Source organism: Heliomicrobium gestii (assembly GCF_009877435.1).
GTDB lineage: Bacteria > Bacillota > Desulfitobacteriia > Heliobacteriales > Heliobacteriaceae > Heliomicrobium > Heliomicrobium gestii.
Window position 1 is genome coordinate 229,467 of the sequence record NZ_WXEX01000005.1, and the last position, 57,671, is coordinate 287,137.

Here is a 57,671-nt window from a genome sequence, read left to right on the forward strand (position 1 = left end):
CAAAATGAACGGGACTTGATCATTTCGATGGAAACCGCCGTTCGATCCGGTGACGGGACCGTGGTCGGACTCGCTAGCGGAGCCAGTCTGGTGAGCACGGTCTTTCAGCAAAACGCCGACTTTCATATCGGGCAAACGGATAAGGTCTATATCCTAAAGAAAGACGGGACGGTTCTCTATCACCCGGACTACAAGCCCTTATCGACGAACGCACTGAAAGAAGGGGATGCGGCCTATCAATCTGCATTAAAAGAGATGCTGGGCGGCGCCGTCAACACCCTGTCGGTAGGCGATAAGATCCTCTTTGGCGCGCCGGTGCAGGGGAAAGATTGGGTGATGGTGCTGGAGGTCCCGGTCCATGAATACCTGGATGCGCTCAATACGTTGATGGTTCGGATGATCGTCCTATCCATCGGGGTCATTGTGGCGCTGATCGGCATGGCCCTGTATTTGCTGCAAAGCATTTTCCGTCGCATTGACATTCTTGCGCAAACGGCGGAGGTGACCGCGAAAGGGGATCTCCGTTCTCGCCTTTCCGAAGGGGAAGACGAGATCGGAATGGTCAATCGTTGTTTCAATCAGATGGTGGGGGAACTGCGAAAGATCGTCACAGAATTGGCCCGCAGCGCAACATCGGTGAGTGAGAACGCCCTTGCGTACCGTGAATTGACAGATGATGCCGTACAGACGGGGCATGTCGTATCGGCCACGATCCATCAATTGTCGCAAGGCAGCCAAGCGACGGCCCAGGAGGTCGAGCGGATCACCCTGTCCATCGACGCATTGAATCAAGTCGTGGGCAAAATGACATCGCTCGGAACCACCATTGATGGGGTCGTCGAGAATACGCGGGCAAAAGCGGAACAGGGTTCCCTGTCCATCACGGAAACAGTCGCGCAGATGGATACGATTCAGGAACAGGTTCAAAAAACCGGCTTGGTCGTGGACGATCTGACAGCACAATCAGAGGAGATCGCCATGATCAGCACCACGATCGGCAGTATTGCATCGCAGACCAACCTGTTGGCCTTAAATGCGGCCATCGAAGCGGCGCGGGCCGGCGAGGCGGGTCAAGGGTTTTCCGTCGTCGCCGAAGAGGTGCGCAAACTGGCGGAACAATCGGCCACCGCCGCCAAGGAGATTGACGTCGAGATCCATGCCATCCAGGAGCGGATCGCGATGGCTGTCGCCTCCATGCGGGAAAACGGGGAACGCATGATCGGGGGGAAAGAAGCGATTCGAAAAATCTCGTCTCATTTTACCGAGATCGAGCAGGGCGTTCGGCATATCGCCCATGCGAGTAAAGACCTCGGCAACGTCGCCAAAGAGATCGACGAAGGCAGCAAGCAGATCGGCAATGCCGTCGCCAATTGTTCAGCCGTCAGCGAAGAAGTCGCCGCAGGATCGGAACATGCCGTATCCCAGATGGAAAGCCAGGAAAAAAGCCTGCAGGCCCTGCGCTCGGCGGCAACGCACTTGAAAGAAATGGCCCAGAACTTAGAAACCCATATCGCCCACTTTACCCTGAGCGAGCAGGCGTAGGCGAGTAAAACGGGATTCCCGGTTTCGCCTCCGGGAATCCCGTTTTCCCCCTCGTTGTCAACCGCAAGCCCCTGAGGAGGTTCGAATGGACAAGGATCAACAAGGCCGCCAGGAAGAGCTCCAGTACCTTGAACAGACGGAGCGACTCCTCCAAACCCTTTTGAACCGCGAACTGGACCAACTGGATCAGCGCAAAGAGGCCCTCATTGAGGCGAGACGAGACATGTGGGAGAACACCGTTCACGCCTCCCAGGACTTTGCCCAACTGACCGAGATGAACCAGTACCTCGCCGGCGTCAACCAGCAGACGGCGGGCTATGTGAACACGTTGAGACAGGTGGAAAAATACAGGCGCATGATCGGCGCCCCCTACTTCGGCCGCTTCGACTTCGTTGAGGATGGCTATGACGAGGTCGAGAAGATTTATGTGGGCCTCCATACGTTGACCGATCCGGCGAGCCACCATATCTTTGTCTATGATTGGCGAGCGCCTGTCTCCAGCATCTTTTACCGGCATGAACCGGGACGAGCCGCCTATGAGGCCCCCAGCGGCATCGTCGAAGGCGACGTCCTCCGCAAGCGGCAGTACAAGATCAACGAGGGGAACCTGGTCTACTTTTTCGATTGCAACGTCGTCATCACCGACCAGATCCTCCAGGAGATCCTCAGCCAAAACGCCTCGCCGAAGATGCGCACCATCGTTGAAACGATTCAAAAGGAGCAGGACCGGATCATCCGCGACCGGGACACGGACCTGCTCATCGTCCAGGGCGTCGCCGGCAGCGGCAAGACCTCCATCGCCCTGCACCGCATCGCCTTCCTGCTCTATGAAGGCCACCAATCCCGTTTGCAGTGGAACAATGTCCTCATCCTCTCGCCCAACGCCATCTTCAGCCAGTACATCTCCCACGTTCTCCCGGAACTCGGCGAAGAAAATGTGGCCCAGACCACCTTTGACGCCATCGCCACCGCCGCCCTGGCCGAACCGTTTATCGTGGAAAGCCGAGCCGAGCAACTGGAAACGCTCCTGCAATCGGGTGGCAATCCTTCACGGCAGCGCGCCATCGCCTTTAAGGGCTCTCGCGCCTTTCTCACCCTGCTCGATCGGTTGATCGACCACTGGGCCCACCGCGAAATCGCCTTCGAAGATGTCTACTATGACAGCGTCACCGTGGAGACAGGGCAGCAGTTGAAAAATCGATTTCTGAACAACAAAATCGGCCTCCCCATGGCGGTCCAACTCCGCCGGTTGGAAGAGACGATCCTGAAAAAAATCCCGCCCTTGCAAAAGCGACGACGGCAGCGGATCGAAAAGATCGTTGCCCAGAGCGAAGGGCGCGACTTTGAAATCAAGGCCTTCAGCCGCCTCTTGTCAATGAAGGAGACGAAAGCCTTGCGCCGCCGCCTCCACCGGTTTACGCGGGTCGACTATCGCCACCTCTACGAACGGCTCTTCACGGATCCACCCCTCTTCGCCCGCCTCGCCCGTGGGCTTTCTCTCCCGGAAGGCATCGCGGAGGCGATGGCGTCGGCGTCGGCAAGCGCCTCAAAAAGCGCTGGGAACGCGACGGGAAGCTCCGGCATGCTTGGCGGGCTCTTCGCCGAGACCGGGGAGCGGCTCCGTCAAGGCCGGGTGGCTTATGAAGACGCCGCTCCCCTGCTCTACCTTAAGTTTCGGCTTGAAGGCTGTTCCCTCTACTCGGACATCAAGCAGGTGGTCATTGACGAGGCGCAGGATTACACCCCGCTACAGTACGCTATCTTTGCCCTGCTCTTCAAGGAGGCGCGCTACACCGTGCTGGGCGACATCTGCCAGAGCGTGGAAAGGGAGGGCGACCTGCGGCTCTACGACGATGTCGTCCAGATCCTCCAGAAGCCCAAAACCCTCCGGCTCGATCTGAATAAGGGATACCGTTCCTCCCAGGAGATCAGCGCCTTTGCCCGGCGCCTGCTCGCTAAGGAACAGGGCGGCCTGTCCTTCGAACGTCACGACGAGGCGCCCCGGATTGAGCGCGCCGAAACGGAGGCGGCCATGGTTGACGCTGTGGCCCGCCACGCCGCCGCTTCGCTGGAAGCCGGCTTTGGCACGGTGGCCGTCATCTGCAAAAGCCAGCGCGAGGCCGAAAGGCTCCACAGCCGGCTAAAAGGGAAGCACCCCGTCCAATTGATCCAGCCCCATGAAGGCTGGGTCGAAAAAGGCGTCTCCGTCGTCTCCGCTTATCTGGCAAAAGGCCTCGAGTTCGACGCCGTCATCGTCTACGGCGCAGACAAGGGCCGTTACGCCAGCGACCTGGACCGGCGATTGCTCTACATCGCCTGCACCCGGGCGCTCCATCGCCTGACCCTCTGCTATTGCGGGGAGATCAGCCCCTTTCTCACCGCGTCAGCCTCGCCATCGGAGCGGCGGCTGCCGATGTGAGTATGGGCGAGGCTCCCGAGATTGTGATTCTTATGAATTATCTGAGGTGAATCGATTGACGAATCCACAGCCGCCCTCACAGAGACAATTAAGCTGGATCCAGATGCTCGAAAAGCAGGCCGGCCTCTTGCTCGCCGAACTGGATTTGGCAGAATGGACGATCAAAAAGCGTCCGGACACGTTCGAACAGGCCAAGGGGATCAGAACAGCGTTAGATGGGCTGTGCGCCTTCTTGCAGGAACTCATTCTGGCGCGGGACAACGACCTGACCGGCATGACGCGCAATGACTCTGTGGGAAAGAATATCGAACTGTTGCGCGAGTTTTACAACATTCCGCCCGATTTCTTCCCCATCGCCCTGGGCAAGGCCGCTTCACCGGGAACACTTCACTAAGTAACGTTTGATCAAAGGGAAAAGGCGCCTGGGGGGATCAACCCCCAGGCGCCTTTTCCCTTTACCGTGTGATCCCCTTTTCCCTTTTCGACGCGATCACCCGATCTCCAGCCGCACCCGGCTGCCTTCCATATCGCCCTGGTCGACGACCAACCGGCGGCTGAGCCGTTGCTGAAGTTCCTGGACATGGCTGATCACGCCGATCGACCGGTTGCCCAGTTGCAGTCGCTCCAACGTACCCATCACCACATCGATGGCATCGGCGTCGAGGGAGCCAAATCCTTCATCGAGGAAAAAAAACTCTAAGGGGTACATCCCCTTTAACTGGATCTGCGCCGACAGGGCGAGCGCCAGGGCCAGCGAGGCCTGGAAGGTTTCACCGCCCGACAGGGAGGTGACGGGGCGCTTGACCCCGCCATTGGCGTCGTCGCGGATGACAAAGCCGCCATCAGACACATGCTCCAGGGCGTACCGGTTGCGCGTCATCCGCTTCAGTTGCTCTGACGCTTGCTGGGCCACAAACTCGACCTGCTCTTGGGCCAAAAAGTCGACAAAGACATTGCCGGCGAAGAGCGATTTCAGTTGACCCAGCAGGCCCTCCTGCCGGCGCAGTTCTTCCCCTTGCCGGTGCAGCGCCTGCCAGCGCTGCTGCTTGCCTTGCAGTTCCTTCAGCGCCTGATCGGCGGCGCCCCGCTCGCGGGTGGCGCGATCGCTCTGTTCCGTCGCCTCGGCCAGAGTCCTCTCCTTCTCTGCCAGCGCCTCCGGCGACACCTGCCGTCCCGCCAACTGCGACTCGATCTGGGCGAATTCAGCCGACAGCCCTTTCTCCCGGTCCTGATAGTCGGCGACCCAGCGTTTCTTTTCCGCCATCTCACCGGGTTCAAGCCGGGCGTCGCGAACCTCTTCGACAGAAACGAACTCTTCCTTCCGCAGCGCCGCTTCCCGTTCACGCCGGCATTCGTCGAGGGCTTGGCGGGCCGCTTCCCAGGCGCTCTCCCGACGGGTTCGCTCATCCTGGGCCTGCTGGCAGCGCGCCTGCACCTGTTGCCATGTCTCGCGGGCCTTCCGGGCATCGCTGCGCAGTTGGTCCAACTGGGCCGTATTTTTCTCGATCAGCAGCAACGCCGGCGTTCCCTGCGTGATCGCCTGCAACCGGTCTGCCCGTATGCGCGCCTGCCCTTCGATGGCCTCCAGTTGGGCCGTCAGCCGGATCACGTCCCCTTGGGCGGCCTGGTTCTGTTGCTGCGCCTTCGCCAAGTCCTCTTCACAGCAAAGGATCTCCGCCTGGCAAGCCTGGATTTGGCGGCGCAGTTCATCACAGCGCCGGTCCTTCCGGCGCAAGCCCTCTTCGAGCGCCTTTACCTGTTCGGCCCCGTCCGTCAAGGGCGTCACCGCAGCCAGTCCCAGCGGTTCGAGGGCCTGGCGGAAGGCGGCCTGCGCCTCGTCCCAGCGCGCCTGGGCCTCATCGAGGGCGGCTTTTGCCTGCATGGACTCCCCTTCGGCCACTTGCGCCAGTTGGATGCTGGCGTCATGCTCGGCCTGGGCCTGGGTGACCTGATCGCCCAGTTGGCGCAGTTCCAGACGAATCTGCTCGAGTTCGTCTCTCCATCTTTGCCAGGCGGCCTTTTGTTTCGCCCATTCCCGTTCCGCGCCTCCGAGCCACTGCTCGAACCGTAGAACAGGATTCTCCCTTTCGGTAGGAACTTCTTTTTCAACAGGCGCATCTCCAATAGGTGCATCTGCAATAGGCACACCTTCAATCGATGCAGCTTTTTCGATCGGGATTTGTTTTTCGAGCGCCGATCGCCCCGTCTGTTCCGTCGGCCTATGGAGTTCGGTGGGGAGATGGAGTGGGAAGAGGGCGGGCCATCCCAGCGCTTCTGCGCCCGTCCACTTTCGACGGCTCTCCTGACCTACCTCCCCGATGGCGGCGGCGAGACGGTTCAGTTCTTGCTCCAGCATCTCCTGGCGCGTCTGCAGGTTGCTCTTCTCCAGTCGCGCCTGTTCCAGTTCGCCCGTCCCTTGGCGTAGCGCCCTTTCGAGTTTCTCCATGGCCTGTTCGAAGGAGACTTTTTCCTCCTCGGCCGAGTGCCCGGCCGAGGGCTTGGCCCCACGGGCATTGACGCAGGGGTGTTCCAGGGAACCGCAGACCGGGCAGGGGTCACCCGGGTGCAGGTCGCTCGCCAGCAATGCGGCCATGGCGGCTCTGTCCTGCAGGAGCCGTTCCTGGTAGGCATCCTTTTGTTTTTGCCGTTCCCCTTCCAGGCGGGCGCAGTCTGCTTCCAGTCGCTGCAGCCGTCCCTGGCAGTCCGCCATCGCCTCCCCGATCCGCCCGGCGGCGCACCGATGGTCGGCGCGCTGTTTCTCCATGTCCGCCAACCGCGCCAACAGGCCGCGTTGCTCCATCAGCCCCACTTCCAGCCGGCTGAGTTCCTCCTCGGAAAAGGGAACCTGGGCGACCTGTTCTTTTTCCCGAGCCTCGCAGGCCTGCCGCCGGCGCGTCAGATCCTGCGCCCGCTCCCCTTTTTGCTCCTGCTGCCGACGCGCCCTTTCAAGCGACTGTTGCCGCTCCAGGAACTGCCCGTTGGCCCGATCGAAGACAGTGGCCTCGCGAAGAAACTCGGCGCCCTTATGCATCCCTTCAGCCACCTGCGCCCGGTAGGCCGAATCGACAAGGTTGCCGGCAAGTTCCCTTTCCGACGCCGCCAGTGCGGTTTTGAGGCGATCCCGTTCTGTTGACCGCTCGTCAATCAACCCTTCTGCCGTGGTCGCGACGTCCCGGCTTTTCTTCAGGTCGGCGGCGATCCGTCGCCATTCCCCCCGGTATGTATCGATCTCAACCTCCAGCTTTTGCGCCTCTTCCAGTTGCGCGCCCCGCTGCATCAACAGCGGTTCCTGTTCGTCTCTCGCCGCTTCCGCCTGCTGGGCCTGCCGCTCACACAGGATGAGTTGCTGGCGCAACGACTGCGCCTCCACCTCGGCCGCTTGTTTCTGCAGGGCCGCCGCCTGCTCAGCCGCTGCCGCCGTCGCTTCCCGTTGCACCAGGGGAAAGACCCGCTCCGCCTGCTCGGCCCGCTCCAACGCCCGTAGCGCCTCCTGGCATTGGCTGGCCTTTTGCGTGTGGGCGTTGATTTCCGCTTCCTTGCCCCCCCGCTGCTTCTGCAGCTTGTCCACCTCTTGCGCTTCCTCAAAGCCGGCTCTGGCCGTCTTCAACATGGCCCTTGCCTTCTCCTCGCCCGCTTTTGCCGCCGCTGCCGCCCCTTCGGCGCGCCGGACCGCTTCGTCCGAGGCGTCGCCGAGGCCGGCCAGTTCCCTTTCCACATTGCTCTTGTCCCGGGCGACGCTGCTGAGACGCAGGGCCACGCGCTCGTTCAATTCCTTGCCGTACTTCTCCAAGTTGAAGAGCCGCTGCAGCATGTCCCGCCGTTCTTTTCCGGTCAGGCTCAAAAACTCGGCGAACTTCCCTTGCGGGAGCACGACGGCGCGGGTGAAGTCCCGGCAGGTCATGCCGAGCAGCTTTTCGATCGTCCGCGTCATATCGCGGCTCCGGTCCTCCAGCACCGTCTCGGCGCCCGTGGGATCGATCCGCACCAGCCGGCTCACCTTGTTGTTGACAGAGATGTCATCGTTGCGGACATACCTGCGCTCGACGCGATACCGTGTTCGCTCGCCGCCGGCGCCGAGTTCGAAGAGGAAGGACACCTCCAGGCTCTTTTCACCGTGGTTGAGGATCCCCTGGGTGCCGTTCTTGGCGCGCACTACCTCGCCGTAAAGGGCCAGGGTGATCGCATCAAGGATGGTCGACTTGCCGCTGCCGGTTTTTCCGAAAATGCCAAAGACGCCGGCATCGATGAGTTGTTCAAAGTGGATCTCCTGTTTTTTCCGAAAGCTGTGCAACCCGGCGATGGTCAACTGGATCGGCCTCATTGCGCCGCCTCCCCTCGTTTCCCCTGCGTTGCGGGCGCTTCCTCGCCGTCAAGGTCGCCGGGGTTCTTCCCGTTGTCCCGTTCGTCCTGGAGCAGTTCCAGAAACAGCTCCAGCAGCGCCGGATCGGGCGCCTCGGCGCCGGTCTGGCGCTGGTAGAAACGGATGAAGCGCTGTTCGACGGACAGGTTTTCCATGGATTCGCCGGCTGAGACGTCTGCCCTTGTTCGGCCCACCTTGGGCACGATGTTCACAATACCACGGTGAAGGCCCTTGATCAGGCCGATCTCGTCCAGGGTAAGCGGTTGGGCGAGATGGAGTTCCAGGTCGATCCAGGCGTTGGCGTCGTCGCCCGCCGCGACACGCCGCTGCAGTTCCTCCATCCCTCCGGTCACGACCCACCGGACGAGGGGTTTGCCCGACGCAAGGAGGATCTCTCGCACCTGCGCCGGTTCACGGGGCAACAGATCGACAAGGGTCACCGACTTGGCTTGTCCCGCTTCGGAAAAACTGTAGGCCAGCGGTGATCCGGCATAGCGGATCGGGGCCGCGCCGCCCGCCGCGTCCTGGGGCCGGTGCAGGTGGCCCAGGGCGACGTACTGCGCCTTCTCGGGAAAGACCGCCGGATCGACGGCATAGGCGGCGCCCACCTGGATCGGATTTTCCGAATCGGAGACAGCGCCGCCGCGCACATAGAGATGGGACATGACCAGATTTACCGTATCGTCGCGAAAATGGCCGGACAAATCCCGAAAGATCAACGCCAGCCGTTCGTTGTAGCCCTTTTGAATCTCCCGATCGTCCGTGCTCTGGGCGAGCAGTTCCTTCAGGCGACCCTCTGAGGGGTAAGGCAGCGCAGCGATCACGGCGTGGTGGTCGCAACCGGGCAGAGCCATCTCCACCCAAGAGGCGCCGGCGTCGACGCGGCGCACCCGATCGGCCCGCGCCGGCAGGTATGGCTGGAGCACATCCTTGGGCAGGCCCAGCAGCGTGATGCCGTGGCGATCGGCCAGCGGCGCCGCGGCGCAGAGGCGCTCCGGATTGTCATGGTTGCCGGCGATGATCACCACCCCCCGCCGGCCCTGGTTTGCCAGCCGGCTGACGGCGTCATAAAAAAGCTCCTCCGCCGCCGCGCTCGGGTTGGCATGCTGGTACACATCGCCGGCAAGCAGCACCAGGTCGACCTGCTCCCGATCACAGATGGCGCAGATTTCATCGATAAAGGCTTCCTGTTCCGCCTGCCGGTCCCGGCCCTCCAGGGTCTTGCCGAGATGCCAGTCTGACGTGTGAAGGATCCGCACGATCCCACCCCTTCTCGCTTCCCCATACTATCGTCATCCTCTGTTGCCGACTAAAAAAACGATGCGATCTTCAGCCAACAACCAGAGGTTCTTGCGTTCTTTTGATTATTTCGGCGCGAACCGGCTGCTCCCTTTCTTTTTTCAGCATACCTGCTGTGAAAGACGGATGATCTTCCGTTTTCGGGGAAATCTATTCCCGAACATTGCAGAAAAGGAATGTTGCTGATGGTGACCGATGCGATGCTGCTTGAGGCGCGGCTTACCTTTAACCAGCTCTCGTTGCAGCACTATCTGGAGTCTGAATTGTTTTCCACCGGTTGGTGGTTTATCGTCGGTCTGCTCACGGTATTCTACGTTACCTGGTGGAAACTCCTGGATAAGAGCCGCTTTCTCGAAATTCTGCTGTTCGGTTCCTTCATGGCCGTGTCCAACGCTTTTATGGACAATATCGGCACCAGCTCCAGTCACTGGATGTACTTTACCCGTCTTGTCCCCCTGAGTCCGGGGCCATTCCCGATCGACTATACGGTTGTCCCGATCCTTTTTATGTTGGCCTATCAGTATACAAACACGTGGAAAACTTTTTTGCTCGGATCGGCGATCGCGGGATTCCTATTGAATGCCATCATCTTTCCCATCATGGTAAGTATTAATATAAAACACCATTACAATTTCTCCCTAGTCTATTACTTCTTCCTGGGTATTGGCGCTAGCCTGTTGTGCCGCTACCTCATCTTGGCAATCATTAAGCGGCAGTTCCAGGCGGAGGGCATTCAAGACCCCTCACCGCTGCTCCATCCGTCCCTAGTGCCTGCCAGAAGACCGATAGAGGCGGACGAGGAGTAACCCCTGCTGGCCACCGCCGGCGTTTGGGAATGAGCAGCGCCGAGAAAAGCGATCAAGTTCCCTTGGTAAAGGACAGAAGGCTTAGGCTTTAATGAGCCCGTTCTGTCCTTTTTTTACTTTCCCCTTCCTGTCCAGAAACGTTGACAGGGATTTTCACGAGGCGTAGAATCAATTTATCAAGATAATTTGATATTTTAATGGTTCCGGCTTTACCGACAGGGAATCAAGTGGAGGACATCCGATGGAGAACGATATTCGCCAATACACCAAAGCGGCCGAACTGCTCAAAGCCCTGGCCCACCCTGTCCGCCTCTGCATCCTGCAAGGGTTGATGCAAAAGGGCGACTGCAACGTATCCCATATGCAACACTGCTTGGAATTGCCCCAGTCGACCATCTCCATGCACCTGCAGAAGTTGCGCGTCGCCGGTGTTGTCGAAGGCGAGCGCCAGGGACTCGAAGTGCGCTACCGCATCGCCAACGACCAGGTTCGAAGCTTGTTGTCCTGTATTTTTGTTTCTGAAATCTGATTGCGCGAGTGGGAACCAGTAGAAGATGTAGAGGAGAGATCGCTATGAGCAAGAAAGTTGTCATTGTCGGCGGCGTCGCCGGCGGCGCATCGACGGCAGCGCGGCTGCGCCGGCTGGACGAACAAGCGGAGATCATCCTCTTTGAACGGGATGGCTACATATCCTTCGCCAACTGCGGCTTGCCTTATTACGTCGGCGAGACCATCGTCGACCGTTCCAACCTGATCCTGCAAACGCCGGAGATGATGCAACAGCGCTTCAACATCGACGCCCGCTTGCACAGTGACGTGATCGCCATCGACGCAACACAGAAAAGAGTGACGGTCAAGAGCGCCGATCGGGGCGTCTACGAAGAAACCTACGATGCGCTCGTCCTCTCACCGGGGGCAAAGCCCTTCGTGCCGCCTATCCCCGGTGTTCAGAGCGAGCGCATCTTTACCGTGCGCAACATCCCCGACACAGACCGGATCAAGGCGGTCGTCGACGAGCGACAGGTAGACGCGGCCATCGTCATCGGCGGCGGTTTTATCGGCGTCGAGATGGCCGAGAACCTGGTCGAACGGGGCATCGCCGTCACTCTGGTCGAAGCGGCGCCCCATATCCTGCCGCCCTTTGACGACGACATGGTGACCCTGGCTGAGAAGGAACTGGCCGATCAGGGCGTGCGCGTCATCGTCGGCGACGGGGTAACGGGGTTTGCTGAAATCCCTGAGCGCGGCGAGATCGCGGTGACCCTGCAAAGCGGCGCCCGCCTGACCGGCGGCATGGTCATCCTCGCCATCGGCGTCAAACCCGATGTGGACTTTCTCAAAGATTCGGGCCTGCAGCTGGGCCCCCGCGGCCACATCATCGTCAATGACCGCATGGAGACCAACCTGGACAGCGTCTACGCCGTCGGCGACGCGATTCAGGTCGTCGACTTCGTCAATGGCAGCGACACGGCGATCCCCCTGGCCGGCCCGGCGAACAAACAGGGCCGCATCGCCGCCGACAACATCTGCGGCATCGACAGCCGCTTCCGGGGCTCCCAGGGCACATCGATCATCAAGATCTTCGGCCTGACCGGGGCGGTCACCGGCAACAATGAGCGCACCCTCCGCCGCCTCGGCAGGGCCTACCGCGTCGTCCACATCCATCCCAACTCCCACGCCTCCTACTACCCCGGCGCGACGCCGATCACGCTGAAGGTGATCTTCGATGAAACGGGAAAGGTGCTGGGCGCCCAGGCCTTCGGCTACGATGGCGTCGACAAGCGCATCGACGTGATCGCCACGGTCATCCGCATGGGCGGAACCATCGACGACCTCAAGGAACTGGAACTCTCCTATGCGCCCCCCTACTCGTCGGCGAAAGACCCTGTCAACATGGCCGGTTTTCTCGCCGAAAACGTCCTGGCCGGGCGGGCGGAGCTCGTGGTCAGCGGCGACATCGACCAGATGGACCGGGAAAGGACCGTCTTGCTCGACGTGCGCACCGATCTGGAGTTCGAGAACGGCAGCCTCCCCGGCGCGATCCACATCCCCCTTGACGAGTTGCGGCAGCGCCTGGGCGAACTGGATCAGAGCAAGGAATACTGGGTCTACTGCAAAGTCGGCTTCCGGGGGTACCTGGCCGAGCGGATTTTGGTTCAGCGCGGGTTTCGGGCGAAAAACCTCTCCGGCGGGTATGCCTCTTACGAGATCGCCCGCTACAAGGTCGGCGAGGCGGGAAGGGCCGCCGGCGCGCAGCGGCAGTCGCTGCAAGGCGGTTGCTGCGGATCTGGTGACACCGGTCGTGGCAGCCGTAACGACGGCAACGACAGTGATACCGGAGGAGACAGTTGCTGCGCGGCGACGGTAGCGGCATCGGCCAGGGGCATTGCCTTCACGGATCACGATCGCAAACTGGATGCCTGCGGCCTCTGCTGCCCCGGACCGCTCCTACAGGTGAAAAAGAGCGTCGACGAGATGGCGGCGGGACAACGCCTCTATGTGGAAGCCTCCGACCCCGGCTTTTACAAAGACATCGAAGCCTGGTGCCGGCGCACCGGCAACGGGCTGCTCAACCTCGCTAAAGATGGCGGACGCATCAAAGCCTTGATCCAAAAGGGGGACGCCTCGGCGGAAGTCAGCGCGACTGCCCCCGTGAGTGGCGCGATGGCGCCCCTGAAAGACAACAAGACGATCGTCGTCTTCAGCGGCGATCTGGACAAGGCCATCGCGTCCTTCATCATCGCCAACGGCGCCGCCTCCATGGGCAAAAAGGTGACCCTCTTCTTCACCTTCTGGGGCCTTAACATCCTGAAAAAAGAAAATCCCCCGTCGGTGACGAAAGGCATCATGGACAACCTCTTCTCCATGATGATGCCGAGCCACAGCAAAAAACTGCCCCTCTCCAAGATGAACATGCTGGGCATGGGCGCAAAGATGATCCGCATGGTCATGCGAGACAAAAACGTCCAATCCCTGGAAGACCTGATCCAGGCCGCCCTGGATCAGGGGATTGAACTGGTGGCCTGCCAGATGTCCATGGACGTGATGGGCGTCAAGGCGGAGGAACTGATCGATGGCGTCAAGATCGGCGGCGTCGGTTACTATCTGGGTGAGGCGGAGGAGTCGAACGTAAACCTGTTTATTTGATCAGGCGGCTTGGCTTTTCCCCGGAACGATGAAACAAGCCCAAAAGGCCGCTCGCCGGGCGGCGCCTTTTGGGCTTGTTTGCTTTGTCTTCAAAGATGCAGCGCATACACACAGGCAACAGTGTCGCCATGTTTCGAAAATCCCCACTCCCGCTGTTTCAGAAAATTAGATCATTCAACGACAGCCTTGACGCGGTATCTTCCTGTGTCTATATTAACATTGTGAATATAAACATCGATAATACTCGCAACAGACACCTTTCCTCCACACAGGCCTTGGGGCCTGGGATTGTCAACGCTCGACTGAACCGCCTGCACAAGAAGGGAGTATCGCCTTGAAAGGCCAAGACGTGATCCTGGGCATCCTCCTCGATGGGCCCATGTCCGGCTATGACATCAAGCAGTATTTTGAAAAATACCTGCCCGACATGTTCGTGGCCTCCTTCGGCACCATCTACCCCACACTCAACCGGATGGAGAAGGAGGGGTACATCGAGAAAGAGATCATCGTCCAGGAAGGAAAACCGAACAAGCACCTCTACCGCGTCACCACACAGGGGAAAGAAGCCTTCCATGCCTACATACAGAGCCCTATCGAACCGAAAACGATCAAGTATGATTTTATGATGCGCCTGGTTTTCGGCAAACATGCCTCGGAAGGTCAGATCCTGAACTGGCTCCACCAAGAGTTGGCCCAGTTGAAATCCGATCTGGAGAAATTAAAGGGCCTGGAACAGGAGCCCTGTCTCTGCCACGGCGAAGACCTGGCGCTGCGGCTCGGATTGGCGATCCAACAAGCCGGCGTCACCGAACTGGAGACCATCATCGCCGAATTCGCTTCTGCGCCGGAACCGCCCGATACAATCGACACAGATGCGGACATAAGGAAGGGGACATCATGCTAAAACGTCACATGGTCAGCTCTGCCGCCCTCATCCTATCGGCCTCCCTGCTGCTGACGGCTTGTGGAAAAACAGAACCGCAGAGCGAAGCCCGCAGTGTCGAGGTCATGACGGTGACCAGAAGCAACCAGCAACTGGACAACGAATTTTCGGGCACCCTGCAAGGCCTGGAGGAGGCCACCTTATCCTTTGAGGTGGGCGGTCGCATCGCCGCGACACTGGCGAAAGAAGGCGACACCCTCCCTGCCGGCGGCATCCTGGCCCAGATCGATCCCTCCGACTACGCCCTCGAATTGGACGCCGCCGCGGCGGCAACGGCCCAATCGGGCGCCAGCCTGCGGCAGGTGGAAAACGGCGCCACATCCTACGAAGTCACACAGGCCCAGGCGACGATGGAAAAAGCCCGCGCCAATGTGGAGCGATTGCGCTCCGATATGGAACGCTACAAGGCCCTCTATGAGGGCGGCGCTCTCTCCAAGAAGGACTACGAAGGCGCCCAAACCCAGTTGACCGTCGCCGAGAATGATTTTACATACGCCGATCAGGTCTATCAAAACGTCCTCCACGGCGCCCGCGCGGAAGTCAAGGATCAGACCCAAGCGATCTATGACCAGACCCTGTCGCGCCAGAAAAAAGCCGCCCTGGCCCTGGACAAGACGCGGTTGAAAGCCCCCTTCGCCGGCACGGTGATCGCCAAACTGAACAGTACCGGGCAACTGGTCGGCGCCGGAACGGCCATCTACAAGCTCGCCGCCATCGACACCCTGAAGGTGGTCATCCCCGTGCCGGACCGGGAGATCGCCAACTGGCAAAAGGGCGGCGCCGTCACCATCGAACTGTACGGCCAAAAACGGGACGGCCAGGTCAAGTACGTCTACCCCGCCGCCAATCAAAGCACGGGAACGGTGGGCGTCGAGATCTGGATCGACAACCCGAACCATGATTGGCTGTCCGGTCAGGTCGTCCGCGTCCACCATGTGACCAAGGTGAAAGAGGGACTCTGGGCGCCGGTGCAGGCCGTCGTCCGCCGCGGTCAAGACAAACCCTTTGTCTTTGTCCTGCAAGAAGGTCATGCCGTTAAGCGCGCCGTCGACATCGGCGAACTGATCAACAACCACCTGGAGATCCAATCGGGCGTTCAACCGGGTGAACAGATCATCACCAGCAGCGTCGAGCGCCTCTTTGACGGCGACGCCGTCGCCCCCCTCGCCGCCCCGGCGTCCAGCGCCGGGCAAAACGCCGCCGCCTCTGCAACACCCGCCAGCCCCGCAACCGCCCCCTCGACTGGCGGAGGCCCGGACAAATGATCGAGTACATCATCAAAAAGCGCAAAATCACGCTGCTCTTTTTCGTCATGATCACCCTGCTGGGGCTCTTCAGCTTTATGGGATTGCCCAAGCAGGAGCAGCCAGACATCGTCGTCCGCACCGCCTCTGTGACGACGGTCTATCCCGGCGCCATGCCGTCGAAAGTGGAGCAGGCGGTGACCCGCAAGATCGAGGAGCAGATCAAAGAGATCCACGGGTTGAAATCGATCACCTCCACCTCCAGCCTGGGCGTCTCGTCGATCATCATCGAGTGCAACGATGACATCGAGCCCGAGGGCCGCTGGGAAGAGTTGCGGAAGAAAGTCAAGGATGCGGAAAAAGACCTTCCCGACGACTGCAAAAAGCCCATCGTCAACGATAACCTGAACCGCACCTTCATCATCACCTTCAACATCTCCGCCGACCGTCATGAAGACCTCTACTCCCTGCGCGACATGATCCAGACGTGGAAAGACCAGTTGCGGACGATTCCTCATGTATCGAATGTGACTGTCACCGGCCTGCCTGACGAGGAAGTCCGCGTCACCGTGGACAGCCAAAAGCTGCGCAACTTCGGCTTGGCCTGGGGGCAGGTCTTAAACGCCGTCAAACAGTTGAACGAAAAAGCCCCCCTCGGCGATATCGAGGGAGACCAGCGCACCTATGAACTGGCCTTGCGGGATGTGAAGGATGTGGCTGAGTTCAGCCGCTCCCTCATCGCCCGGACGCCCGATGGGACGCCCATCTATCTGAAAGACATCGGCAAGGTGGAACTGACGACAAAACCGGTCGAGGTGCTCGCCTATCACAACGGCCGCCCGGCCATCAGCATCAGCGTCAGCCCCGAAACCGGCAGCGACATCCCATCGGTTCAGAGAAACATCGACAAATCCCTGGACTACCTGAAAACAACCCTGCCCAACTGGGCGACGTTGGAACTCGTCTACGAGCAAAACGAGCGTATCGACGAACTCTTTTCCGACCTCACCCGGGAGACGCTGATCGCCATCGCCGCCGTCGTGCTCGTCTGCACCCTGGGCCTGAACCTGACCACCTCCTTCGTGGTCATGATGGCCCTGCCCATCTCCCTGGCCGTCGGCCTCATCCCCCTGAAAAGCTTCGGCGTCACCCTCAACCAGATCTCTGTCATCGCCTTGATCATCGTCCTCGGCATCCTCGTCGACGACGCCGTCGTCGTCAACGACAACATCGAGCGCCGCCTCTCCGCCCTCGGCGAAAGCCCGCGAGATGCCGCCGTCCGCGGCGCGAAAGAGGTCTCCATCTCCATCATCACGGCCACATTGGCCACTATCTGCGCCTTCGCCCCGCTGGCCTTGCTCGACGGCAACGTGGGCTCCTTCATCAAACCCATCCCCATCATCATCACCCTCGCCATGGTCGCCTCGATGGTCATGTCCCTGTCGGTCATCCCCATCTTCCGGGAGTGGCGGGAAACGCGCCGGCAAGGGCGCGGCAACGGCACGGCCTCGTCGTCTGATGATTTCTACCGCAAGCCGGCCGGTCTGCTGGGCCATCAGATCCAGCGCCTGACCGCCTACTACGCCCGCTCGCTCATGCCGCGTATGTTGCAGCATCCCCTGCGCACCGGCATGATCGGCGTCGCCATCGCCCTCGTCGGCTACGCCCTGATCCCCTTCACGCCGGTGCAACTGTTCCCCATGGCCGATCGCGCCGAGATGTTCGTCAATGTGCGCACCCCCGTGGGGACCAGCATCACCGAAACGGCGCGCACCGTCAACGCGATCAGCCGCTGGCTCAACGAACAACCCGGCGTCACGATGACCGCCGGCTACGCCGGCACCTTCGCGCCCAAGATGTTCAGCGGCGACACGGGTCTGGGCACAGGCGACAACATCGGCCAAATCGTCGTCAAGGTGGACAGGAAGCAACTGCCCACGGAAAAAGCCGTCGCCCACTGGGACAAGGAACTGGCCGAGCGGTTCCCCCAAGCGACGATCATCCCCAAAGAACTGGAAGGCGGCCCGCCGGTGGGCAGTCCCATCGTCGTCCGCCTCTACGGCAGCGACGTGGCGAAACTGCGCGACCTCTCCCAGCAGGCGCAGGACATGATCAAGGATATGGCGGGCACCTATGACATCAAAGACTCCTTTGGCGTCGACAAGTACGCCCTCAACATCCAGGTGCGCAAGGACATGATGGACGCCCTCCAGGTGAACGAAGCCGACCTGTCCCGCACCATCCGCCTCGTCAGCGAGGGCCTGTCCGTCAGCAAGTATGACACAGGGCGCGACCTGATCGACATCACCTTATACAGTGAGGCCAAGGGCGTCGACCCCTTGACGGCCATTCACCGTCTGACCGTCCCCAACGCCCGGGGCGAACAGATCCCCCTCTATCAATTGGCCGATGTAAAACCCGGCTTTTCCATCTCGTCGATCTCCCACCGCAACCTCTCCCGCGTCGTCACCGTCTCCTCCGATCTGAAAGGCCGGACCGCCACAGAAGCGATCCAGGAACTGAAGCCGAAGCTCGACGCCATGCGCCTGCCCGACGGCTACCGCTATGAGATCGGCGGCGAGACCTCTGACCAGACCGACATTTTCGTTGATATGGGCAAACTCTCCATCGTCGTCGTCTTCCTCATCATCATCCTGATCGCCATGCAGTTCTATTCCCTCTCGATTCCCTTCCTGGTCTTGAGCACCATCTTCCTGGCCTTTGCCGGCAGCCTGATCGGCCTGTTCCTCACACGAACGCCCCTCGGCTTCATGACCATGATGGGCGTCATCTGCCTGGCCGGCATCGTCGTGCGAAACGGCATCATTCTCGTCGAGTTCATCGAGGAAGCCCGCCACAGCGGCCAGGACCTGATCCTCGCCGTCATCTCCGCCGGCGAAGCGCGGCTGCGCCCCATCCTGTTGACCTCTGGCACCGCCATCGCCGGCTTGCTCCCCCTGGCCATCTCGGGCGACGTCCTCTTCCAGCCCATGGCCGTGACGATCATCTCGGGATTGTTCTTCTCGACCATGCTGACGCTGGTGATCGTGCCCTGTTTCTATACGGTGCTGGCGAGGGTGAAACTGCGGTTCAGCCGGTAGACGGGTAAAAGGAACACCGCTTTTCGGTCGAGCGCCTGAAAGCGGTGTTTCCTTTACCCGATTGACGTTTATTCCGAGGCGACAGGACAGTGCCCTTGACGGAGTCATCATGCCAAAGGGAGCACCTACGATGTTCGTAGATGCTCCCTTTTATCAACTTATAAATTCGGATCGTTCATTGCTTGTATTACCGCATTCCCCGTCCATGGCCGCCAAAGTCCCCACCAAAACCGTCGAACCCGCCAGGACCACCGAATCCGCCGAAGGACTGCGGGCCGGGTTCGTTTTGCGATTGCCTTTGGTTTCCATCATTGCCGCTTCCGCTTTGTCCGTTGGGAAGGGCGGGCCGTTGGGGCAGTTTCGCCAAGATGGCGTCCGCTTGAGCCTGGGTGATCGATCCGGCGGAGACCAAATTGGTCAGGGTGTCCTTCAGGGATACAGGCGTTTTTCTCTCGGCAGCGGGGACGCCCGTTTGGCTGTCCTTCGCCGGTAAGAGAGCAACGACCGCATCGGCCTGCGCTTGGGTGATGGTTCCAGCGGTCACCAGCGAGGCCAGCGCGGTGGCGGGGGCCTGTTGTTCATGCCCCTTCTGCATCGAAACCTGGAGCGCATCGGCTTGCGTTTGGGTAAGGGTTCCATCCGTGACCAGGGAAGCAAGCATGTCTTCGAACTTTATGGGCGAGCCCTGGTGGTTCTCACCGGGTTTTGGGAATTTGCTCATGATCGCCTCGGCTTGGGCTTGCGTGATGATTCCATCTTTAATCAGTTGGGCAAAGGGGCCTTCATGCCTCGGCATGGCCGCCAGGATGGCGTCCGATTGTTCTTGGGTGATCGTTCCGTCACTGACTACTGCGACAAGTATGTCTTCCAACTTTGCCGGCGCTGCTTGCCGGTCGCCCGGTTGGGGAAACTTGGCTTGAATCGCGTCGGCTTGCGCCTGCGTGATCACACCGTCAGTGATCAGTTTGGCGAGGGGGTTTTCTCGTCTCTCCCCATTCTTATCCCCCGAAGGCGGCGCCATGTGAAGGGCCTGCAAAATGGCGTCCAGTTGGGTTTGGGTGACGGCGCCATTGGTCATGAGTTGGTTCAAGGCGTTTTGCGGCGGTTGCGGAAGGGTGGAGGCGAGCAGATCCGATTGGGCTTGCGTGATCGTTCCGTCCGTGACCAGCGAGGCGAGCGTGTCTTTGAGGGTTGCCCCCATCATCGGGCTACCAGGGCCTCGACCATGCCCTTGTTCTTGTCCCTGGTGGTTCCGCCACACCGGCATTTGCGTGTTGGTCGCGTCGGCAGCGAAGGCGATGCCTCCGGTGAGCAAGATTCCACCCATCACCAGTCCACAGACGGCCTTGTTGAATTTCGCGGTTTTCACGTCTTTCATCTCCTTGAATGATGTAGTTGGTTGGAAACCGTTCTTACACTCGCATCATACCGCCTGTGTGTGTCTGTTCTGTGAACAGAAGTTGTTGTTTTTGTGTTGGCCGGTTTTCCAGAACAGATTTCCACCGGAGCGCGCCTTAGAAATAAAAACACCAATCCGCCGATAGGCGTACATAAGAAGGAGGGCGGTCACTGACCACCCTCCTTCTCCTTGGGTCGATACTTATGGCTGCTCGGGGCGCATGCCCGCGCTGTCTTATCACCGAAACATGTTTTCACTGTCAACAGGGTTTTCTTTGGCTGTGATCGCATCCGGGGATATCCCATAAACAGCCACCGTCTGGTTATCGAATCCCGATCGATATTTTTTTACAAACTCCATCGTTAGCGGTTTCTCGAAGAAGCGCGGTGTGAATTTTTCCAAAAACTGCGCCAGCGCCTGTGTTTTTTCATCTAGATCCTCCACCAAAACCGCTTGCCCGAAAAGAACCACGCTCAAGTAGGCCGTGTCACATTTGCATGGCGCCGCATCGGTCACCGTGCCGAATTCGTCAAAAACAGTAAAACAGACCGATGGGTTTTCCCTGAGGATATTGTTTTTTTTACCGCTGCCCATGCCGTGGATATAGATTTTGCCGTTGTGGTAGACGTAATTGACCGGACATGCATAGGGCTTGCCTTCCTGATCACACATGCTCACTGTGCCCACCCGTTTTTCAGCTAAAAAGCTCGCGATTCTCTCGTGGTCCTCACATCTTCGTTTGGTATACCTGATCTGCTCCATTCGGTTCCCCCTCTCCTTTGCATGATAAGATCCAACCCGGTTGACCCTCATCCAGAAACCGACGACGTTTTATGGCGAGCTAGATGGCCTCTTCTCCGGTTTCACCGGTCCTGACCCGGTATGCTTCCGCAATCGGCAGGATAAAGATCTTCCCATCTCCAGGATTGCCGGTGGAGTTTACCGCCATAATGGCATCGATGGCCCTTTCGACTTCATCATCTCGAACGACGAGCGTCAAAAACCGTTTGGGAATCAACCGGTGCTCTTCTGAAATCGTTTCCGCCAGGATGGGCGCTTCCTTCGCTGCTTCTTGATGGGACTCGGGCAACAAGGCGACGCTGTACTCCACTTTTTTCTTGCCCCGTCCCAGGACCTTTCGGCAGGTGACCGAGGGAAAGCCGGCAGTATTCAGCGCTTCTTTGGTCTGGTTGACCTTGTTCATGCGGATAAAGGCCATGACTTCCTTCATGCGATTGCCCCCTTCTTATAGCCCCTTGCTGTTGGAACTGATGGTATAGGCTTCTTCTACGGGGCTGACAAAGATTTTTCCATCACCATAGGCCGTTGTTCCCCCGGTTTTGGCGGTTCTCATGATGATCTCAATGACCTCATCCTTGTCATCGTCATTGACGATCATCAACAGCATTTCTTTGGGGATTTCGTCATAGTAAATGTCGCCCACCTTGATCCCTCGTTGCTTCCCTCTCCCGACAACATCCACCTTGGTCACGGCCGGGAACCCGGCGGCGCTTAATTCCGCCAGTGTCTCTGTCACCTTTTCAGGCCGAATGATCGCTCTCACCATCAACATCACTGGTTTCCCCCTCATGTTAAAAATAGCTTGGTATCGGAACGATTCCCTTCACACATGATCGGCATGGCGCGTCGCCGCCCGAACTGACGCCATCTGTTCCGCTGAAAACAGGTTCTGAACGCCATCACACATGGCGAGCACGCGCGCTGCATCAGACGGTTCCGGAACACCATGATAATAGTTCTCGATAGAACAGATGCCGAAAATCAAATCCAGCGATCGGATCTCCTCGTTCAGCGCCGGTGGAACATCGACGACGGTCTCCACGGCATCCATGAGGCAGATGTAATTGTGATTTCCCGGATCGACGCCGTATAAATGACACAAAGCGATCAGATAATTTTCGAGGGCCACACAAGCTACATTGAAGACCACGCTGTCGCTCTGGTCGTCCTTCTGAAACTGTTCCGCCCTGAACAGATACATCTTGGCGTCCCGATAATGTTCTTCAAAGGCCTCCGCGTCGGGCCCATACTTCAACCGTTCCATCTGGATCGTTCCTTTTTGACGGCGCTGCCGCCGGCCTTACCACACATTCAGGATCCATTCCTTGTTCTTCTTGTACTCCATGTCTGTGAACAGGGTGTTGGCCATGGCTTCGGCGAGCCAGATGGCGCCGGCGTAGCCGACAACCGGGTGGCGGTACAGTCCCGCGCGGTCATAGGTGGGGAATCCCACCCGCACCATCGGGATGTTGTGGTCGATGGAGATAAACCGGCCTTTGGAATGACCCAGAATCAGATCCAATTCGAGTCCCTTGTTCTTGATCCGATCTTCCAGTTCCCACAGGTCGGCGTTCATGATGATCTCCATGTCATAATCGACATTTTCCTGGAGCGCTTTGATGCGCGGATCATTCGGATAGGCGGTGTTGTCGTCGCCGAGGAGCAGGAGCTTGGGCTTCATCTCCAGGTCGAGACAGAATTCCGCGAGGGCGATCACGAGATCGGCGTTGCCATAGATGGCCACTTTTTTGTCGGCCAAGAACATATGGGTCAGATCGGTCAATGCATCAATGGCAATGCCACGTTCCCATACAAGCGACGGGGGGATCGCTCTGCCGGTCAGTTTTTTAACGTTCTGCAAAAAGATATCTGTATTGCGGATCCCGATCGGTGTTGGCCCGATAATCGCCGGAACGTCAAATTCGTTTTCCAGGTACTGCGCCGCTTGACGGCCTTCGTACCGGTTTAATGCGATGGTTCCCAGCGCATTCGCCGTTCCGGTCAGGTCTTCAATCGTCGTGCTGCCGTGGGATACGGTGTTCCCTTCGGGCATCAGCGGGGAATCGAAGCTTTCGATCTCGAATAGGACGGTGGCGTCAACCTGCATTTCGGCCAGCAGGTGCTTGAGCGCAGTCACGTCCCCTGGGTTGACCCAGCCTGTGATCAGATTGAGTTTTCCGTTGGGTTCGCCCTTTTTGGCAAAGTAACTGACGAAGTCCTTTACCGCAGAGTCGTAGCCGCTCACCATGCTCCCCTTAAAACTGGGGGAGTGAACTGGGATCAGGTAAACCTCCCGACCTGCATACTTTTCTTTCAAAAGCCCTTCGTTCAGCTTCTTGATCACGCCGTCCACATCATCGCCGATGATTTCCGTGGAGCAGGTGGTGATGATGGGCACCACTTTGACATGGGGATAGCGCATCAAAAGCACATCCACCGCTTGTTCGACACGATCCAGCGCGCCGAACACCGCGCCATCCTCATGAAGCGAAGAGGATGCGATTTCAAAGCTTTCCTTGAAATGTTGAGAGAAGAGCAGTCGGACGAACATGACGCATCCCTGTCCGCCGTGGACAATCCCGATGCAATCCTTGATTCCGATGCTGGCATACTGAGCGCCGCACGGTTGGCAGGTGAATAGGGGATTGATAATGCCGGCACGTTCTTTCGGTTTTAACTCACAAGCCATTGTCTTTCCCTCCGATTCGTCTTGTTTTACGTCGGCCGTGACGGCATCCTCGCATTCCTTTTGCATCAATCGATCCTAATGAATCCATTGATGTTAATAGAGCGTGTCATGGAGCTCTTTATTCAGAGACCCCGTGATCGTCAAGTAGTCGATCCGTTCTTTCAGGCCTCGCATCAGCGACTTGATGTCTTCCTTATCCATCGTGTTCAGCCACGGATACCGCTCTTTAAACGCCTCGGACATACAGACGGCGTCCACCCAATAGCATCTGTCGGCAGGCGTTGCGGTTTCAACCGGTTCACCACACAAGAGTTGCATCGTCTTGGTCAGGATCTCCTCGTTTTGCCGCTCTCTGTCCCAGGCGCGGGAGTGAAACTGCCAGAGACATTTCTTCATGATATAATCGACCAGCTGCTCGACCCTGTCTTTCATCACATCATCCATCGTATCGCACCTCCCTTAGACCGCCGCCGCTTGCTTGGGCGAGGGAAAGTCCGGATAGGTCTTCTTGCTCAGTTCAGTGACGCTGTCATATTTGCCGGTATACTCTCTCAGATGAGTCGAAGCGGTCACCTCTTCGCTCAACGTGGCATCGGAGAGCATTTTTTGCGTGACAAAGGTCTTTTCTGTTTCGATCTCATCCTTGCTGATATCGATAAAGGCCAGTTTGTGGATGGGGGAATAGATGGCATTGTAGATATCACGGGCGAACCTGACCCATCCTTCAAACCCTTTGTAGGGGCCGTTGTGATAGGCATGGGCATTCAGGTAGGGGACGCGTATTTTTTTGGCGACTTCACCTGGGCGCTTGCCGGTGAAGATGACATCGGGCTTCAGCATCTGCATCGCCTCAAGCCCTTCCAACTCATTGGGGTCATCGATGGCGAGGGCGCCGGCTTCACAACGGGCGATGCCCTTTTCCATGTCGCCCTGGTGACCGAATTTCGTATAGACAGAGACGACTTCGACACCCATCTCTTCATGAATGACGTTCGCCCAGTGCCAGAGTTTGGAGCCGCCTGGCCAGAGGCACACCTTTTTCCCCTTTAAGCGTTCCTTGTACCAGTCCAGTTCCGGTTTCCACCGGGCCGTTTCTTCCTCGATGATGGCCTGGGCTCTGTCTTCAATTCCGAAGAACAAGCCTATTTTCCGGAGCGACGTCGACAGCGGTTCGAAGCCAAAGCCGTCGATGTCCAGGCGGGGAATCCCGTATCTGACCCGGAGTTCGTTGCAGATGTACTCTGCTGAACGGGCGCATTCCAGCACGTTGAGGTGGGCCCGGTGCATCGCCCGAAGATCGTCATAGGAGCCGTTGCCGGTAAACGTGGACAGGACCTGTATGCCCATCCGCTTAAAATAGTCGAGCATGACTTCCTGATCGCCCTGGATGTTATACTCACCGACGTAATTGATCACATAGTCGCTGGTGATCTTCGGTTCCACTGTGCCGACCTTCTGGTCGATCCAGGCGATGTTGATCTTGTGATGCCCTCCTGATTGGCTCGGACCGGCGAAGCCCGGCGAGTTGCAAACGAAAATATCCACATCGGGCAGTTCGTCCATGACTTCCTGGGCGATCGCATTGATGTCGTCGCCGATCAAGGCGGATGCGCAGGTCTGGTAGATGGTCATCCGTTTGATATCGGGAAAGGCCTGAAAGGCTTCGATGATATTTTTCTTGAGCAGTTTTTCCGCTCCGAAAACAATGTGTTTTTCTTTCATATCGGTGGCATAGGTATATTTAAGCTGGAAGTTGTCGTTGTCGCTGATGTAGCGTTTCGTCTGCCAGGTGTCATAGGTGCATCCCACCGGGCCATGACTGATGTGGATGACATCCTTCATGGGCGTGCCGATCACGTGCTTCGCGCCACAGTACGCGCAGCCCCGTTCCGAAATCGACCCTGGAATGGTGTTGAGGTATCCCAAGGGAAGGGCGTCCGTCAGATTTTCACCAGGACCCTTGATCACAGCGTGCTTTTTCCTCTCGGGGATGCACTCGCTGCATTTAAACAGGTGATGTGGCATTGCTGCATTCCTCCTCCGTACGGTCAGCCTGTCTTGTCAGCGGTTCCCTCACGCGCCATGGCGATGGAGCGTGGTTTGGGTGCGTGGTTTTGATTCGCCTTTTGTCGTTGCTGCTCAGCCGTACATGATTCGCAACGATGCCACGACGCAGCGATCCGTCTCCACCATTGGCCCGCATGGTTTCCTGCCGGTTCAATCTCCCGTCACAGCATTTTGCGAATTCATACACGGCTGAGAGCAACCGAAAACGACGTGGCTTTCTTAGTCGGCGATGCCGTATTTGACCACCATGGCCTCCAACTCATCCATCTTAAGCGGCTTAGGGATGACGAAGTTCTTATTTTCGATGATCTTGCGGGCGAGTTCGCCGTATTCATTCGCTTGGTTGCATTCCGGGTCAAATTCAACGACCGTCTTTTTGTTGAATTCGGCTTTTTGGACAATATTGTCGCGGGGCATGAAATGGATCATCTGGGTGCCAATGGCAGAGGTGAATTCTTCCAGGAACTCCGCTTCCCGATCCACCTTGCGGCTGTTGCAGATGATCCCGCCGAGGCGCACACCGCTCTGTTTGGCATATTTCAGCAGGCCTTTACAGATGTTGTTCGCGGCATAGATCGCCATCATCTCTCCGGAAGCGACAATGTACACTTCTTGCGCTTTGCCGTCGCGAATCGGCATAGCGAAGCCACCGCACACAACGTCACCGAGCACATCAAAGAATACAAAGTCCAGATCAGGCGTGTAGGCCCCGTTTTTCTCCATCAGATCGATCGCGGTGATGACGCCGCGGCCCGCACAGCCGACACCCGGTTCAGGACCGCCCGACTCGACACAGCGAATTCCCTTGTACCCTGCTTTCACGACTTTATCTAAGGTGATTTTTTCTTCTCCTTCGTCACGCAGGATATCCATCAGTGTCTTTTGGTTCATCCCGCCCAGGATGAGCCGGGTCGAATCGGCCTTTGGATCGCAGCCGTGGATGAACACCTTTTGGTTATAAAAATGGGCCATCGCCCCGGCGGTGTTTTGTTGAGTGGTGGATTTGCCGATACCACCCTTGCCATAGATGGCGATTTTTCTCGTCACTTTTGAACGCCCCTTTCGAATCAAAACGCCTCCGTAAAGGCACCCGCAGCGATGGAGTCCTTGTTTGACCGTCGCTGTCTCCATCAAACCGTTGACATCGATTGGTTCTCTAAATTTTCTTGAAATGCACAATTCCTATCGCTATAATGAAAAAAGGGTAAATCAAATAAACCTAGTGCCGCTGGGAATAGGAGATTGCCCATGCTTCATGGATATTCGTGGTATCCATGAAGCCTTTTGTTATGTCCTTTTTTGACGATAAAATCTCGGGGAGCATAGATCAACTCCTTTCCACAACGTTCTTTACCCCTGGATGTGCTGCTTTGACGATGGTTCACAGCCCCATTCCGAGCCATCGATCATCCCCTTTCTGCACTAGGTTGATTAAAGCTGCCCATTTTTAGGAAATGAAAAATGGGTAACCTTAATCAACCCAGTGCCGCTGGAATTAACATACCCGCGTCTTATGGATATTCGTGGTATCCACAAGACGCGCACCCTCTGCGAAAAGGACAAAGGGGTATCAATAGACTCGCAAGTCTATTGATACCCCTTTGTATCCGTTAAGGAATACCATTTCCCAGCAGGACCTACAAAATCCGATTCTAGGGCCAGCCATTCACGAAACCGTGGAACGGCGCCGCTATCGGAAAAGGAAGCCTTACTGCCAAAAATACCTTCTTCAGTTGCCGCTACACATAATATAACTAAACAAAACATTAGATGAGCGAACTTGAGTAAGTGTTTGTAGGTTCAGATTACCCTCTGTCTCTGGATTTGTCAACCATTTCTAGTTATTTTATCTTATGTTTATTTTATTTCGGTTATGCCTCGATTTTTGGTCATGGCTCCTGCATCACCGTTCGCGCTTCTTGCCATTTGTTGCATCCCCGATTTCTGATTTTATCCGATGTGTTTCAACGCCTCTCGTCGGCTGAGCGGTTTTAATTCGTGCGCCAAGACGAACGACTTCACACTGACCGGAGCCGTTCTTGCGTACTGCCGCAACGCCCATCCGATCGCCTTTTGTACAAAAAACTCATCACTGTTTGCCCTGTGTAAGATGTACCGGTACAAGCGTTCCTCATCTGTTTTTTCTTTATAGTAAAGCTGGTAGAGTATTGCCGACCTTTGCATCCATATGTTCTCGTTATTTATCCATTTTTCCGGGTAACCCGGAATCAGTTCGGAAAACCTTACTAACATACTGCCAATAACATGTGGAGAAAGGACGTCAATCGTGTCCCACCACGATTTTTTTACGAGCAGCCCCTCTAACCAGCGCATATCGTCGGGAGTTACGGTTTCTTTATTCTTCAACAGTAGATCAAGCGCGGCGTATTGATATTCCCGCTCAGGCAGCTCCCAGCATGCTACTACGACTTTCTTTAAGAAGCTTCCCGCTGGAACCCCGTGCTCTTTCATGAACTGCTTGTTTAGCGTTCGTCGAAGCGGGCTCGGAATGCCTAAAAAGTCGAACTGATTCCTCATATAATCTTTAGCCCACTTTGCCTTTTCATGATTGGCATGCTGAGAATACAGCTCAATCAGGCGCTGAACATAGGGATTCATGAGAATACCTCCTCAGTCAGTGAAGAGAGGGCATAACTGAGCGACCAATCTAAGATGGAAGCACGGGCATGGGCGAATGGATTATAAACTGCTTCCTTGCCAAGGTCTACGTCAGCCTTCGCAAGCGAGATTTAACCGTCTCGCCTTTTTTATCCGTTTCCCATTAAAAAAAAAGATGCAGATTGCTCTACACCTTAGTTTATCCCCGTCTCATTGGATGTTCTTGTATAACCCAATTAAAGAACTCGTCGGGCGTACCAATAGGGATATTATTGAAATTCCCCATTGATACCATATGCTTGCTATCGCAGCTGATGATGTATTCGGCTTTGCCCTCTACGGCGGCGTAAAGAAAAGGATCATCATCAATCGGAGACAATCGCTCCATTATCTCTAATACTTCGTCGTAAATAAAATCATTCCACACTAAAAGGATATTTCCGTATGTCATAAACACAGCGATACGGGTATAACTGTACAACGAGGGGACTAAGACGTTGGTATCAATTACGACCGGAACGACGACTTGATTTGATTTCTTCAAATACTTCTTTTACGTCTCTTTCTAATTCTGCCGTAGTTATTCCGGCGGCAGATCTTTTTCTTACAAGATCACGATGAAGGGCTTGGGCCTGTCGAAGCATTTCTTCCCTTGACATTGGTTTCTTATCAACGGTAACTCCATATGCCATCTTAGGCCCTCCTTTCTTTGCCGTTCCCTTCCTACGCTTTTCTCTCCCCTCATCCATATAGTACCTTCCTCGTTTCGCGTTTTCAATACAAACACCCAAATCAACCGATAATTACTTTATCTGTTATTTTACCCCAAAACCAATCACCCTATTCAACTCAAGATTGCTCCTCATAAACCATTATGAGTTATGGCATGATGGGCTGCGTACCCTCGCCAGGGTGGGCCTTCACGGAATGCCCCTGCCGAATCGCTCCGGCACGTTTTTTTGCCGCCATACGCAAAAACCACGTTTTTTACTGTATTGGCTAACAGTAAAAAACGTGGTTCGCACATTACCGCTTATGTTCTTCACCAGGTGATTGAGCCCAGCCTATTTCTCGGTAAGCCGGAGGCAAAATCCCTGTCAAATCAACTAAAATGGCGGAGAGGGTGGGATTCGAACCCACGAGACGCTGTTAACGCCTACCCGATTTCGAGTCGGGCGCCTTCGACCAACTCAGCCACCTCTCCGTGTTTATGCGATTTTCGTGCTAAAAAGCTACCGTCTTTCAGCCATCGGCGCAACAATGGCCTACTTCTTGCGCAGCCGCTGAAAAAAAGACTGCATCAGTTCCCTGGCCTCTTCCTCGCGCACACCGGATTGAACCGACACGCGATGGTTTGTCCAGTGACTTTCGAGGATGTTGAAGCAGGTTCCTGCCGCTCCGCCTTTCGGATCCATGACGGCGAAGACGACGCGCGGGATCCGGGCCAACACGATAGCGCCGGCGCACATGGGACAAGGTTCGACGGTCACGTACAAGGTCGTTCCTGCCAGCCGCCACCCGCCGGTGCGGTTCGCCGCATCTTGGACGGCCACGACTTCGGCATGGGCGACCGGGTTCTTGTCCGTTTCGCGGAGGTTGTGTCCCCGGCCGATGACCTCGCCGTCTTTGACGATGACACAGCCGATCGGCACCTCGCCCTTGGCAAAGGCCAGACGGCCTTCCTCCAGGGCCAACCCCATGAACTTGTCGTCATCGAGTGCCACTGCGGTTCCCTGCTCTTCAAACGCATCCATCGATCGGTAGGTCGATGGAACACTTCATCGCTCACGAATAAAACGCCTTTTCCGGAAACGAGCCGGAGAAAAGGACGGTGCATTCCTGGTGCCCCCGGAGAGAATCGAACTCCCGACGACAGGGCTTAGGACGCCCTCGCTCTATCCACTGAGCTACGGAGGCATTTTCGCCGTAAGAAAAGGAATGGCGCGCCCGGGAGGATTCGAACCTCCGACCTCTTGATTCGTAGTCAATTACTCTATCCAGCTGAGCTACGGGCGCATATTTCTCGGCGCTCTCTCGCGCCGCATGAGATAGTATAACAAACGACGGTGGCTGCGTCAAGGCATGTGTTATGGTAATTTCTGTTTGCGAAATACCACATGGCTTCCAAGGGATATCTGTTCAACCACATATCCAGCATTCATCCACGAATGACTTTGAGTATGCCTCTTCTTATCTGATATCTCATTCGCCCACCAAGCCGGATATTTAAATGCCGACGGCGGAAGTTTATCGTTGATAATGCTCTCAATGTCCGAATACGTGAAAAGAATACTTTCTTCAGTTACTCGCTGCAAGTACTGTTGTAACGGTTGATACTTACCGGCCAAAAAGAACACCTCTACATCCACAACATCGCTAATATGATCCTTCTCGGCATGATTTTAAGAAAAATCAAAAACCCCGCGTACTCGCAGGGTCGATGTGCAAATGGCGCGCCCGGGAGGATTCGAACCTCCGACCTCTTGATTCGTAGTCAATTACTCTATCCAGCTGAGCTACGGGCGCCTGTTTGTAAGGAACAAAGATTATTATATCGCCCATTCGACCCTTTGGCAATAGGAAACCCAAACCAGTTCCCCTTTTCATCATACCCATTATCCTTCTATCCGTACCCATTATTCTGGCCAAAGACGAAAAAAAGAGACGCAGCCCCGCCGCCCATAAACTCTCTTCTCCCGGCGGGACTGCGGTCTTCCCTGCCAGCACCTTATCCTGGGCTTCACCGTCGTGACACCCGGTCATACCTGACGCCCCGTTATATCCAATATGCCGCCTGCCTACTCCCCGCTTTCCATTGAGATGACGCTCCCTGTTTGGGCATCGATGAGACCAGGATGGAGAAAGTCATACTGATACATGAGTGATGGTTGAGGCGCCCGTTGATCGAAATATTGCGACCAGGTGTACACGAGTTTCAGATCCAGGTTGTTCATAAAAGCGGCCTCGGCCGTTTCAGGGGAAATGATGCGACTCGGATCCGGCAGCGCATCGAAATCGACCGGTTCGTAATGGAAGGCCGACACCTTGCCGGTTTCCCGATCGACGGACACGCTCCAGTTGTATCCTTCGACGGGAATGCCCTGATGGAGGGGAATAAATCGAAACGCTTCGCTCGAACTCATCACGATATTTTTCGGCAATTTGGTTACATCCACCCAATCGGGATACCGCGGCGTGCCCTGCCAAACCTGGATCACCTTCACTTCCAGATCCCGGGCCGGCAGGTACTGTTGGAGAAAGGCGACGGCCTTTTTTTTGGCCTCGTCGCGGGAAATCACCGGCGTGTGCTTGCTTGCTTCCTCCTTCGAAGCGTTGTGCCCGTTGCGCTTGACGGAAAATCCGAGTACGCGCCCCGTATCGGATGCCGTCTGTATCGCCGCGTTCCGGAGACCGCCGGGCGTGGGTTGGGTATTCGCTGGTGCATCGCCATGTGGCATGGACGTGTCCCACTCCATCCGTCGAATGTACGGCCCAATCCCTTGATTCACCGGTTCGCTTCCAACGGGGAAGAGGGGCATGCCTGACAGGTCGACGCCCAATTCCTTCTCGATGACCTTCCGGCCTTCATCGGTGTTCTTGGCAAAGAGCGCTTTCCCCTCGCCGGTGACGTGAATGACGGTATGGGCCGGCCGGCCTGATTCCATCGCCGCCATTTCAACGAGCAGCTTCCCCGTTATGGCGTCCATGAAAAGAAACAATCGATCGGGACGGTAGACCAAACGTGGCGGCCCTTGTCCCGGCACCAGTTGAACCCCATTGGGAAAGTCCTGAAGGAACTCTCGGGACACATAGGCGGGGGCGAGTCGGCACTGCTCCATAAGGGCTTTTTTCGCCTGTTCCAGGGAAAGCGCCTTCGCCGGGTCGGGAAAGCGCGCGGGATCAAAGGTGAGATCAAAGGTGTTTTCGTTCGTAAAGTGGCTGACGCCCACCACCCTTCCGCCGCCGTCCACCTGGACGTTCCACAGATCGTCGCCGTTCACGAGGGGGATCCCGTTAACGAGCCGGTCAAACTGAACGTTGCGGTTCACCCAGGTGTAGACTTTTCCCTCTCTCACTTCACATCCGCTGCCGGTTCCGTTGACCTTCCCCGGCCCATAGAGGGCGAAGTCGGCGCCGAGGAGCTTTTGCAAAAAGTCCGCCCCTTTGTGCAAGGCCGTCGCTTTGTCCGGCATCGTGTCTCCGGCCCAGTTGACGTTTTGCCACCGGTAGGATTGCAACGCGCCGTTTTCATCAAACTGGAGATGCAGACTTTCTGTCCGGTTGTCGGAGCGCATCTCTTCGGGCTTTCGCTCATCAAAGGTGACGAACCAGCAGGCTCGTTTAACCTGCCTATCGTTCTCCAGCATCTGAATCTCGTCTCCCCGGCTTTTTTTCTGCAGGTAGAGAGAGCGAAACTCGGGGTATTCGGTTCGCAACAGGTCAATCGTATGCTCGATGCGGGCTTCTACTTCCGGCGACGGCTCCTCTGTCGACGGCTGGAGCGTCGCATTCGCTTCTGCCCCATTTGCCGTTGCCGCCCATCCGCTGGCGGCGGGGAACGGCGCTACCGCCTGGAGATTGCTTTGCTCGACCTGAGCGCTGCTCTTTTCCACCTGGAGGCTGCTCTGTTCCGCTTGGGCGCTGCTCAATTCTGCCCCGGCGCTGGCGGGACAGAAGCCCGCCAGCATTCCGGTGAGGGCCACACCGGCCATCGTCCGCTGCCAAGGCCGGCATCGGCGCGACTTTTCGGCGTTATCGTGTCGAAGGATCATGGGGACCTCCTTCGCTCCTCTCTAACCGCCCTGTCGCTTTCATGGCGATAAGCATGAGGATGTGGGTACCAATCGGGTCTTCATCAGGTATTCACGGGTATTCACGGGTATTCATCGGCTATTCGTCGGTTACGTAACGGTTACTTGTCGGTTAAATAGGGGATGATCTTCCCCGATTTGGCATCGATGACGCCCGCCTTTTGATAATCGAGCATGTAGACGAGCATCGGTTTGGGGGCCCGTTGGTCGAAAAACTGAGGCCAGGAATAGACCAGCTTGAGATCGAGATTGTTCAGGAAGGCAGCCTTGGCTGCTTCAGGCGAGATGAGGCCGCTGTTTGCCGGGAGCTTGTCAGCATCAAGGGGCATGTACGTAAAGGCCCACACCTTGCCAGAGGCTTTGTCGATAGACACGTGCCACAGAATCCCCTGCACGGGGACGCCGTTATGAAGCGGGAAAAAGAGAAAATCGTAGACAGGGCTTTCCATGTAATCCTTCGGCAGCTTGGATACATCGACCCATTCCGGGACTTGGGGCGCCTCCATGGTCGTGTCAATGACCTTCATCTCGACGGTCCGGGCCGGAAGGAACCGCTGCAGGAAGCTTACGGCTTTCTTCTTCGCCTCCTCGGCAGAGATGGGCGAGGCCTGCTTGACCTGCTTCATCCGCTCGTTTTCATCGCCAAAGACTTGGCCGATCGAAAAACCGCACACCCGGCCTGTATCGGACTCTAGCTCCAAGGTGGCATAACGGGACTGGAACCTCTCGGGATGGAGTTTGGCGCTCAGGCTGTTCATGCGCTCATGATCATCCCAGTGGAGACTCTTGATGTAAGGTTCCGAAGAGGCCTTTTCTTCATCAGGCGGGAACTTCGCCAAGGACATCCCCGCCATATCGACACCGAGTTCCTTTTCGATGAGCTTGCGGCCTTCTTCGGGGGTCTTCGCGAAAAGGGCCTTCCCCTGGCCGGTGACACGCAAGAGGGTCTCTTTGGTCCGGGACAAGAGGCCGGGCGAAGATCCTTCAACGGCTTTCCCTGTCAGCGCGTCGATGGGGCCTAAATATCCGTCGGTCTGGTAGCTCAGCACCATCGGCGCACGGCCGGGTATCTGCCGGTAGGGAAATTCGGTGCTTTGATTGAGGTACTCCTGGGGTTGGTAGGACAGGGTCATCTGCGCCCGCTCGGCGTACACCTTTCTGGCGGCCTCCAAGCCGATCGCTTTGGACGGATCGGGGAAGGAGGCGAGATTGGGCGTCTCATGGATACTGTGGTGCACCCCGATGATCCGGCCGTTACCATCGACATCGATGTCCCAATTATCGCCGCCGTCCATCAGGGGAATGCCGTTGATGAGCCGGTCAAAGCGAATGCTGCGATGGACCCAGGAGAGTTGTTTACCGTCCTCGGTAGTCGTGCCGTGCCGTCCCGAGCCGTCCGCGTTTCCGGACGCATACCGGGCAAATTCATCGCCCAGAAGCCCTTGCAAAAATTCCGTCGCTTTCTTGACGGTCGTCTCTTTGTCCGGCATCGGCGTCCCGGCCCAGTCCGGGTTTTGCCAACTATAGGAGTTCAAGGCGCCCGATTGATCAAAGTTCATATGTACCTGATTGGCAATCTGGCCTTTCTTCGGTTTTTCATTGGGCTGCTCCTTGCCGAAGAAAAGGGTCCACTCATCTTCTTCGACTGGCTTCCCGTCATGCCTGTGTCCCCCTGTGCTACGGGATTTTATCTGGAGGCTCAGGGAGCGGAACTCGGGATAGAGGGAGCCGAATAGATCGACCACCCGTTGGATGCGCGCTTCCACTTCCGGGGAAGCCTGGTCGAAGTTCTTCGCCCCTTTCGTCGGGTCGTTAGCCACGCTTCGGACGGTTGCCGTTGAAGAGGCGCCGGCGCCTGTTGCCGCCGCGCCGGGACGTGTGGCACTAGTGGCCTCGACGCCGGATGGGGTCGTCGCGGCGCTTGTTTCTCCCGCCGCCGGACCGTCAACGGTGTCTGCCGCCAGGGCTGTCACGGGAAAAGCGCCTACCAGCATGCCCGTCAGGACGACGCCCGCCAGGGCCGCCTGGGCGGGGCGGCGCATCCCTTTTTTCTCAACATCGGTTCCTCGTTGGCTCATGAAAGGACCTCCTTCTTCTGCCATCAGTGATTGGACGCACAACGGCTGTCACCGGTTCCACGGATCTCACGCGCCCCTTGAGCGCGCCCTATGAGCGCTTCCCTATCTGCTTCTTTGTTTCATTAAAAAGCGGGCGTTTTCCTTCTGCGACCGTTGACCGCTCGTTACGTACGGGAGGATTCGTTTTACTCGTCGCGATCATAGGGAATGAACTTCCCTGACCGGGCGTCAATGACGCCGCGCTGCCGATACTCGGGCTTGTAGACGAGCACAGGCCGGGGCGCCTTTTGATCCAAATAGTCCGGCCAGATGTAGACAAGTCGTAAATCGACCTTCGCCAAACTGGCGGCCTTGGCCTGTTCCGGTGAGATCAGGCCGCTCTTTACCGGCAGTTGATCAAAATCGACCGCTTGATAGTTGAAGCCCGATACGTTTCCGGTCCTTTTGTCAATGAAAACGCTCCACTGGATCGATTCGATCGGAACGCCCTGGTGAACCGGGATAAAATAGAACTCATGGTTGGGGCTGTCGAGGCTGTCTTTCGGCAGCTTCGATCGATCGACCCAATCGGGGTACTTGGTCGGCTCCGCGCTCGGCTCAAGGAGGTTCATCTCGACGGCGCGAGCCGGCAAAAATTGCTGGAGAACACGGAGGGCCTTCTTCTTGGCCTCTTCCACCGGGATGGCAACGCCCTTCTTGTTTTCCTGGGCAGGCTGTTGTTCCCCGGTTCTCACCGCTTCAAGGGAATAACCGCAAACCCGCCCGGTATCGGATTCTGTTTCCATGGTGATGAAGCGCGTCCCTCCCGGTTTTTTATCCACCCATTGGAACATCTTGGCGAAGGGCGCCGCCGGTGTTTCTCGCTTGCGAAAAAGGGGGTCAACGAAGGCCATTCCTGACATATCGATGCCAAAGACGGTTTCGATAACACGCTCAGCTGCTTGCGGATCCTTGGCCTCGATCGATTTTCCTTGACCACTAAGGCGCAACAGCTTCTCCGGTTTCGACACTTCGGCACCACTTTCCCAGAGGGGTTTTCCCGTCAGCGCATCAATGGGGCCGATGGCTCCTCCCGTCTGGTAGGTCAAGAGCACCGGTTGTCTTCCGGGCAGTAGGTGCTGGAAAACGACGCCGGGCTCCCGGTTCAGGTATTCCTGCGGTTGATAGGTCAACACCATTTGCAGCCGCTCAGAAAAAGCCCCTTTGGCCGCTACCGGGGAAATGGCTTTTGCCGGATCGGGGAAGAGCGCCTCATCGGGGGTTGCCCCATTCCGGCGTTTGAGCCCGACGATTCGACCACTGCCATCGACAGCGACTTCCCACTCTTCGCCACCGCAATCGACACAGGGGATGCCGTTGATCGCACGATCGAAGTGCACGGTGCGTCGCACCCAGGCGAGTTTTTTCCCCGCTTCGTTGACAGCAGCACGGGTCTCCGTTTGACCGGCTCGTCCCGCCCGGTACACTTTTGCGCCATCGCCAAGGAGCCTGTCCAGAAAGGCGGTCGCCTTTTTTTTGGCCAAATCCGAATCGGGCAGCGCCGTTCCTGCCCAATCGGGATTTTGCCAGCGGAAGGACAGGAGGTTGCCGGAGGTATCGAAGACCATCAACGCCTGGTTGTATGCCCCTTCTTCCTTCTTCGGCGCTTCCCGGGGTTGATCATCAAAAAACAGGCGCCACTCTTCCTGTTCCGTCTCTATCCCATCAGGCCTACGAATGCCGTTTCTCCGAACCGTTTCCTTCCGCTGAAGGTAAGCAAACTCCGGGTAGAGTGACCGAATCACGCCGGTCACCTGCTCGATGCGGGCTTCCACCTCCGGCGGCGCTTTCTCCGTTATGGTCGCTGTAAGGGGCGGGGCGGTCTCGATTCCCTGGCGGGGTTCTTCCGCCAGGGCGGCGGCGACCGGAAATGCCCCGGCCAGCATGCCCGTAATGACGAGACCGGCCAAGGTCACCGTCACAGCGTGATGCCTTCCCTTTCTCACCCTGCTGCGCTCCCTATCGATCATGGAACGACCTCCTCCTTGCCTGCTTTCGACATCGACAAAAGGCGTTTGTTCGGCTCGGCCGGACAACAGCGGCTTGTCTCAATGACAGATACTTCTCTCGCTGCCAGCGAATTTCCTTTTGCTATCCAGAGGAACAACCGACGGTCGCATGCAATTTTTATTCTCACGAGGAAGGAGATCGAAAAAACCCGGCTGTCGCGCCGGGTTTTTTCATTCGCTTATTGGTGTTGACAGACCTGGGTGTCATCGATGGGCGGGATTTTCCCGGCGCAAAAGGCGTCGACGACTTTTTGCACCGTCGGCTCGTTGGCCTGATAGACTTCGATGCCGGCCTGGCGGAAGCCGAAAAGGGGCCGGCCGCCGATGCCCTGCACGACCAGGGCGTTGACCTGGTGGTCAGAGAGCAGGTTGACGGGCCGCAGGCAGCCGCCTTCATAATGGGGCGGGTTGTCGATGATGGTGTCTTTGATCAGCTTGCCGTCGCTGATGTCGACGACGGTGAAGCAGTCACAGCGGCCAAAGTGGCCGGAGCAGTCGGCAGCCAGTCCGCCGGGGCGGACGGAAGGAATGGCGAGGCGCACCTTTGACATATTCAGCATCCCTTTCTGTTCTTCGTTTTCCCTGTTACCAGTGGCTTTCGGCGTTGGGTGCTTCGGCGGCCGCAAATTCGCCGCGCAGGAACGACGCGATGACTTGGCGGCCAGATCCCTGCACACCTTGTCCGATGCGGACGTCCATGGCTTGCAGGGCGGCGAAGGCTTTGGGGCCCACATACCCGGTCAGCACCCATGCCGCCCCTTTTTCACCGGCGATCTCGGCCACTTTGATCCCGGAACCCTGCATGGCGTTCATCTGTGTGTGATTGTCGATGGCCTCCAGCACCGTCTGTGTCTCCGCTTCCACCAGAAGCAGCCAGCGCGCGCGGCCGAAGCGTTCGTCCGCCTGGTCGTCCAGGGATGGACCGGTGCTCGTGATCAGCACGTTCAGCGCAATCACCCCCTTGCCGTATTTTTCTGGCATCATCTGGGCGTCGATGCGCTTTCTTAGGCCTGGGCCGTCTCGACTTTCTCCTGGACGATGACGTCGCCGCCATCGGCGATGGTCACCGACAGTCGCTTCAAGGGCTTGGGCGGAGGACCGGAGACATTGCCGCCCAGGGGGTCAAAGATCCCGCCATGACACGGGCAGAGGATCTGTTTTTCTTTGATGTTCCCTTTGGGCACGTCGACGGTGCAGCCCAGGTGGGTGCATTTTCGCGTATAGGCGATGATCTCCCCGTCATCCAGCTTCATGGCCAGGGACGGCACGTCATTGTAATCGAAAAAGAGGGGCTCCCACGGTTTGAGGTCGTCCTTCTTGCCGACCACCTTGGGCGGCGGCGGTTGCAACAGCGAGTCAGGCGGATAGATGTAATCGCCCATGACGATGGCCGGCCCGCTCAGGGCGCTGATGGTCGGAATGGCCACAACGGCCCCCAGAAACTTCCGTCGTGAAAGGCGGTTCTCCACGGATCCCATCCCTCCTTAGAAACCGAAATCGGCCCTTCTTCCCCGTCGGCCCTTGCCTGGCCCGCCGTTGCCCTGGGCACCGTAACCGCGCCCTCTCCCCGATCCGCCAAAGCGGCAGAGGGCCTCGGCGCAGTTTCGGAGCATCCGGCGAAGACCGCCGCCCTCGTTGCCCCTCCCAGGGAAGGCGCCCCCTGTCGGGTTTTGCGCAGCCAGCGCCGGATCAAGCGGCAGGATACAGCGGCCTTGCCCTCGTCCAGACAGGGCGCCCCTGCCCATCGGTCCCTTTCCATCCATTCCAGGCATATGGTTTCCCTCCTATTTTTTGCGGACGTTTTTTTATGGACGTTGTCGTCCCTTCATTCTTCTATATGCCAATTGTCTCTAGTTGATTAAAGTCACTAGTAAGGCGCACTTCTCCGGGAGCGCCACGTCGGCGCTGCAATGATCTTTGGATGTCGCGTCTTTGGTTGGAACCGCCTTGAAAGGGCCGGCTAGTTGCCCCTCTGCACGTCAGTGGCAGGGGCATCCTCGGTCACCCTCTGGGCGATGTCGCTCCAAATTCTCCTGATGGCGTCGCCGGCGGCCGATGGCGACGTTTCGACGATGGCGCATCCGGCCAGTTGGGCGACCACCATCTGGGTGTCAAAGGGGATCTCGCCGAAAAAAGGGAGCGCCTCGTCGCGGCAATAGGCCTTGATGCGAGCGGTCATGTCTCCGTTTAAGTCGGCCTTGTTGATGACGACGCCGCAAGGGCGGCGGAAATGGCGAACCACCTCGACGACACGACGCAGGTCATGGAGACCCGACACGGTCGGTTCGGTCACCAGGACAACGAGATCCGTTCCGGTGATCGAGGCGATGACCGGGCAGCCGGTGCCGGGACAGCCGTCGATGAGCACAAAGGCCCTTCCTTGCTCCTCCGCTATCGCCTGAGCGCGCCTGCGAACCTTGGTCACCAGTTGGCCGCTCGCCTCTTCGGCCACACCCAGTCGGGCATGGACGAAGGGACCGAAGCGGGTTGTCGACACATAGAGTTCACCGGCCTGTTTCGGTGTCAGCGTCAATGCTTCGCCGGGGCAGACATCGACGCAACAGCCGCAGCCTTCGCAGGCAAAGGGCGCCAGGGCGATCGCCGGGCCGGAAGGGTCTACGGTGAGGGCGGCGAAGCGGCAGACCTTGATGCACCGGCCGCAAAAGAGGCAGGCCGCTTTGTTCCAGCGAAGGGTCCGCCCGCTCTCAAAGGGTTCGCGCGCCTCGATCTCCGGTCGCAGGAGCAGGTGCAGATCGGCGGCGTCGACGTCACAGTCGGCAAAGAGGGCCCCTTCGGCCAGGGCGGCGAAAGCGGCGACCAGGGATGTTTTCCCGGTGCCGCCCTTGCCGGAGAGCACCGCGATCTGCTTCATCGGTACACCTCCTCGCCAAGGCGTTGCCAGAGCCGCCGAAAGGCGGTTTCCATCGCCGGCAGTTCCCGCACCGGCAGCTTGCCCTCTGCGTAGACCTGGGCCACCTGCCGATCAAAGGGCAACTCCATGAGCACGGGAATCCCTTCCCGCAGACAGTAGTCGCAGACGCGGCGATCGCCCAGGTCGGCGCGGTTGATGATCACACCGAAGGCAAGACCCATGGTTCGGGCCATGGACACGGCCAGTTGCAGGTCATGGAGCCCAAAGGGCGTCGCTTCGGTGACGAGCAGGAGGTAGTCGACGCCGTCGATGGCGCTGACCACCGGGCAGGACGTGCCGGGCGGGGCGTCAATGATCACAAGGCGTTCTTCCTCACCCGACGCGTCTTGCAGGCGGCGGCGCACCTCGCGGATGAGGGGCGGGCTTTTGGCCTCACCGATGTCGAGCAGGCCGTACATCAGGTGAATCCCTTCGATATCGCCTTGATGAATCGTCCCGACCGGCCGCTCCACTTCGGTGATGGCCCTGGCCGGGCAGTGGCGTCGGCAGCCGCCGCAGGCGTGACAGTTTTCGGGAAAGAGCATGGGCTTGCCTTTCACCATAATCAACGCCTGGAAGCGACAGACGTCGCGGCAGCGGCCGCAACCGACGCATCGTTCCAAATCGAAGGCAGGCATGGGCACGCCGAAGGAATGGACGGTTTCATTATCAGGGGAAAGGAAGAGATGCGCGTTCGGCTCTTCTACGTCACAGTCGGCCAATCGAATAGGAACCTCCGCCGCGGCGGCCAGGTTCACGGCGACGGTCGTCTTGCCGGTGCCGCCTTTCCCCGACGCGATGGCAATGGTGGGTTTCATCGGTCATCACCGGCGTGCTGAGCCCCTGGTGTCTGCTCGCCGATTGTCTCGTCTCGGCCAGGCTCGCCGGCGGTTTCTCCCGCCGTCTTTAAAAAGGTCTCCAGGTCATTTTTTTGCTTGCGCAGCCGGATCACCCAGGCTTGCAGGTAACTCTCCCCTTCGACGGTCAGGGAGTAGACCTTGCGGGCCGGCCCTCCCTGGCCGGGCTCCAGCCGGGATTCGACCATCCCTTCCTCTTCCAGCCGCCGCAGGTAGCGGTAAACAACGGCTGGATCGGGCAAGGCGGCGACGAAGGACATCCGCTCCAGTTTTTCCATCAACTCGTACCCGTGGCACGGGCTCTGTTGCAGGCTCAGGAGCAGACTTGGGAAGACGAGCGAGTCGGAACGGCCGCCGCCGAATCCGCCACCCATGCCGCCGCCGCCACCGCAGCCGCAGCGACCGCGGCCTCGACCGAGAGCTCTGCCGGGGCCTGGACCGGGACCCTGATCACCTTCAAACAAGAACGATTCCTCCTTTTCGTCTACCCCTGCCGCCCGTCACGCTGTTCTGCTGGCGTCGGCGATCCCTCGGGCGATGGCCCGATAGGCGGCGCTCGACGGGCTTTCATCGTTTACTACAATGGGTCGACCCTCGTCACAAGCCAGCCGGGTCGCCGCTTCCAGGGGGAGCGCGCCGAAAAAGGTCGTGCCCAGCTTCTGGGCCAACGAACCGGCTTGGCCCGGTCCAAAGATGTCGTATTCGGCTCCGCACTGCGGGCAGGCGAAGCGGGCCATATTTTCGACCAGTCCCAATAGGGATACCTTTGCCCGCGTTGCCATGTGGGCCAACCGGACCGCCACATGGGCAGCCGATTCCTGGGGCGTCGTGATCACCAACAGCTTCAGTTGGGGTAGTTCGTGCATGATCGTGAGGGCCACGTCACCGGTGCCCGGCGGCAGGTCGATGAGGAGGTAGTCGAGTTCCCCCCAGTTCACGTTGTGAATGAACCGCTTCAGGATGCCGCTCACGATGGGACCACGCCAGATCAGCGGGAGCTCTTCCTGTCCCGTGAACAGCCCCATCGAGATCATTTTCACTCCCCAGGCTGTCACAGGCTCCAGCACTTCCCCATTGAAATCGGCCGGCGCGATCGTCCCGACGCCCAATAGACGGCATACGCTGTAGCCCAGGATATCTGCGTCGAGGAGGCCGACCCGATAGCCGGAACGGGCCAGCGCAACGGCGAGGTTGACGGTGACGGTGGACTTGCCGACACCCCCTTTCCCGCTCCCAACGGCGATAACAGGGGTTTCGCGCCATCGTTCAGACAATTGAATCCCCTCCGTATCCATCCACCATTATCAGTAGTGTTTCCATGTATCTAGTGACATAGTATCACTACTAAAAAACCATGTCAATGCCATCGCTGGGGTAATTTGTATCTCCACCCATGAATGCGCCACTGCGCGCCTGAGATGACGGCCAGGGCCCAATGGCGCTGTCAACGGGCATTTGCCTTCGAGCACCATGGGGCGACTGAATGATGGGTTAGGATAGTGGGTTAGAGATGGTGGGTTTGATTGGTCGATTCGAATGATCGATTTGATGGGGGATTTGAAGGTGACTCGGAAACTCAACTGGGAAAGCACGGAAAAAGGACCGTCACACCTGGCAATGCCCGCTGGTGTAACGGTCCTCTTCATTTACAGAATGGCGAACGGGTGCTCAATGGGCGAAGGCTCGCCGGCTAACCCACTTACGCCGATGGGGGCGTGCGCATTTCTTCCAGATAGGCCCGGATAGCGGCGGCATCATCGAGGGCGAGCGCGGCGTCCCGCAGCGACCGGGCCTCGGCGGTGGAGAGGCGACGGATGACCGCCTTGACCCGCGGAATCGACGGAGCGCTCATGCTCAGTTCGTCGATGCCCATGCCGACCAGAAGGGGCGTCGCCAGGGGATCGCCGGCCATCTCGCCGCACATGCCCACCCAGATCCCCTGCCGGCGCGCCGCCTGGATGGTGGCGTCGATGAGCCGGAGCACAGCGGGATGAAAGTGGCTGTACAGGGACGCCACCTTCGCGTTGCCCCGATCGACCGCAAGGGTGTACTGGACGAGATCATTCGTGCCGATGCTGAAGAAATCACAGGCCGGCGCCAAGAGGTGCGCCGTGGCGGCAGCCGCCGGGGTCTCGATCATGATGCCGACGGGGACATGGGCGGCAAATGGGCGCCCCTCCGCGGTCAGTTCCGTCGCCGCCTCGGCCACAAGGGCGCGGGCCTGGCGAATTTCGCCGGCGCTGATCACCATGGGGAGCATAATGGCCACTTTTCCATGGCAACCGGCCCGGAGGATGGCCTTTACCTGAGTCCGGAACAGTTCGGTCCGTTCCAGGCTGATGCGGATGGCCCGCCAGCCCAAAAAGGGGTTGTGCTCTTTGGCGATTGCCAGGTGGGGGAGGGGCTTGTCGCCGCCGATGTCAAGGGTGCGGATGACACAGATGTGACCGCCGCAGCCCTCGGCCGCCTGGCGATAGGCGAGAAACTGCTCCTCTTCGCTCGGAAAGGTGTCCCGCCCCATAAAGAGAAACTCGCTGCGAAACAGGCCGACGCCTTCGGCCCCCAGCGCCCGGGCATTCTCCACCTCGCCCGGCACGCCGATGTTGGCCGCCAGTTGGACCGTCACCCCGTCCCGGGTGACAGCCGGCAAGGCGGCCTCCGCCAAATCCCGCTGCCGTCGCTCCGCCTGCTCGGCGATCCGCGCAAGGGCGGCGTGGCGCTCCGGCGCAGGGGGCGACAGGCTCACCTCGCCCGTTGCGCCGTCGACGATAACCTCCGCCCCGTCGGGGATCTGCTCTAGGGCATCACCGAGGCCGACGACGGTGACAATCCCCCGGGCTTTGGCGATGATGACAGCATGAGAGGTGGTGCTCCCTTGTCCCAGGAGCAGGGCTTGCAGTCGCCCCGGCGGGTAGGCGGCCACCACGGAGGGCTCGATATCGGGTGCGCAGAGTACAACAGCGCTCGCTGCGCCATGAGAGTCTTGGACGTTTTGCGCGTCTTGCGCGCCATCGTCCGGCGTCTCGGGCGGTTCGACGTTCTCGCGATCCACACCGAGCAGCAGCCCGGCGACGCGGCGGCCAATGTCCCGGACGTCGGCCGCCCGCTCCCGCAGATAGGGATCATCGAGGGACGCAAACAATCCGGCATAGGCTTCACAGGCTTCGATCACCGCCGGGGGAGCGCCTATGCCCTCCCGGATTTTTTCCCCAATGCCTTCGATCAGTCCCGGGTCATCGAGCATCAGCAAATGGGCGTCCATAATGGCGGCCAGGGTGTCGTCAACGGCCGGACCGGAGCGGATCGCCAGCAACTGGCCTTTTGCGCCAGCGAGCGCACGCTCCAGCCTGGCCGCCTCTTCGTCAACGGTTCCGGGAACATAGCGGTCCAACCATGCCGTCAAGTCCTGAGCCGGACGCTTGATCCGGCCCAGGGCGACACCGGTCACCACGCCTCTGCCAATCAAGGTTGTCACCGCCGCTCCCTACCCTTCGCCGAATTTGCTCTCAACCAGCGCCTGCAAGGCGGCCAAGCATTCGGCTTCGTCTTCGCCGTCGGCGGACACCGTAAAGGCGGCGCCGTGTTTCAGTCCCAGGGTCATGACGTTCAAAATACTCTTGGCATCGGCGGTCTTGCCGCCGGCGATGATCCGGACTTTGCTTTTAAACCGGGCGGCTGTCTGGACAAACTGGGCCGCCGGCCGCGCGTGCAGGCCCGTGGGATTCGTCAGGACCAGCTGAATCTCGGTCAACGGAAACACCCCCCTCGGGCTTGGTAAATTGGAATGGAACGGCATGCTCGCCCTCGTTGCATAGCAAACATCATTACGTAACGAACATCATCACGTAGCAAAAGTCGTTACCCGACTGAAGTTGTCTAGGCAACACAAGACAGCGATACCGCTTGGCTTAAAACTACAGAATCTTGCGCATCTCCCGGGCGCCTTCGGCGGTGGCGAGCACCTGTTCCAGCAGGCTGCCGACAGATGCCTCGACAACGGCGCTGATGGCCCCTTCCAGGATCGGCGCGTCGGCGACGCGGACCTTCGCCCGCATCGATTCGTCGAGCAGTTCCAGGGCCATGTCGGTGCTGAGGACGGCGCTGCCCAGATCGACGAGAACGAGCACGCCGTCGTCGCTCCAGGCGGCCTGAATGGCTTCACTCACCCGGACGGCGTCGGTGCCGATGGACCCGTCGGCCATGCCGCCGGCGGCCAGGATTTTTTGATCGGCCCTTGCCATCTGACCGGCCAGGTCACAGATGCCCTCGGCGACTTTGGCGCTGTGGGAGACGATCACGATGCCAACCATGCCGCGCCTCCTTTACTGCGCCTTGCGGCAAAAATCGGTGATGGTGGCGAGGAGGATCGTGGACGACGTGGCGCCAGGATCTTGATGCCCTAGGCTCCGTTCGCCGAGGTAACTGGCCCGCCCCTTGGTGGCGATGATGGTCTTGGTAAAGGCCACACCCTGCCGGGCCGCTTCGGTGGCTGCTTCCAGGCAGTCGACGAGCGGCTTTTGGGCCTCCAAACTCTCGACAAAGGCGTCAAAGGCCGGTTCGAGGGCGTCGAGCATCGTCTTCTCGCCCCGGGCGGCTTTCCCCCGGTCCTTGATCCCCTGGATGGCGGCGGCCAGCATCTGTTTGACCGTCTCACCGTCCAGCTCTGTCTTGCCTTGGGCCGCCCCGGCGGCGCGCATGAAGGCCGTGCCGTAGAGGGGGCCTGACGCGCCGCCGACAGTGGAAATCAAGGTCATGCCGGTCGTCTTCAGCAGGGCGCCGATGTCGGCGCCGGGCGCGGCGGTCACCTTCGCCCGCACCGCTTCGACGCCGCGGGCCATGTTGATGCCGTGGTCGGCGTCGCCGATGGCGGCGTCGAGCGAGGTCAGAAACTCTTTATTTTCCACGATGGCGTCTGCCACCGCCCCGATCAGGTCAATCGCTCGGTTGTTCAACCGGGTCACCTCCATAAGCGCCGGGTCTGCGCCGGCTCGATGGGAAACAGGGACTGGCGCAGGCAGCGGAAACGCCGTTGCCCGTCGGTTGCGCCTGCGTCCACAGGTTTTCAGCCGACCGCTTCGGCATTTCGCCGGCGCCGACGCCAGCCGCAAAACAATCGTTGTGGTTAGAACTGCACCAAGGCCGGCGTGTCGGCGGGAGCCAGCAGCAGTTCTTTCAGTTCGGCGTCCAGCTTCAGCAGTGTGATGGAGAAGCCGGCCATCTCCAGGGAGGTCATGTAGTTGCCCACAAAGGTCTTGGCGATCTGGATGCCTTTGCCGCCGAGGACCTCAGCCACCTTGCGGTTGACCACATAGAGTTCCATCAAGGGGGTGGCGCCGAGGCCGTTCACCAGGACGGCCACTTCGTCGCCGGCGGCGGGGGCCATGTCGGCCAGGATCTTATCGAGCAGGTGGGCCGCCGTTTGATCGGCGCTGCCGATGGCTTCGCGGTGGGTGCCCGGCTCGCCGTGGATGCCCATGCCGATCTCCACTTCATCTTCGGCCAGGGTGAAGCTTGGTTTGCCCGCCGCCGGCACGGTGCAAGGCGAGAGGGCCATGCCCATGGAGCGCACATTGGCGACCACTTTGTCGGCGACCGCTTTGACTTCTTCCAGGCTGGCGCCCGTTTCCGCCTTGGCGCCGGCGATCTTATGGACGAAGACGGTGCCGGCGATGCCGCGGCGGCCCGTGGTCCAAGTGCTGTTTTCGACGGCCACGTCGTCGTTGACGACGACCTTGGCCACCTTAATGTTTTCGGCTTCGGCCATCTCGGCGGCCATTTCGAAGTTCATGATGTCGCCGGTATAGTTTTTGATCACCAGCAGGACGCCTTTGCCGCTGTCAACGGCCTTGACGGCCTCATAGACCTGGTCGGGCGTCGGAGAGGTGAAAACAGCGCCGGCCACCGCGCCGTCGAGCATGCCGCGACCGACAAAGCCGCCGTGGGACGGTTCATGACCGCTGCCGCCGCCGCTGACCAGGGCAACCTTGCCGGCAACCGGGGCGTTGGCCCGGACGATGACGTCGAACCCTTCGACCCGCTTCACATATTGGGGATGGGCGAGAACGATGCCCTGGAGCATTTCTTCGACGACCTGTTCCGCGTTGTTGATGACCTTTTTCACTGTCATCCGCCTCCATGTTTTTTTATTTTTGTCGCAGGGCGGGGGGTAGGAGCGCCTTGTCTCCTGAGAAAAATCGTCGCCCGGCACACCTTGTCATTTGTTATTGCAAGAATCATGCCAACGAGTCGATTGCCTCGGGAGGCATTTGATTTTGTATCGAAAACCGGCGCACCGACGGCATCGCCGCGAGCCGCCTACGCCGCGCCCCTCGCGCATGGACGGGGCCTTTGCCGATCGATCGTCCCCTGAAGCCCGGCGCGCTCCGACCATTCGCCGGCTCGGTTCCCGGCGACGACATCCGCTTTCACGGGTGCTTTGTCGCAACCCGCCAAGGCCGAAAGGGCCCTCATTGGGAAAAAGTATCAACAGCAGGCTCAACCGTTGATACTTTTTCCCATCCCCTCTTCTTTTTCCCCAATCCACCGGTCGCCACCACTCTTTTCGATGCCAAACTTGCGCGCCTTGGCCGCCACCGTTTTATGGGTCAGGCCCAGGGCCTTGGCGGCGGCGTTGTAGCTGCCGTGCCGGCGCAAGGCGAGGGTGATGATCTGCTGTTCATACTCTTCCCAGGTCAGCAGCGGCGCATGGATCGCTTCCCCCTCTGCTTCCCCATCGGTAACTTTCCCCTTTGCGACGGTGACGGCCTCCCCCGTCAGAGCGCCGCTATGTAATGGAAGGGCGCTCTCCACCGTAGAAACAGAGGTGGCCGTTGGCTCCTCTTCGCCCCCCCGCTCTTGCAGGTATGTGGGCAGGTCTGCCCGGGTGATCCAGGGGCCGTCGCTCAAGGTGACCACCCGCTCGATCAGGTTGGCCAATTCCCGCACGTTTCCCGGCCAGGCGTAGGTCATCAAGGCCGCCAAGGCGTCACTGCCAAGGCCGAGGATCGCCTTGCCCTGTTCCCGTCCGGCTGCTTCGAGGAAGTGTTCCACCAGCAGGGGGATGTCCTCTCGGCGCTCGCGCAGCGGCGGCAGGAGAATGGGGATGACGTTCAGCCGGTAGTAGAGGTCTTCGCGAAAGCGGCCTTCGGCCACCAACTTTTCGAGATCCTGATTGGTGGCGGCAATGATCTTCACGTCGACCTTGAAGGTCTCCTCGCCGCCGACGCGGCTGACCTCTTTTTGCTGCAGCACGCGGAGCAGCTTGGCTTGCATGCCCTTGTCCATCTCGCCGATCTCATCGAGAAAGAGCGTGCCCCGGTGGGCCAGTTCGAATTTGCCCAGCTTGCGTTTGATGGCGCCGGTGAAGGCCCCCTTTTCGTGACCGAAGAGTTCGCTCTCCAAAAGGGTCTCCGGGATGGCGGCGCAGTTGACGCGGATGTAGGGACCCTTGGCCCGCGGCCCCGACTCGTGGATGCCTTCGGCGACCAGTTCCTTGCCGGTGCCGCTCTCCCCCCGGATGAGCACCGTCGACGGCCCTTCGGCCGCTTTTTCGGCCATGGCCAATGCGTCGCGCACCTTCCCGCTCTGGCCGATGAAACGCGCGAAGGCCCCGGCGGATTTTTTCGTCCGCCGCAGTTCCGCTTCAAGGTACTCGGCGCGGGCGGCCATGCGATTCAGTTTTTCCGCCAGCGACTGGGCGTCGGTTAAGGTCTTGACGATCGACACGACGCCCGTCACCGCGCCGTCGACGATGATGGGGTAGGCGTCGGCGACGACGGTCATCTCGCCGGTCTTTTGGGCCACATGGCCGAGGACGGGCCGGCCCGTGTCGAGCGCCTGCCGCCGCGCCCCCTTCGGCGAGATCACCCGCACATCCTGCCCGATCAGATCGTCCCGGCGGCCGTTGACGATGCGGGCGTAGGCAGGGTTGACATAGGAGACGCGGCCCTCCCGGTCAACAACGCAGATGCCGTCCTGCACCGACTCGAGGATCAGTTGCAGCCGTTCTTTCAGTTCCTTGACGTCCTGCAGTTCGTGGGTCACTTTCTCCAGCGCCGAGATGTCTTCAAAGACGGCGACAGCGCCCTTGATCTGGCCGTCGTCGACGATGGGCGTCCGGTTGGTGAGGATGACGGCGCCGCCGATCACCTGCCGCCGACCGAGTTCCGGCTGTCCTGTCCCGCTGACGATGTGCATGCGTGAACCAGGAATGGCGTCAACGGCCTTCCGGCCGAGCACATCGCCGGCCCGCAGGCCCATGATCCGCTCCGCCGCCGGGTTGAAGACGGTGACCACATCCTGGGCGTCGGTGACGATCAATCCGTCGGCCATGCTGGAAAAAACCTGCCCGGCCGTCAGAGCGCTGTCCTGCAAGAGGTTGTCGATCTGGTGCTGGATCTGATCATCGGAAACGGCAAAATCGCTTTCGAGAAAGCGGACGAGTTCTTTCACGGCCAGATCGGCCGGGGCTGCATCACCGGCAGGCCTATCCCTGCCCGATCCGCTCGCACCCGCTCCATTCGTGACCGCTGCGTTCTTGGTCGTTCCCTCCCCGCGAGACCCGTCGCCGCAGCGGCCATCAACGGAAGGGGGGATACGTTCCTCTTTCGCCACTTCCGGCGCTCTCGCCGACACCCAGAGGGCGTCGCCGGGCTGCACGGCCAGTGCGATCAGTTGCAGCAATGTGGTGGCCGGTATGGGCGGGCGATCGCGGTGACGCAGATAGAGCGCCACCTGGTGCCGGGATTGCAGTTCGCTCGATTTTTGCACGATCATGGCGGCCACACGAGCGTGGAGGCCCTTTTCATGGCGGATGATCGCTTTTGTCTCATTGGTTAGGGAATAATGGGGCTTGGTCAAGGATGTCATCCTCCCCCTGGACTACCGCAGTTGCGTTTGTCGTTACATTCTTTTTCTATTTTTTTCGGACAGATCCTCTCCTCGCATTCTCGTTTTGGACATAGTAAAGACCGGGGTGCCTTTGTCTATGGAGTATCTGGCAGTTACCGTCAGAATCGTCACCATCCTGGGACTTCTGCTCGTTCTCACCTTGCTGACAGGCCGGAGAAAGATCGGTGAATTGCCCGTCTTTGACTTCCTTGTCGTCATCACCATCGGCTCCATCGTCGGCGCCGACATCGCCGAGCCTCCTGTAAACCACCTGCCGACGGTGTACGCGGTCATCCTGGTCATTCTAATACAAACGACCTTCAGTTACCTGTCGATGAAGTATCGCCCCTTTGGCCGCCTCATCAACTTTGAACCCATCGTGGTCATCGAAAACGGCCAATTCGTCAAAGCTAACCTCCGGAAGCTGCGGTACACCGTCGACAACGTGCTCATGATGCTGCGGGAAGAGGGGATCTTCGACCTGAGGGACGTGGAGTTTGCCATCATCGAATCAACAGGGCGGCTCAGCGTGTTGAAAAAATCGCAAAAACAGCCCCTCACGCCGCGCGATCTGCAGATCCACACAGGCTACCAGGGGCTCTCCATTCCCGTTATCACGGAAGGAAACGTCGATGACATCGCCCTGCTCCGACTGGGCCTAAGCCGCGACTGGCTGGCATCCCAACTCAACGCCCAGGGGATCCTTTCTGAAAAGGACGTCTTTTTCGCCACCGTCAACAGCGATGGTTCCCTCTACGCGTCGAAGGGACGGGAGCACCTCAATCCCGCTCACCTCTTTCACCAATAACAATAGCAGACCCCGTAAACCATCTTCTCTTCGCCCATACTAACCAAGGAGGTGACCGAGTGGACAAAGCCAAGATGGAACCCAACGACGTCAGCCGCGGCATCGGCATGGAACGAGCCGAATCCTTTCCCGACGAACAGGTGGGCGACCTGGAAAAGCTCAACCAAAGCTACCTGCCCCCTTCCCTCCACCCCGTCACGCCGCAAAACAACGAGATGAACCTGAGGCGAAAATAAGGCATTCGCACAGGATGGACACAGACCCAAAAGACGCCGCCCGTCATGGGCCGCGTCTTTTTTCCCTATACCACATCTTTCGTATTGATTCTAAATATTAAAAATATTAGAACTAAAACAGTTGCGTTTTTTTGACAAAAATCTGCGAAGGACTTCCCGGCTCAGATGAAGAAGTAATAACGTTACAAAAATCGCATTACATAAAGAGACACAACCGTAACAGTGTCACAAAAGAAGCGATAGAAGCGTCACTAAAAAGAACTTGGCAAAAATGCAGGCGCAGGAGGCATGCCACAATGAGACAAATTAAACACAAGATCATGGCCGCGATCATGCTCACCACCTTCTTGTTAACGGCCATCCTCGGCGGAACGACCCTCTTGGGGATTTATAATTCCGCCCACTCGGAAGTGGCCAACCGGCGCGCCCAACTGTACGCGCAGTATGACGGCATGATCAAAAGCCAGGTCGACCAGGCCGTCGGTGTGCTGCTTTACGCCTACAACAAGCAACAGACAGGGGAACTGACGGAGGCGCAGGCGAAAAAGTTGGCCACTGACCTGATCAAAACCTTCCGCTACGGCGACAAGCAGGACGGCTACTTCTGGATCGACGCCCTCGACTGCACCCTTATCGCCCATCCCATGCTGGCCAACCAGGAAGGGTCCAACCGCAAAAACAGCCAGGATCCCAAAGGCGTCTACATCATCCAGGAAGTGATCGCCGCCGCCCAGGGTAAGAACGACGGTTTCTCCAATTTTCTCTGGGAAAAGCCGCAGGATGTGGGCTCCGGCAATCTGACACCGAAACGAGCCTACTCCAAGCTCTTCAAGGAGTGGGGCTGGATCGTCAGCACCGGCAACTATGTCGACGAGATTGAGGCGGCCGTCGACACGGTCCGGCAGGAGCAATTGGAAAAGACGAAGCGCGAGATCATCTTCGAAGGCCTTTTCTCCCTGCTCTCCCTGATCATCTCCGGCGCCGTCGCCATCACTCTCAGCCGGCGCATCACCAATCCGCTGAAGACGATGATGGCCGGCATCGAAAAAGACGCCTCCGGAAAAATCACCATCCGCGACGTCCAGGTGGAGGCCAAGGATGAGATCGGCGATCTAGCCCGCTCGCTGAACGCGTTGACGGGACAGGTGCGTCACTTCGTGCAGCAGGTCATGGAATCATCCAACCGGATCACCCGGAACGCCCGCGGCGTCGAGCAGTCCTGCGAGCAGTTGGGCCGCCAGTCGACAGAAACCACGGCCATCACCCAGGAGATCAACGCCGCCATGGAGGAATCGGCGGCGACGATTCAGGAGATCAACGCCACCATCGAAGAGGTGCGCGGTCAGACCCATTCGATGAACCAAAGCGCGGCCCAGGGCCTCACCCTCTCCCGCAGCATCGACCAGCGGGCCAACACCCTGCGGGAAGAGGCCATCGCCTCGGCGCAGCAGGCCCAGGCCGTGTTCGCCGACATGAAGGCGCAACTGACCGCCGCCATCGAAGGCTCGCGGGAAGTCGAAAAGATCGATGAACTGGCAAACGCCATTTTGCGCATCACCGAGCAGACCAACCTGCTCGCCTTAAACGCCGCCATTGAAGCCGCTCACGCCGGCGATGTGGGCCGGGGCTTCGCCGTCGTCGCCGGCGAGATCCGCAAGCTCGCCGAGGAATCGGCCCGGACGGTCGAAGACATCCAAAACATCGTTAGCGCCGCCCGCGCCTCTGTGGCCCTGTTGGCCGACACATCGGGCAAAGCCGTCGACTTCATGGATGAAGGCGTCGCCGCCAGCGCGACCAAGCTCCAGGGCGCGGCCGAACAGTACAGCGCCGACGCCAAGCGCTTCGAGACCTTCATGGAAGGCTTCAAGCGCACCTGCGACCGCATGGATGAGACGATGAACTCCATCGCCAAATCGATCGAACAAATGACCGCCGCCGTCAACGAAAGCGCCGACGGCATCTCCCAGGTCGCCTTCCAAACGGCGAACATGCAGCAGCAGGTCGGGTCGATCCAGGAAAAGTCGAACGAGACGAATGACAACATTGAAAAATTGAACGAACTGGTCAAAGGCTTTGACATCTAGGTTCACGGTCTTCATGGACGGTCTTATAGATGGTCGTCATCAATGGCCTTTTCGCTAGACGCTTCATACTTTTCTATGAGGGCAGATTTGACGCTTCCTCCCTAGGGACGTATGCCTCAGTGGTTTACGGATGAACGCAGAAAACCCGTCGCACCCTCGAACAGAAGGGGCGGCGGGTTTTTTAGCGGAGCCTTTCGTTGTCGCGCGAGGAGCCTATCGCCAACCGCCGAATCACAAAGTCGCGATCCGCTTCCGGCCACCTCTGCAGGATTTGGCCGATAAAACCGGTCACATGGGCGGCGGCGAAGCTGTTTCCTCGCAAGTTGCGCCGCGGTTGCCGCACATCGAGCGGCCGCGGGTAGCCGTGGGCGGAGAGGGGAACGACATCCTCCGGATGATAACGCCATTCATCGGCGGAACAGTCCCCCGCCTTGACGCCGAAGACATTGGCCAAAGAGGCGGGCCAGCACCTTTCCTGGCGCGGCGATTGGGCGGCCACAATCAGGCTTCCCTTGGCCTCGGCGGCGTCACAGGCCGCCTGAAACAACGACCGGTACCGCTCATCGGCGACGCCGAGGCTCACATTGATCAGATCCAGGTCATGATCGATGGCCCATCCGATCCCGGCGGCGACGACAGAGGGAAAGGTGCGCAGGTGATCATCAAAGACCTTGATGGCATAGAGCTCCGCCGCCGGGAGCTTGGCCCGGATGATCCCGGCGATGGCGGTTCCATGCCCCAAGCGGTCGGTGTAGTCGGTCAGGGGTTGCAGGCAGCCGTCGACGCCCACGGCGATCCGCACCCCGCCGGCGATCCTTCCCACGTGGCTGTGCGCTTCATTGACGCCGCTGTCGATAATCCCAACACGGATCGGCCTATCCCGCATGGGCAGTCCACCCTCTCGCGCTGAATTGCCAACGGCCCTTCGTGTGTTCCAAAAAGTGATCCGCCAGGCTCACAAGGCCTGGGCGGTGGCTGACCAGGATCAAGGTAACACCGGGAAAACGACGTCGGAGATTTTCCAGGATGCCTTGTTCGGTATCCCTATCGAGGGCCGATGTCGCCTCATCGAGAACGATGACCTTGGGCTGATGGAGAAGCGCCCGGGCGATCGCCAGGCGCTGTCGTTGCCCCGCCGACAGTTGCATCCCTTTTTCACCGATGATCGTCGCATAGCCCTGGGGCAACTGCAAAATGACGTCGTGGATGTCCGCCAGCTTCGCCATCGCCTCGACCTCAGCCATCGGGCAGGCGCGTCCAAAGGTCAGGTTCTCCGCCACCGTGCCGTGAATCAACCAGACGTCCTGGCTCACATAGGCGATGTTTCGCCGCAGGCTGGCCGCGTCGATCTCTGCGATGGGGATGCCGTCGAGCCGAATGGCGCCGGCAGTCGGCGTCAGGTGTTTCAGGAGCAAGTCCAGAATCGTCGTCTTGCCGATCCCGCTCGGTCCGACTATCGCCAAGACAGCGCCGGCTGGCAGCGTGAAGGTCAGGCTGGAGAGGATCCGTTTTTCCGAGTACACATCGGGATAGGCGAAGGACACATTTCGGAATTCGATCTGGCCGCGCAGGGGTTCGGGAAGCGTCGCCGGCAAGGACGGTTCCGCCGGCTGATCCAACAGTTCGCTGACTCGCTCCCAGGACACGCGCGCTTTCTCGCCCTTGATATAGACGCCGGTCAATCCTTGGATCGGCGAAAAGGCGCGCACCAGATAGGATGAAAAGGCGATCAGATCGCCGACAGAGATCGCGCTATGCAACACATCGCGGCCACACCACCAGTACACGGCGACTCCAGCGACAGCGACGACCGTTCCCGGTATGTTCCCCGCGAGAAAGGACACATTCAACAATTGCAGGTTCACCCTGTTGACAGTGTCCGTGTCCCGCCGGAAGGCCGCCGAAACGGTCGGTTCGACAGCCAGGCCTTTGATAACCTTGATGCCCTGCAACGATTCGAGCAACACCGTGGCCAATCGCCCCTGGCCTTGCCGGACCTGATTCGCCAATCCTCCCACCGTCCGCCGGAAGAGCGCCCCCGACAGCGCCGGCAAGGGCAACAGGAGGAGGCTCAGCCAGGCGAGGGGCGGGTTGAGCCAAAAGAGCATCGCTACGTTGAAGACGAGGGCGATCACGTTCGTGATGACAAAGTAGAGGGAATCGACGGCAAAGCCCTGCACCTCGGCCATATCCATGTTCAGGCGGGTCAGCAGCTCCCCCGTTTTTTGCCGGTAGAGAAGCGGCATGGGCAGGCGCAGGATGTGGCAGAACAGATCCTCACGCATGTCCGCCAGAACCTGCATCGTCGCCCGGCTATAGAGGAGGTTGTTTGCCCAGGAGCAGAAGAAGCCGGCGATGACGAGCGCCAGGCTGATGGCAACGAGTTGGTTCAACAAGGGCTTGTGGCCGATCAGGACCTCGTCGACGAGCAGCTTGGTGACGTACGGGTAGGCCATCCCGAATCCGGTCGAGGCCAGGGAAAGGGCGCCCACCGCCAGCAAGGCCCACCGGCGACGCTGCAAATAGGGCCGCAGGGCGCGCCAACGGCCGTTGCGCAGCCGCGCTCCGGAAGCATCGCCGCCGACGGCAACGGCAGCGGCGAGGGGCGTGGCAACAGATGCTTGCCCGCCGCCACTGCCGGCAGTATCACCGGTAGTAGCACATGTATGAATCGGCGCAAAACTGGGGGGTGTCGCGGAGTTGTTGGGCATATCGCATCACCTCTTCCGGCGCGACGGCGCCGACCTTGTCCAGGACGGCTTTGGCGAGTTGGACGGCGCCCAGCTTGCGCAAAAAGGAGGCTTCCCTTCCCACGATTTTGAGGGAGGAAACGCCGATCCGCTGCAGTTCCGGCAGAGCGCACAAGCCGCATGGCCCCAAGGGCAACCCTTTCGCCGACACCTGATTGCCGCAGCTGTTGAGATACCAGATCCATTTGCGGTAGTCGGCCAGATTGGCCAGCCACCGCTCTTTTACTTCCGGCGCGATCGGATCGTCGGCGATCAAGCCATAGTCCCAGGCGGTGGAGCAAAACCCTCCGGGCATATGGGAGGTGCGGCAAAGGCCCTCCTCATAGGCGCAGCCGTCGTTCAGCAAAAACACCTCGATTTCCAGATCCGCGCCGACGGCGGCGCAGATCCCCTCGATCTCGATCAACGAGAGGCTGCGCGGCAGGATGATCCGCTTTGCGCCCAGATCGCGGAAAAAGCAGGCGGCCTGAGCATTGTGCACCGCAGCGACACTGCTCACATGGACGCAGTATCCCTGATCGGCCAACACCGACACCAGCCCGGGATCGCTGACGATGAAGGCGTCGAGACCGCAGTCGGCGACGGCTCTTTCGGCCATCTCCAGGAGGAGGGGCCACTGCGCCGCCTGATAGCTTGGGGCGTTGACCGTCAGATAGACAGGGACGCCCGCCTTTTTTGCCTTGTGCGCCGCTTCGGCCAGGGAAGACCAGGAGGTAAAGCTCGCGCGGGGGCTGCGCCGGTTCAGCCACCCCCCCTGTTTTTCTGTCCACGCTTCAGGGACGAGGCCGCAGTAGAGTTCTCCTGCGCCTGAACCGATCAGCATCTCCACTTCATCGACCCTGCTCAACGGAGCCAGCAATTTCATGCTGTTCCCTCCAATCAACCCGGTTTGGCCTGGATGACGATCCGATCCACCCCGGCAGGCGGTTCCAACGGCAACGACGTATGCCAGAAGAACACCGTGTTTCCCGCCTGGATCAGATCGGGCGCCAGCTGCAGCGTGTAGGTTTGGCACTCTTTTTTACAGGGGGTATGGGCGGTAAATCGCTGAGCTGTCGCAGCCCCCAGGGAACCGGCGAGACAGGCCCTGCCGGTCGTCACATAGGAAAAGGGCGCATAGAGGCTCACCTTCCAGGGAAGACGCGAGACCCCCTTCGAACTGTGCAGGTCATCGCCCCATGCGTCATCGCCCCATGCGTGGAACTTCGATGAGTGATCCTGTGGTGGCTGGCCTTGCGGCCGTTGGCTGCCCACAGGCAGGTCTGTTTCCACGCGCGCGACTCCCTTGGGCGCCAGCACCCGTTCAAAAAAGCCGCGCTCGATGGGGATCTCCTCATCGCTCTCGGGCATCCGCGGGTCTCGCAGGGTTTTCACCAGCAGCCGCCCGATGACAGGTGTCAGCCTGTATTCACTGACCAGTCGAAAGACACCCCAGTCGTTGACGACAACCTCCCCTTGCGGGTGATGTTGACGAAATTCTTTCAATAGTAAGGAGACCTGGGCGAGGCCCAGGTCAGACACATAGGGGGTGACCAATGTCATTGCCATCTGTTGCGTTTTACACCAGTTCAGCGCTTGCGATAAAGCCGAAAGACTCGGCAGTTTCCGCTGGCAAAATTCGGTTCCAAAGTAGAGCCGCTTGAACCGCTCCAGTCCGCTTTCAACGGCTGCCGCCGATTTCACTTTTTCCGCTGTTCTCACTCTATCGGCTGTATCCGCCATATCACCCGCTGTGACGGCTGTATCCACTGTTTCCGCTATTT

Annotated in this window: 48 protein-coding genes and 4 tRNA genes (2 of these 52 cut by a window edge); 12 read left to right on the top strand and 40 right to left on the bottom strand. The window is 58.9% G+C overall.

Going from position 1 to position 57,671, the window contains the following annotated elements:
* The 3 genes from GTO89_RS07720 to GTO89_RS07730 all read left to right on the top strand — a co-directional run.
* Window positions 1-1,542, top strand: partial view of a methyl-accepting chemotaxis protein gene (locus tag GTO89_RS07720; protein WP_161261493.1) — the 3' portion only. 438 nt of this gene lie to the left of the window's left edge; 1,542 of the gene's 1,980 nt are visible here — the last part of the coding sequence; the start codon falls outside the window, past its left edge; it ends in the stop codon at window positions 1,540-1,542.
* A gap of 85 nt (window positions 1,543-1,627) precedes the next feature.
* Window positions 1,628-3,961: an RNA polymerase recycling motor HelD gene (gene helD, locus GTO89_RS07725; protein WP_161261494.1), complete on the top strand. Its 2,334-nt coding sequence runs from the start codon at window positions 1,628-1,630 to the stop codon at window positions 3,959-3,961.
* Between the two features lie 103 nt (window positions 3,962-4,064).
* Complete coding sequence (locus GTO89_RS07730) at window positions 4,065-4,355, top strand: hypothetical protein (protein ID WP_161261495.1); 291 nt, start codon at window positions 4,065-4,067, stop codon at window positions 4,353-4,355.
* Window positions 4,356-4,451: 96 nt separating this feature from the next.
* Here GTO89_RS07730 and GTO89_RS07735 read toward each other — a convergent pair whose 3' ends face one another.
* Window positions 4,452-8,282 carry an AAA family ATPase gene (locus GTO89_RS07735; protein WP_161261496.1) on the bottom strand — a complete coding sequence of 1,277 codons (3,831 nt, stop codon included), beginning with the start codon at window positions 8,280-8,282 and terminating at the stop codon, window positions 4,452-4,454.
* A complete protein-coding gene (locus GTO89_RS07740) occupies window positions 8,279-9,580 on the bottom strand; it encodes a metallophosphoesterase family protein (protein WP_161261497.1) in 1,302 nt (433 codons plus the stop codon). Before GTO89_RS07740 ends, GTO89_RS07735 begins: the two co-directional genes overlap by 4 nt.
* 225 nt (window positions 9,581-9,805) lie before the next feature.
* Here GTO89_RS07740 and GTO89_RS07745 point away from each other — a divergent pair, with 225 nt between their 5' ends.
* From GTO89_RS07745 to GTO89_RS07770, 6 genes are all read left to right on the top strand, one after another.
* Window positions 9,806-10,426 (top strand): CBO0543 family protein, encoded by a 621-nt coding sequence (locus GTO89_RS07745; protein ID WP_161261498.1) that lies wholly within the window; start codon window positions 9,806-9,808, stop codon window positions 10,424-10,426.
* A gap of 241 nt (window positions 10,427-10,667) precedes the next feature.
* Window positions 10,668-10,955 carry an ArsR/SmtB family transcription factor gene (locus GTO89_RS07750; RefSeq protein ID WP_161261499.1) on the top strand — a complete coding sequence of 96 codons (288 nt, stop codon included), beginning with the start codon at window positions 10,668-10,670 and terminating at the stop codon, window positions 10,953-10,955.
* Window positions 10,956-10,999: 44 nt separating this feature from the next.
* Window positions 11,000-13,573, top strand: a complete 2,574-nt coding sequence (locus GTO89_RS07755) for a DsrE/DsrF/DrsH-like family protein (protein WP_161261500.1) — start codon at window positions 11,000-11,002, stop codon at window positions 13,571-13,573.
* Window positions 13,574-13,907: 334 nt separating this feature from the next.
* A complete protein-coding gene (locus GTO89_RS07760) occupies window positions 13,908-14,477 on the top strand; it encodes a PadR family transcriptional regulator (protein ID WP_161261501.1) in 570 nt (189 codons plus the stop codon).
* The gene (locus tag GTO89_RS07765) at window positions 14,471-15,781 is read left to right on the top strand and encodes an efflux RND transporter periplasmic adaptor subunit (RefSeq protein WP_161261502.1); all 1,311 of its coding nucleotides are present in this window, start codon (window positions 14,471-14,473) and stop codon (window positions 15,779-15,781) included. Before GTO89_RS07760 ends, GTO89_RS07765 begins: the two co-directional genes overlap by 7 nt.
* Window positions 15,778-18,861, top strand: coding sequence for an efflux RND transporter permease subunit (locus tag GTO89_RS07770; protein WP_161261503.1), 3,084 nt, complete (start codon window positions 15,778-15,780; stop codon window positions 18,859-18,861). Before GTO89_RS07765 ends, GTO89_RS07770 begins: the two co-directional genes overlap by 4 nt.
* Before the next feature lie 187 nt (window positions 18,862-19,048).
* Here the strand turns inward: GTO89_RS07770 and GTO89_RS07775 are convergent, their stop codons facing one another.
* From GTO89_RS07775 to GTO89_RS07935, 34 genes are all read right to left on the bottom strand, one after another.
* On the bottom strand, window positions 19,049-20,230 hold the full coding sequence (locus tag GTO89_RS07775; protein WP_161261504.1) for a hypothetical protein: 1,182 nt from the start codon (window positions 20,228-20,230) through the stop codon (window positions 19,049-19,051).
* Between the two features lie 267 nt (window positions 20,231-20,497).
* Window positions 20,498-21,022: a pyridoxamine 5'-phosphate oxidase family protein gene (locus GTO89_RS07780; protein ID WP_161261505.1), complete on the bottom strand. Its 525-nt coding sequence runs from the start codon at window positions 21,020-21,022 to the stop codon at window positions 20,498-20,500.
* A gap of 79 nt (window positions 21,023-21,101) precedes the next feature.
* Window positions 21,102-21,491 (bottom strand): P-II family nitrogen regulator, encoded by a 390-nt coding sequence (locus GTO89_RS07785; protein ID WP_161261506.1) that lies wholly within the window; start codon window positions 21,489-21,491, stop codon window positions 21,102-21,104.
* A 15-nt stretch (window positions 21,492-21,506) separates the two neighbouring features.
* On the bottom strand, window positions 21,507-21,833 hold the full coding sequence (locus GTO89_RS07790; RefSeq protein WP_161261507.1) for a P-II family nitrogen regulator: 327 nt from the start codon (window positions 21,831-21,833) through the stop codon (window positions 21,507-21,509).
* Between the two features lie 51 nt (window positions 21,834-21,884).
* On the bottom strand, window positions 21,885-22,325 hold the full coding sequence (locus GTO89_RS07795; RefSeq protein ID WP_161261508.1) for a hypothetical protein: 441 nt from the start codon (window positions 22,323-22,325) through the stop codon (window positions 21,885-21,887).
* A gap of 36 nt (window positions 22,326-22,361) precedes the next feature.
* Window positions 22,362-23,750, bottom strand: coding sequence for a Fe-only nitrogenase subunit beta (anfK, locus tag GTO89_RS07800; RefSeq protein WP_161261560.1), 1,389 nt, complete (start codon window positions 23,748-23,750; stop codon window positions 22,362-22,364).
* 93 nt (window positions 23,751-23,843) lie between these two features.
* A complete protein-coding gene (gene anfG / locus GTO89_RS07805; protein ID WP_161261509.1) occupies window positions 23,844-24,194 on the bottom strand; it encodes a Fe-only nitrogenase subunit delta in 351 nt (116 codons plus the stop codon).
* Window positions 24,195-24,209: 15 nt separating this feature from the next.
* Window positions 24,210-25,775 carry a nitrogenase iron-iron protein, alpha chain gene (gene anfD, locus GTO89_RS07810; RefSeq protein ID WP_161261510.1) on the bottom strand — a complete coding sequence of 522 codons (1,566 nt, stop codon included), beginning with the start codon at window positions 25,773-25,775 and terminating at the stop codon, window positions 24,210-24,212.
* Window positions 25,776-26,036: 261 nt separating this feature from the next.
* Window positions 26,037-26,864 (bottom strand): nitrogenase iron protein, encoded by an 828-nt coding sequence (gene nifH, locus GTO89_RS07815; protein WP_161261511.1) that lies wholly within the window; start codon window positions 26,862-26,864, stop codon window positions 26,037-26,039.
* Window positions 26,865-27,767: 903 nt separating this feature from the next.
* The gene (locus tag GTO89_RS07820; RefSeq protein WP_161261512.1) at window positions 27,768-28,436 is read right to left on the bottom strand and encodes a DNA alkylation repair protein; all 669 of its coding nucleotides are present in this window, start codon (window positions 28,434-28,436) and stop codon (window positions 27,768-27,770) included.
* 503 nt (window positions 28,437-28,939) lie between these two features.
* Entirely contained in the window at window positions 28,940-29,128 is a 189-nt protein-coding gene (locus tag GTO89_RS07825) for a hypothetical protein (RefSeq protein WP_161261513.1), read from the bottom strand.
* A gap of 420 nt (window positions 29,129-29,548) precedes the next feature.
* A tRNA-Ser gene (locus GTO89_RS07830) sits at window positions 29,549-29,640 on the bottom strand.
* Window positions 29,641-29,701: 61 nt separating this feature from the next.
* A complete protein-coding gene (locus GTO89_RS07835; protein WP_204758184.1) occupies window positions 29,702-30,160 on the bottom strand; it encodes a nucleoside deaminase in 459 nt (152 codons plus the stop codon).
* A 116-nt stretch (window positions 30,161-30,276) separates the two neighbouring features.
* A tRNA-Arg gene (locus tag GTO89_RS07840) sits at window positions 30,277-30,353 on the bottom strand.
* 22 nt (window positions 30,354-30,375) lie between these two features.
* Window positions 30,376-30,452: transfer RNA gene (locus GTO89_RS07845), tRNA-Arg, on the bottom strand.
* 71 nt (window positions 30,453-30,523) lie between these two features.
* Window positions 30,524-30,805, bottom strand: coding sequence for a DUF7662 domain-containing protein (locus GTO89_RS18015; RefSeq protein ID WP_456237455.1), 282 nt, complete (start codon window positions 30,803-30,805; stop codon window positions 30,524-30,526).
* 80 nt (window positions 30,806-30,885) lie between these two features.
* Window positions 30,886-30,962, bottom strand: a tRNA-Arg gene (locus tag GTO89_RS07850).
* A gap of 272 nt (window positions 30,963-31,234) precedes the next feature.
* Window positions 31,235-33,208 (bottom strand): YcdB/YcdC domain-containing protein, encoded by a 1,974-nt coding sequence (locus GTO89_RS07855; protein ID WP_161261515.1) that lies wholly within the window; start codon window positions 33,206-33,208, stop codon window positions 31,235-31,237.
* A gap of 140 nt (window positions 33,209-33,348) precedes the next feature.
* Window positions 33,349-35,325, bottom strand: coding sequence for a YcdB/YcdC domain-containing protein (locus GTO89_RS07860; protein ID WP_161261516.1), 1,977 nt, complete (start codon window positions 35,323-35,325; stop codon window positions 33,349-33,351).
* A gap of 185 nt (window positions 35,326-35,510) precedes the next feature.
* A complete protein-coding gene (locus GTO89_RS07865; RefSeq protein ID WP_161261517.1) occupies window positions 35,511-37,334 on the bottom strand; it encodes a YcdB/YcdC domain-containing protein in 1,824 nt (607 codons plus the stop codon).
* A 218-nt stretch (window positions 37,335-37,552) separates the two neighbouring features.
* Complete coding sequence (locus GTO89_RS07870; RefSeq protein ID WP_170294420.1) at window positions 37,553-37,924, bottom strand: NifB/NifX family molybdenum-iron cluster-binding protein; 372 nt, start codon at window positions 37,922-37,924, stop codon at window positions 37,553-37,555.
* A 34-nt stretch (window positions 37,925-37,958) separates the two neighbouring features.
* Window positions 37,959-38,357, bottom strand: coding sequence for a NifB/NifX family molybdenum-iron cluster-binding protein (locus tag GTO89_RS07875; protein ID WP_161261519.1), 399 nt, complete (start codon window positions 38,355-38,357; stop codon window positions 37,959-37,961).
* A gap of 20 nt (window positions 38,358-38,377) precedes the next feature.
* Complete coding sequence (locus GTO89_RS07880; protein ID WP_161261520.1) at window positions 38,378-38,842, bottom strand: QcrA and Rieske domain-containing protein; 465 nt, start codon at window positions 38,840-38,842, stop codon at window positions 38,378-38,380.
* 15 nt (window positions 38,843-38,857) lie between these two features.
* Window positions 38,858-39,145, bottom strand: a complete 288-nt coding sequence (locus GTO89_RS07885) for a DUF5320 domain-containing protein (protein WP_161261521.1) — start codon at window positions 39,143-39,145, stop codon at window positions 38,858-38,860.
* Window positions 39,146-39,333: 188 nt separating this feature from the next.
* Window positions 39,334-40,245, bottom strand: a complete 912-nt coding sequence (locus GTO89_RS07890) for an ATP-binding protein (protein ID WP_161261522.1) — start codon at window positions 40,243-40,245, stop codon at window positions 39,334-39,336.
* Window positions 40,242-41,102, bottom strand: a complete 861-nt coding sequence (locus GTO89_RS07895) for an ATP-binding protein (RefSeq protein WP_161261523.1) — start codon at window positions 41,100-41,102, stop codon at window positions 40,242-40,244. Before GTO89_RS07895 ends, GTO89_RS07890 begins: the two co-directional genes overlap by 4 nt.
* Window positions 41,099-41,605 (bottom strand): PadR family transcriptional regulator, encoded by a 507-nt coding sequence (locus GTO89_RS07900; RefSeq protein ID WP_161261524.1) that lies wholly within the window; start codon window positions 41,603-41,605, stop codon window positions 41,099-41,101. The genes GTO89_RS07895 and GTO89_RS07900 overlap by 4 nt, the downstream gene beginning before the upstream one ends.
* A gap of 36 nt (window positions 41,606-41,641) precedes the next feature.
* A complete protein-coding gene (locus tag GTO89_RS07905; RefSeq protein WP_161261525.1) occupies window positions 41,642-42,415 on the bottom strand; it encodes an Mrp/NBP35 family ATP-binding protein in 774 nt (257 codons plus the stop codon).
* A 425-nt stretch (window positions 42,416-42,840) separates the two neighbouring features.
* Window positions 42,841-44,616 (bottom strand): phosphoenolpyruvate--protein phosphotransferase, encoded by a 1,776-nt coding sequence (gene ptsP / locus GTO89_RS07910; protein WP_161261526.1) that lies wholly within the window; start codon window positions 44,614-44,616, stop codon window positions 42,841-42,843.
* Window positions 44,617-44,625: 9 nt separating this feature from the next.
* Complete coding sequence (locus tag GTO89_RS07915) at window positions 44,626-44,901, bottom strand: HPr family phosphocarrier protein (RefSeq protein ID WP_328793879.1); 276 nt, start codon at window positions 44,899-44,901, stop codon at window positions 44,626-44,628.
* Window positions 44,902-45,055: 154 nt separating this feature from the next.
* Window positions 45,056-45,451, bottom strand: coding sequence for a dihydroxyacetone kinase phosphoryl donor subunit DhaM (gene dhaM, locus GTO89_RS07920; protein WP_161261528.1), 396 nt, complete (start codon window positions 45,449-45,451; stop codon window positions 45,056-45,058).
* Between the two features lie 12 nt (window positions 45,452-45,463).
* Window positions 45,464-46,108 carry a dihydroxyacetone kinase subunit DhaL gene (gene dhaL, locus GTO89_RS07925; RefSeq protein WP_161261561.1) on the bottom strand — a complete coding sequence of 215 codons (645 nt, stop codon included), beginning with the start codon at window positions 46,106-46,108 and terminating at the stop codon, window positions 45,464-45,466.
* A gap of 155 nt (window positions 46,109-46,263) precedes the next feature.
* Window positions 46,264-47,262, bottom strand: coding sequence for a dihydroxyacetone kinase subunit DhaK (dhaK, locus tag GTO89_RS07930; RefSeq protein WP_161261529.1), 999 nt, complete (start codon window positions 47,260-47,262; stop codon window positions 46,264-46,266).
* A 374-nt stretch (window positions 47,263-47,636) separates the two neighbouring features.
* Complete coding sequence (locus GTO89_RS07935; RefSeq protein WP_235920308.1) at window positions 47,637-50,000, bottom strand: sigma 54-interacting transcriptional regulator; 2,364 nt, start codon at window positions 49,998-50,000, stop codon at window positions 47,637-47,639.
* Window positions 50,001-50,127: 127 nt separating this feature from the next.
* Between GTO89_RS07935 and GTO89_RS07940 the strand changes: the two genes are divergently transcribed.
* From GTO89_RS07940 to GTO89_RS07950, 3 genes are all read left to right on the top strand, one after another.
* Window positions 50,128-50,838 carry a DUF421 domain-containing protein gene (locus tag GTO89_RS07940; RefSeq protein ID WP_161261531.1) on the top strand — a complete coding sequence of 237 codons (711 nt, stop codon included), beginning with the start codon at window positions 50,128-50,130 and terminating at the stop codon, window positions 50,836-50,838.
* A gap of 59 nt (window positions 50,839-50,897) precedes the next feature.
* A complete protein-coding gene (locus GTO89_RS07945; RefSeq protein ID WP_161261532.1) occupies window positions 50,898-51,074 on the top strand; it encodes a hypothetical protein in 177 nt (58 codons plus the stop codon).
* Window positions 51,075-51,370: 296 nt separating this feature from the next.
* On the top strand, window positions 51,371-53,158 hold the full coding sequence (locus GTO89_RS07950) for a methyl-accepting chemotaxis protein (protein ID WP_161261533.1): 1,788 nt from the start codon (window positions 51,371-51,373) through the stop codon (window positions 53,156-53,158).
* Window positions 53,159-53,339: 181 nt separating this feature from the next.
* On the opposite strand, the gene qhpE is transcribed toward GTO89_RS07950, so the two are convergent.
* The 4 genes in view from qhpE to GTO89_RS07970 are tightly spaced (at most 14 nt apart) and all read right to left on the bottom strand, a layout consistent with a single transcriptional unit that may run on beyond the window.
* Window positions 53,340-54,044, bottom strand: a complete 705-nt coding sequence (qhpE, locus tag GTO89_RS07955) for a subtilisin-like serine protease QhpE (RefSeq protein ID WP_161261534.1) — start codon at window positions 54,042-54,044, stop codon at window positions 53,340-53,342.
* Window positions 54,034-55,869, bottom strand: a complete 1,836-nt coding sequence (locus GTO89_RS07960) for an ABC transporter ATP-binding protein (RefSeq protein ID WP_161261535.1) — start codon at window positions 55,867-55,869, stop codon at window positions 54,034-54,036. The genes qhpE and GTO89_RS07960 overlap by 11 nt, the downstream gene beginning before the upstream one ends.
* Window positions 55,805-56,773 (bottom strand): U32 family peptidase, encoded by a 969-nt coding sequence (locus GTO89_RS07965; RefSeq protein WP_161261536.1) that lies wholly within the window; start codon window positions 56,771-56,773, stop codon window positions 55,805-55,807. Before GTO89_RS07965 ends, GTO89_RS07960 begins: the two co-directional genes overlap by 65 nt.
* Before the next feature lie 14 nt (window positions 56,774-56,787).
* On the bottom strand, window positions 56,788-57,671 hold the 3' portion of the coding sequence (locus tag GTO89_RS07970) for a hypothetical protein (RefSeq protein WP_161261537.1). It continues 106 nt past the right edge of the window; only the last 884 of its 990 coding nucleotides appear in the window; the start codon falls outside the window, past its right edge; it ends in the stop codon at window positions 56,788-56,790.

What these genes read in the sequence shown, in the direction of transcription:
- helD (WP_161261494.1), top strand. Translation starts at nt 1,628, where the DNA reads ATGGACAAGGATCAACAAGGCCGCCAGGAAGAGCTCCAGTACCTTGAA.
- GTO89_RS07730 (WP_161261495.1), top strand. Translation starts at nt 4,065, where the DNA reads ATGCTCGAAAAGCAGGCCGGCCTCTTGCTCGCCGAACTGGATTTGGCA.
- GTO89_RS07735 (WP_161261496.1), bottom strand. Translation starts at nt 8,282, where the DNA reads ATGAGGCCGATCCAGTTGACCATCGCCGGGTTGCACAGCTTTCGGAAA.
- GTO89_RS07745 (WP_161261498.1), top strand. Translation starts at nt 9,806, where the DNA reads ATGGTGACCGATGCGATGCTGCTTGAGGCGCGGCTTACCTTTAACCAG.
- GTO89_RS07750 (WP_161261499.1), top strand. Translation starts at nt 10,668, where the DNA reads ATGGAGAACGATATTCGCCAATACACCAAAGCGGCCGAACTGCTCAAA.
- GTO89_RS07755 (WP_161261500.1), top strand. Translation starts at nt 11,000, where the DNA reads ATGAGCAAGAAAGTTGTCATTGTCGGCGGCGTCGCCGGCGGCGCATCG.
- GTO89_RS07765 (WP_161261502.1), top strand. Translation starts at nt 14,471, where the DNA reads ATGCTAAAACGTCACATGGTCAGCTCTGCCGCCCTCATCCTATCGGCC.
- GTO89_RS07770 (WP_161261503.1), top strand. Translation starts at nt 15,778, where the DNA reads ATGATCGAGTACATCATCAAAAAGCGCAAAATCACGCTGCTCTTTTTC.
- GTO89_RS07780 (WP_161261505.1), bottom strand. Translation starts at nt 21,022, where the DNA reads ATGGAGCAGATCAGGTATACCAAACGAAGATGTGAGGACCACGAGAGA.
- GTO89_RS07785 (WP_161261506.1), bottom strand. Translation starts at nt 21,491, where the DNA reads ATGAAGGAAGTCATGGCCTTTATCCGCATGAACAAGGTCAACCAGACC.
- GTO89_RS07790 (WP_161261507.1), bottom strand. Translation starts at nt 21,833, where the DNA reads ATGTTGATGGTGAGAGCGATCATTCGGCCTGAAAAGGTGACAGAGACA.
- GTO89_RS07795 (WP_161261508.1), bottom strand. Translation starts at nt 22,325, where the DNA reads ATGGAACGGTTGAAGTATGGGCCCGACGCGGAGGCCTTTGAAGAACAT.
- anfK (WP_161261560.1), bottom strand. Translation starts at nt 23,750, where the DNA reads ATGGCTTGTGAGTTAAAACCGAAAGAACGTGCCGGCATTATCAATCCC.
- anfG (WP_161261509.1), bottom strand. Translation starts at nt 24,194, where the DNA reads ATGGATGATGTGATGAAAGACAGGGTCGAGCAGCTGGTCGATTATATC.
- anfD (WP_161261510.1), bottom strand. Translation starts at nt 25,775, where the DNA reads ATGCCACATCACCTGTTTAAATGCAGCGAGTGCATCCCCGAGAGGAAA.
- GTO89_RS07820 (WP_161261512.1), bottom strand. Translation starts at nt 28,436, where the DNA reads ATGAATCCCTATGTTCAGCGCCTGATTGAGCTGTATTCTCAGCATGCC.
- GTO89_RS07825 (WP_161261513.1), bottom strand. Translation starts at nt 29,128, where the DNA reads ATGGCATATGGAGTTACCGTTGATAAGAAACCAATGTCAAGGGAAGAA.
- GTO89_RS07855 (WP_161261515.1), bottom strand. Translation starts at nt 33,208, where the DNA reads ATGATCCTTCGACACGATAACGCCGAAAAGTCGCGCCGATGCCGGCCT.
- GTO89_RS07860 (WP_161261516.1), bottom strand. Translation starts at nt 35,325, where the DNA reads ATGAGCCAACGAGGAACCGATGTTGAGAAAAAAGGGATGCGCCGCCCC.
- GTO89_RS07865 (WP_161261517.1), bottom strand. Translation starts at nt 37,334, where the DNA reads ATGATCGATAGGGAGCGCAGCAGGGTGAGAAAGGGAAGGCATCACGCT.
- GTO89_RS07870 (WP_170294420.1), bottom strand. Translation starts at nt 37,924, where the DNA reads ATGTCAAAGGTGCGCCTCGCCATTCCTTCCGTCCGCCCCGGCGGACTG.
- GTO89_RS07875 (WP_161261519.1), bottom strand. Translation starts at nt 38,357, where the DNA reads ATGATGCCAGAAAAATACGGCAAGGGGGTGATTGCGCTGAACGTGCTG.
- GTO89_RS07885 (WP_161261521.1), bottom strand. Translation starts at nt 39,145, where the DNA reads ATGCCTGGAATGGATGGAAAGGGACCGATGGGCAGGGGCGCCCTGTCT.
- GTO89_RS07890 (WP_161261522.1), bottom strand. Translation starts at nt 40,245, where the DNA reads ATGAAGCAGATCGCGGTGCTCTCCGGCAAGGGCGGCACCGGGAAAACA.
- GTO89_RS07895 (WP_161261523.1), bottom strand. Translation starts at nt 41,102, where the DNA reads ATGAAACCCACCATTGCCATCGCGTCGGGGAAAGGCGGCACCGGCAAG.
- dhaM (WP_161261528.1), bottom strand. Translation starts at nt 45,451, where the DNA reads ATGGTTGGCATCGTGATCGTCTCCCACAGCGCCAAAGTCGCCGAGGGC.
- dhaL (WP_161261561.1), bottom strand. Translation starts at nt 46,108, where the DNA reads ATGGAGGTGACCCGGTTGAACAACCGAGCGATTGACCTGATCGGGGCG.
- GTO89_RS07940 (WP_161261531.1), top strand. Translation starts at nt 50,128, where the DNA reads ATGGAGTATCTGGCAGTTACCGTCAGAATCGTCACCATCCTGGGACTT.
- GTO89_RS07950 (WP_161261533.1), top strand. Translation starts at nt 51,371, where the DNA reads ATGAGACAAATTAAACACAAGATCATGGCCGCGATCATGCTCACCACC.
- qhpE (WP_161261534.1), bottom strand. Translation starts at nt 54,044, where the DNA reads ATGCGGGATAGGCCGATCCGTGTTGGGATTATCGACAGCGGCGTCAAT.
- GTO89_RS07960 (WP_161261535.1), bottom strand. Translation starts at nt 55,869, where the DNA reads ATGCCCAACAACTCCGCGACACCCCCCAGTTTTGCGCCGATTCATACA.
- GTO89_RS07965 (WP_161261536.1), bottom strand. Translation starts at nt 56,773, where the DNA reads ATGAAATTGCTGGCTCCGTTGAGCAGGGTCGATGAAGTGGAGATGCTG.